Consider the following 56,021-nt stretch of genomic DNA (forward strand, 5'->3'; position numbering starts at 1 on the left):
GCGGCCTGACCTTCCCGATGAACGGGGTCTCGCTGCGCTGGTTCCAGAACCTGTTCGAGCAGCAGGCGGTGGGCGATTTCGGCGGCGCCTTCACGCGCTCGCTGATCCTCGGCCTGATGGTGATGGTCACCACCGTGCTGGTGTCGCTGCTCGCAGGCCTCGCCTTCCGGCGCCGCTTCCTCGGCTCCACCGTGCTGTTCTACCTCACGATCTCCAGCCTGGTGGTGCCGTCGATCCTCGTCAGCCTCGGCATCGGCCTCGCCTTCCAGATCGTGGGCTGGCAGCCGGCCTGGTGGAGCTCGGGCTTCGGCGCCCACCTGACTTGGACGCTGCCCTTCGGCGTGCTGATCATGTTCGCGGTGTTCAACCGCTTCTCGCCGGCCTATGAGGAGGCGGCGCGCGACCTCGGCGCTTCGGACTGGCAGACCTTCGCCCACGTCGTGTTGCCGATGATCCTGCCGAGCCTCGTGGGCGTCGGACTGTTCGGCTTCACGCTGTCCTACGACGAGTTCGCCCGCACGCTGATGACGGCGGGCTCGTTCAACACGCTGCCGCTCGAGATCTACGGCATGACCACCAACGTCACGACCCCGGTGCTCTACGCCCTCGGCGCGGTGACAACGCTGGTGTCGGCCGCGGCGATCCTCGCGGCGCTGGCGGCGATCACGCTGATCGGCAAGCAGCGCAAGAAGCTCGGGCCATCATGAGACGGCTCGCGTGAAGCTGCTCGTCGTCAATCCGAACACGACGGCATCGATGACCGCGAAGATCGGCGAGGCCGCGCGCTCGGTCGCGGGCGCGGGCACCGAGATCGTCGCCGTCACCTCGCCGATGGGGCCGGCCTCGATCGAGGGATTTTATGACGAGGCCTTCGCGGTTCCCGGGCTGATCGCGGCGATCGCCGACGGCCAGCGCGCCGGCGCCGACGCGGCGATCGTCGCCTGCTTCGACGACACCGGGCTCGACGCCGCGCGCAGCTTCGCAAATATCCCCGTGGTCGGCATCTGCGAGGCGGCGCTCGTCACCGCCGGGCAGATCGCGAAGCGGATCGCGGTGGTGACCACCCTCGCCCGCTCGGTCGTTCCGGTGGAGGAGCTCGTCCGCCGCTACGGCTACGCCGAGCGCGTCCGGGTCAGCGCCTGCGACGTGGCCGTGCTCGCGCTGGAGGAGCCGGGATCGGGCGCGCGCGCGAAGCTCGAGGCCGAGATCGAGCGCGCCGTGGCCGGCGGCGCCGAGGCCGTCGTGCTCGGCTGCGCCGGTATGGCCGATCTCGCCAAGGCCCTGTCCGCGCGCTTCGGCCTGCCGGTGGTCGACGGCGTCGCGGCGGCGGTCAAGCAGGCCGAGGCGCTGGTCGCGCTCGGCCTCGCGACCGCGAAGACCGGCGCTTACGCCACGCCCTCCCCCAAAACCTACGCGGGCCTGCTCGCGCCCTTCGCGCCCGGCGGCGAAACGTCCTGACGAAAAACGGCGGCGACCCGAAGGCCGCCGCCGGCTTATCGTTCCGCGCGGGACGCATCGGTCAGAGACCGATGTCCTTGCCGTCCTCGCGGCGCACGGCGATCACGGCCGGGCGCGGCAGCTCCCGGCGGTCCGGCCAGGTGCTGATCGTGTTGGGGATGCCGCCGCCCTCGCCCGGATGCTGGATCGCGCAGAACAGCGTGCGCTCGTCGTCCGAGAACTCTGGACCGCAGACCTCGGAGCCCTTGGGGCTGCTGAGGAACTGCCGGAGATAGCCGCGGTCGCGGCCGACCGTCGGCACCACGTGCAGCGCGTCGTTCGGATGGCCGATGTCGGCGCTGTTCGGCTGCCCGTCGGTGGCGATCCAGAGATGGCCCCGGCTGCAGAAGGCGATGTTGTCCGGCGACGCGATCTTGCCGAGCTTCGTCGCGTCGGCGTAGCCGGCGAAGAAGGTCGCGCTGGAGGGCAGGCCCGGCGTCAGCGCGTCCGGATCGGTCTTGAGGTCGATCTCGGGATTGCCGCAGAGCAGGAAGATCTCCCACTTGAACGCCGTCGCCGCGTGGTCGTTCTTCTGCTCGATCAGCTCGATGATGTGGCCGTTGAGGTTCGGCACGCGCGGATTGGCGTGCGCCGAGCCGGAGTCGGCGACCACGCTCGAACGGGCGCTGTTGTTGGTCATCGTCAGGTAGACGCGGCCGTTGACCGGGTTCGGCTGGCAGTCCTCCGGCCTGTCCATGGCGGTCGCGCCGACCGCGTCGGCGGCGAGGCGGGTCTTGATCAGGATCTCGCCCTGGCTCGCGAACTTGCCCTTCAGCAGCGGGTTGTCGATCGTGAGCGGGATCCACTCGCCGGTGTTGTCGTCATGGAGCTTGGCGACGTAGAGCACGCCCTCGTCGAGCAGGTCGAAGTTCGCGGCGCGGTTGGCGGGGTCGTACTTGTTCTTCGAGACGAACTTGTAGACGTAGTCGAACTGCTGGTCGTCGCCGGTGTAGACCGCGACGCGGCCGTCCTTGGTGATCGCCGTGGTCGCGGCCTCGTGCTTGGCGCGGCCGAGCGCGGTGCGCTTGCGCGGCACGAAGGTCGGGTCGTAGGGGTCGATCTCGACCACCCAGCCGAAGCGGAACGGCTCGTTCGGCTCCTTCACCACGTCGAAGCGGTCGAAGAACGCCTCCCACTTGCGGCCGGTCGCGCCGCTCGACAGGCCGTAGCGCGCGTGCGCCGCCTTGATCGCAGGATCGGCGGCCGAGCCGTTGTTGGCGAAGTACTGGTTGAAGTTCTCTTCGCAGGTGAGCCAGGTGCCCCACGGCGTCTTGCCGCCGGCGCAGTTGTTCAGCATGCCGAGCACCTTCGTGCCCGTCGGGTCGGCGGAGGTCTTCATCAGCGGCTCGCCGGCGGCGGGGCCGGTGATGACCATCGGCGTGTCGCCGGTGATGCGGCGGTTGTAGCGGTCGCTCTTCACGACGCTCCAGATCGAGCCGGCGCGTTGGATCTCCACGACCGAGCCGCCATGGGCCGCGATCTCGACCTCGGCCTGCTTGCGGTTCACGCCTGGGCTGTAGTTCTTGAACATGTCCTCGCCGGACGTGTACTCGTGGTTCACGCACAGCAGGGCGCGGCGGTCGCTGTCGAGCGGGAAGTAGCCGACGAAGTCGCAGTTGTAGCCGAACTGCTGCGCCTGGGCCTCGGGCGTCTGCCGGTTCGGCTGGAACGTCGGCGCGGTCGGCAGCACCGGGTCGCCCCAGCGGATCAGCACACGGCTCTCGTAGTTCTCCGGAACGATGATGTCGTCGGCCTGCGAGGGCTCGATCGGCTTGAACGACAGGCGGCGGGCGCCGGCCTCGGCCTCGGTCGGCAGCAGCGCCGCGGAGCCGGCCATCAGCACCGGCACCGTCGCCGCCGCGCCGAGCAGGAACGAGCGGCGCTCGATGTTGCGGGCGAGCACGGAGCGGAACGGCTCGTTGTGCGGCCGCGCGTCGCCTTCGGCGTGCAGGCCCGGACGGTCGATGCCGGCCGCCTCTTCGTCCTCATGCGCGCGGATGTCGGCGGCGCCCCGGCCCTTGGCCGACGTGTCGTCAGTAGTCATCGATTTTCCCCGTGACGGTCCTCGGAGACGACGGGCCGGTTCGCCCGCCGCCGAAACTGGAACGGGTCCAATCTGCGGCGCCGTCCATGTCAGGCGTTTGACGGCCGCGGCATGTGGCGCGCCAGCCGTCGCGACCGTGGACAACGCCGTTCGCAGGCGCCAAAAGCAGGCTGTCATGATCCAGATCGAAGACCTCACCTGCCGCGTCGCGGGGCGCGTGCTGCTCGACCGCGCGAGCGCCTTCCTTCCCGAAGGCGCGCGCGTCGGCGTCGTCGGCCGCAACGGCACCGGCAAGACCACCCTGTTCAAGCTGCTCGCGGGCGACATCGGGCCCGACGACGGCGCGGTGAACATGCCGAAGGGCCTGCGCCTCGGGCGCGTGGCGCAGGAGGCGCCGTCAGGGCCGGAGCCGCTGATCGAGGTGGTGCTCGCCGCCGACAAGGAGCGCGCCGCGCTGATGGCGGAATCGGAGACCTGCGTCGATCCGGACCGCATCTCCGAGATCGTGACGCGGCTGATCGACATCGACGCCTACGAGGCGCCGTCGCGGGCGGCCCGCATCCTGTCGGGCCTCGGCTTCGACGACGACGCGCAGCAGCGCCCCTGCTCCGACTTCTCCGGCGGCTGGCGCATGCGCGTCGCGCTCGCGGCGGTGCTGTTCTCCGAACCGGACCTGCTGCTGCTCGACGAGCCGACCAACCACCTCGACCTCGAGGGCACGCTCTGGCTGCAGGACTATCTCGCGAAGTACCCGCGCACGACGCTGGTCATCAGCCACGACCGCGACCTGCTGAACGCTTCCGTCGACCACATCCTGCACTTCGATCAGGGCAAGCTGACGGTCTGGAAGGGCAATTACGACGCCTTCGACCGGATGCGCCGCGAGAAGCTGGCGCTCGACCAGAAGGCGGCGAAGGCGCAGGCCGAGGAGCGCGCCCGGCTCGAGGCCTTCATCGCCCGCTTCAAGGCGAAGGCGTCCAAAGCGACGCAGGCCCAGTCGCGCGTCAAGCGGCTCGCGAAGATGCAGCCGATCAACGCCGTGGTCGAAAGCAGCGTGGTGCCGTTCCGCATTCCGGAGCCGGAGCGCGAGCTGGCGCCGCCGCTGGTCGCGCTCGACGGCGTCTCGGCGGGCTACGGCGACCGCACCATCCTGCACAAGCTCAACATCCGCATCGATCCGGACGACCGCATCGCGCTGCTCGGCTCGAACGGCAACGGCAAGTCCACCTTCGCCAAGCTGCTGGCGAACCGCCTTCAGGCGAGCGCGGGCCGCGTCAACAAGTCCGAGAAGATGCTGGTCGGCTTCTTCGCCCAGCACCATGTCGAGGACCTCGACGTCGAGGGCACGCCCTACGACCACATCCGCCGCCTGATGCCGACCGCCGGCGACGCGCAGGTGCGCGGCAAGGTCGCGCAGATCGGCTTCCCCGGCGACAAGGCCAACACCAAGGTCGGCAAGATGTCCGGCGGCGAGAAGGCGCGCCTCGCCTTCGGCCTCGCGGTCTGGCACGCACCGCATCTGCTGATCCTGGACGAGCCGACCAACCATCTCGACATCGACAGCCGCGAAAGCCTCGCGCAGGCGCTGAACGAGTATTCCGGCGCGGTCATCCTGATCAGCCATGACCGCCACCTGCTCGACGCGACCGCGGACCGGCTCTGGGTGGTCGGCGGCGGCGGGGTCGAACCGTTCGACGGCGATCTCGACGACTACCGCAAGTACATCCTGTCGGCCGAAGGTTCGGGGAAGTCGAAGAAGGTCGGCAAGGGCACGGGCATGTCCTCCGAACCCGCGTCGAAGCGGGTCGACGTCGGCGCGCTCAAGAAGAAGATCGCCTCGCTTGAGGAGCTGATGGCGACCTGCGACCGCGAGCTCGCCCGCATCGACGCGGAGCTCGCGGCCGGCGGCGGCTTCGCGGACAAGCCCCAGAAGGCCGCGGCGCTGGGCGCCAAGCGCGCGGAAGTCGAGCGCGCCAAGGCCGAAGCCGAGGAGACCTGGCTGGAGGCGAGCGCCAGCGTGGAAGAGGCCGCCGCCGCGTGACGCGGCGTCCCCTCGTCCTCAAGCATCTCGCGGTCCCGCGGCCAGGGCTCGCGGTCGCGATCATCGCCCTCGCCATCGCCGGTTCGTTCGCCTTCGCGGCGCTCGACGGCGGGTTCGGCCTGCGCAGCTTCGCGCTGGTCGCGGGCGTCGCCTTCGGGGTGGCGCTGCAGCGGGGCGAGCTGTCGCTGGTGCGCGCCTGGCGCGACCTGATGATGCTCAGGGACAGCGGCCAGCTCCTGGGCTTCCTCGCCGCCCTCGCCGTCGCCGCCCTGCTCACGCTCGGAACGCTCGCGGGCCTGGGCCTCGCGCCGCCCGCCAACGCGCGCATCGGCCCGGTGGACTGGCTGCTGCCGATCGCGGGCTTCGTGTTCGGCGTCGGCTCGGTGATCGCGCGCGGCGGCGTCATGGTGCATCTCCGGCGCATCAGCGAGGGCTCGCTGGTGGCGGCGCCCGCGCTGCTCGCAGTGTTCGCCGGCTTTGTGCTGGCGCTGGCGCACTGGCGCTGGACCTTCGAGGCCGCGATCGAGCACGCGCCGACGCCGTGGCTGCCGGACTCCCTCGGCCTCGCCGGCGCGCTCGCGGCCCAACTCGCGACGATCGCCGTTCTCGTCGCAGCGCTCTGGCGCTGGCGCCCGAAGCCGGCCGCGTCCGGCGCGGGGTTCATGCGGCGGGTGCTGATCGAGCCGTGGCCGGCGACCGCGGCCGGCGCACTGCTGGGCGTCCTCGTCGCGGCGAGCTACGCCGCCGGCGAACCGCTCGGCCTGATCGCGGAATGCGCGACGGTCGCGCGCTGGCTCGCGACCGCGCTCGGTCTCGCGCCGGACCATCTGCCCGGTCTCGACACCGGGATCGCGGGGCTGGTGGTGCCCCGGATCGAGGGCTTCGCCCTCACCCACCACGTGGTGATCATCGTCGGCTTCGTCGTGGGCGCCTTCGCCTGCGCGGTCGGCTCCGGCCGTTTCAGCCTCACCGGCGTCACGGCCCGCGAGTGCGTGGAGATGCTCGTCGGCGGGATCATGCTCGGCTGGGGCGCGATGACGGCGCTCGGCGCGGTCACCGGCGAGGCGATCGCGGGCGTCGCGGTGGGCGCGGTCTCCGGCTGGGTGTTCCTGGCCTCGGCCTCGCTCGGCATCATCGTCACGCTGAAGCTCATGGGCGATCCGAGCGCGGCGTCACAGGCCGTCTCGTGACCGGCCCGCAGAAGAACAGGGACGCGCCATGACCCGCCCGACCGACAGCATCGCCGAGGCGATCCGACGGCTTGTCGCCGAACGCGGGCCAGGCAAGACTATCTGCCCCACCGAAGCGGCGAAGGCCTCCGCCGCGGCCGACGGGCTTGAGGGCGACGCCTGGCAGGGCCGGATCAAGGCGGTGCGGGCCGCGGCCGTCGGCCTCGCCCGCGCCGGCGAGGTCGCGATCTACCGCAAGGGCAAGCCGGTCGACCCGGACGGCTTCAAGGGCGTCTACCGGATCGGCCTGCCGGCCGAGGATACGACCGATCCGTCATCCCGGCCGGAGCCACAGGCGGAGAGCCGGGATCGCGATCCGGATGAGGCGCCCTAGCTTGCGCCCGATCCCGGCTCTCGCTTCGCTCGGCCGGGATGACGCTTCCGCCCCTCACACCACCATCTGGTTGCCGAGCTCGACCACGCGGCCGGCGGGAATGCGGAAATACTCGGTCACGTCGAAGGACTGGCGCACCAGGCCGATGAAGACGTGGTCCTGCCACAGCGGCATGCCGACGCTGGCGGAGGCGCGGAACGAGCGCCGGCCGACGAAGAACGACGTCTTCATCATGTCGAACGGCAGGCCATAGGCCTTCGCCTGCGCCAGCGCGCGCGGGAGGTTCGGGTCCTCCATGAAGCCGTAGCGGACGATCAGGGTCGAGAACTCGTCCGAGACCTTTCCGAACTCGATGCGCTCGTCCTCGCGCACGATCGGCTGGCGTTCGGTCCGGACCGACAGGATGACGTTGCGCTCGTGCAGCACCTTGTTGTGCTTGAGATTGTGCAGCAGCGCGGGCGGCGCGATCTCGGGCGACGAGGTCAGGTACATCGCCGTGCCCTTCACCCGCGTCGCCGAGCTCGTGGACATGGACTTGGCGAACTCGGCGATCGGAATGCTCTCGCGCCGGATGCGGCCCTCAACGAAGCGCACGCCGCGGATCCAGGTCCACATCAGCACCACGATCGCGGCGCCGAGGATCAGCGGGATGTAGCCGCCGTCCGGCAGCTTCAGCAGGTTGGCGCTGAGGAAGGCGACGTCCACGATCAGGAACGGCGTCATGCAGACGACGGCGGCGAGCCAGCCGAACTTCCAGAACTTGGCGATGACGACGATCGCGAGCAGCGTGGTCACGATCATCGTGCCCGTGACGGCGATGCCGTAGGCGGCGGCGAGCGAGCTCGAGCTCTGGAACACGATGACGAGCGCCAGCACGCCCGCGAGCATCAGCCAGTTGACCTTGGGCATGTAGATCTGGCCGGCCTGGGTCTGGGACGTGTGCTGCACCTCGAGATGCGGCAGCATGCCGAGCTGCATCGCCTGGCGGGTCAGCGAGTAGGCGCCGGAGATCACCGCCTGGCTCGCCACCACGGTCGCGAGGCAGGCGAGCAGCACGAGCGGCAGCCGGAACCATTCGGGCGCGGTCAGGAAGAACAGGTCCTTGATCGCCGCGGGGTGGGAGATCGCGAGACCGCCCTGGCCGAGATAGTTCAGAACGAGCGACGGCAGCACGAGGCCGAGCCAGGCGGTGCGGATCGGCCCGCGGCCGAAATGGCCCATGTCGGCGTAGAGCGCCTCGGCCCCCGTCACGGCGAGGAAGGTCGCGCCCAGCACGATGAAGGCGAGCCAGCCATGATCGACCAGAAACAGCGCGGCGTGGTAGGGGTTCAGCGCGTGGAGCACCACCGGCGCGTCGAAGATGTGCAGCACGCCGAGGACCGCGAGCACCACGAACCACACCACCGTGACCGGCCCGAACAGCGCGGCGACCTTGCCCGTGCCGGATGACTGGACGGCGTAAAGCACCACGATGATCGCGATGGTGATCGGCAGAATGTAAGGCTCGAACACCGGCGTCGCGACCTTGAGGCCCTCGACCGCCGACAGCACCGAGATCGCAGGCGTCAGGATGGCGTCGCCGTAGAACAGCGCCGCGCCGACCGCGCCGAGCGCGAGCAGCAGCGTGCTGTTGCGGCCGATGGCGGTCTGCGCCAGCGCCATCAGCGACAGGGTGCCGCCCTCGCCGTGGTTGTCGGCCCGGAGCAGGATGAAGACGTATTTGAACGTCACCACCACCACCAGCGCCCAGGTCAGCAGCGAGACGATGCCGATCACCTCCTCCGTGCTCGGCTGGTGGCCGAGATGGAGCAGGGACTCGCGCATGGCGTAGAGCGGGCTGGTGCCGATGTCGCCGTAAACGACGCCGACGCTGCCGATGGTCAGGGTCCAGAAGCTATGCCGCTCGCCATGGGTGGCCGTCGCTTCGGCGGCGCTGGCGCCATGGGTGCCGGTCGCGCCGGAGAGGCTCGCCTCGGACGACGGCGCGGGGTGCTCGGATGAGCTGTCGGTCATGTTCGCCTTGGGCCGCGTTGCTTCCCGGAGGTCGATCGGCCGCGGCGACGATCCTCCCGCACTATGTGTGCCCCATCAGGGTCGAGGCAACGGGGCGGTCACATATCCCAGCAGCCAGTAGGCCACAAGGCCGACCCATTCGCGGGCGGCCATGTCGGTCCTGCGGAGCCCCGCGCTGAACGAGGCCGAGAACGCCCAGGCGTCCTGCGGCCCCCGGGTGCGGTAGTCCACCGGCCACGCCTCCACGGGAAAGCCCGCCGCTCGGAAGCAGCCGACCGCGCGCGGCATGTGATAGGCGGAGGTCACCAGCAGCCAGCGCCCGTCCGCGGCCTCGCCGGCCGCCTCGCGGCTGAAGCGCGCGTTCTCCACGGTGTTGCGCGAGCGGGCGTCGAAGATCAGCCGGTTCTCCGCGACGCCGAAGCTGACGAACAGGCGGCGCGCCAGTTCGGCCTCGGTCGCGCCGTCCTCGCCCACCAGCGCGTTCGAGCCCCCGCTGAACAGGATACGCGCCTCGGGCCAACGCCGCGCGAGCTCGGCCACGACGGTGAGCCGCTCCGCCGCCGCCGCGAGCGCGACCTCTTGCCGCGCTCCGGCGATCGCGGTGTCGAACGAGCCGCCCAGCACCACGAGTCCGGCCGGGGCGGGACAGTCGGACACGCGCGGAAACCGCTGCTCCAGCGGCAGCAGCAGCCAGGCGCCGAGCGGCGAGAAGCCGGCCGCGGCGAGGCCCAGGATCGCCGTCGCCATCGCCGCGGCGCCCGCTGCCGGCCAGCCGGCCGCCGCAAGCGCGACGCCCGCGAGCCCGATCACCGCGAGCGCGTTCGAGGGCGCCGCCAGGAAGCCGAGGATTTTGGAGGCGACGAAGAACATGCGAGGCCTTTCGGGCGGAGCGCGCAGGACCACGCGTCGCGCCGACGCGCCGCCGTCGGGAGGAGCGACGACTCTTTTTTCACATCCCACGGTTTAGCGTACGGCGGCGCGGGTCCCAGACCGTCGGCGCCTCATCGGAGGAGAGCGTGACCCCGACCCTCGCCGACTGCCTTGACCGGCGCTCGAACGACCTCGCGGCCGTGCGCATCATCGCGGCCGCCGCTGTGCTCTGGGCCCATGCCTGGGTGGTGACGACGCCCGACCTGAAGACCGCCGACTTCATGCATGTGTTCGGCTTCTCGCTCGACTTCCATGGCGTGCATGCGTTTTTCATCCTGTCGGGCATGCTGCTCGCGCGCAGCTACATGACCCGGCCGGACGCGCTGCGCTTCGTCGTGGCGCGGCTGATGCGCTACCTGCCGGGCATCTTCGTCTCGACCGCGATCGCGGCCCTCGTCATCGGGCCGCTCGTGACGCGCCTGCCGCTCGAGGCCTATTTCGCCGACGGCGCGCCGTTCCGCTTCATCGCCGCCGTCACCTCGCTGATCGACATCAACGCGACGCTTCCCGCCACGCTCGACCAGGGCGCGGAGCCGAACACCCTCTACATCCCGCTCTGGACGGTCCGCTACGAGCTGGTGTTCGCGATCTGCCTCGCGATCGCGGGCGCGCTGGGGCTGGTCGGGCGCCGGGCGCTGACGCTCGCCGCCCTCGTCGCCACCCTCGCCGTCAACGTCGTCTGGTTCTGGAACGGCGAGGCCGCCCATCTCGACCTCGGGTCGCCGCACCACCTCGTGCGCTTCACCTCCGCCTTCGGCATTGGAATCGCGCTCGCGACCTTCGCCGACCGGATCCCGGTCTCGAAGCGGCTGTTCGGACTGGTCGCGGCCGTCGCGGTCCCGCTCGCCTTCACCCCGCTCGCGGCGCTCGCCGGCATGGCGCTGATCGCCTATGCGATCGTCGTGATCGGCTTCGCCCGCCCGCCCCTCGCCGGCGCGCTCGCGCGGCTCGGCACGTGGTCCTACGGCTTCTATGTGTCCGGCTTCCTGATCGAGCAGTGCCTGGTCCACGCGGCGCCGTCGCTTAACGCCGTCGGCGTGTTCGTGCTGGCCTTCCCGCTGGCGCTCGCTGCCGGCTGGCTGTCGTGGCGCTATGTCGAGGCGCCGTCGATCGCGCTGGTCAATCCGATCACGGGCGCGATCGCCCGCCGCCTGCCCTGGCGCGACGGCGCGGTCGACCCGATGCCCGACCGTCCGACCAACCGCTGAGCGCTGCCGTCGGCGACGGAACCCGCGTCATGACCGCGCCAAGCCGCCGGGCATGACGGTGGGATCAGGCTCCGGGTGGGAGCGTTCCGATCACCGCCCGGTGGCGGCGTAGCGGCGGAAGCTTTCGGCGTCGCCCATAAACACGTTGCGGTCGACGTTGCCGGTGACCCCGCCGATGCGGCCGGTGGCGGTGTGCTGCCAGAACGAGAAGCGCCGCGAGACGTGGTACTTCAGGCTCGGATGGCCGGCGACGCTGCGCAGCCAGAAGTGATGGCCCGGGAACGCGCCGACCAGGATGTCGCGGTGGAAGTCGACGCTGGTGTAGATCGTCGGCCGCTTGCCGAAATGCCGCTCCACCATCGACAGGAACACGCCCATCTCGCGCAGCACCTCCTCGCGCGGCGGGCGGCGCTTGCAGGACGGCGACAGGTGGTTCCACTCCATGTCGAGCACGGGCGGCAGCGCGGCGGGGTCGTTCGGCACGTTGCGGATGAACCAGGCGGCCTGCTCGGCGCCGGTGCGGCAGAAATAATAGAAGTGGTAGGCGCCGCGCGGGACGCCTGCGGCGCGGGCGCTGGCCCAGTTCTGCTCGAAGCGCTCGTCGACCCGGTCGCCGCCCTCGGTCGCCTTGATGAAGGCGAAGGAGACGCCGGAGGCGCGCACGCCGGCCCAGTCGATCTCGCCCTGGTACTTCGCGACGTCGATGCCGTGGATCGGATGGTCGTCCGGGGTGGTGACGCGGCCCGCGAGCGCGGCGCCGATGCCGGTGGACGGATCGATCTCCGTGGTGAGCGCGGTGCGCTCCACTTCCGGACCGACGGTGGAGCAGCCCGCAAGCGCCGCCGCGGCGAAAGCGACGCCCAGAAAGGCGCGCAGCGCTTTCGTCCCCCTCGCCTTCGCCATGCGCCGGTCCCCCGAATGCCTCTGCGACAGTCTATGCCGCGTTGGCGCGGCGGATTTTCACGGCTGCGTGAACGTTCAGCGGTCGGCCGCGTCGCGAATCATCGCGACGACCTCCTCGGCGGCCTTGACCGGTTGCGCGGCCCGCTCGCCCTCGAACGCCAGCGCCACAAGAAGCGTCGAGAACACCACGGCTCCGGCGACGCGCGCCACTGCGGGATCCTTCATCGACGGCCTCCTGTCACGCGAACTCATGCGGGCCAGCAAAGCGGAGGAACGTGGCGAAATCGTTAATCGCTCGCTCACCATGTCGGCGGCGATGAGTCAGCGCAGGCTGAGGCCGAACCACCAGCTCGCGAGGCCGAGGAAGGCGAAGAAGCCCACGACGTCTGTGATCGTGGTCACGAACACGCCCGAGGCGACCGCCGGATCGGCCTTCAGCTTGTCGAGCCCGAGCGGGATCAGGATGCCGAACAGGCCGGCGCAGACGAAGTTCACCACCATCGCCGCGCCGATGATCACGCCGAGCTGCGGGTTCGCGAACCACGTCCCCGCCGCGAGGCCGACAAGCGCCGCCAGCGCCGCGCCGTTGGCGAGCCCGACCAGCGTCTCGCGGCCGATCAGGCGGCGGGCGTTGTGGCCGCCGAGGTCGCGGGTCGCGATCGCGCGCACCGCGACCGTCATGGTCTGGGTGCCGGCGTTGCCGCCCATGGAGGCGACGATCGGCATCAGCACCGCGAGCGCCACCATCTGCTCGATGGGGGCTTCGAACAGGCCGATGACGCTCGCCGAGAAGAAGGCGGTGCACAGGTTCACCAGCAGCCACGGGATGCGGCTCTTGGCGGTGTAGAGCACCGAGTCCGAGATCTCCTCGTCGCCGGTCACGCCGCCGAGCGCGCGCAGGTCCTCGTCGGCCTCCTGCTCGATGACGTCGAGAATGTCGTCGACCATAAGCACGCCGACGAGCCGGTCGGCGTCGTCGACCACCGCCGCCGAGACGAGGTTGTAGCGCTCGAACATCCGCGCCGCCGCCTCCTGGTCGTCGGTGGCGCGGACGGTGCGCGGGTCCTCCTCCAGGATGTCCTGCATCAGCGTGGAGCGCCGGGTCCGCAGCAGCCGGTCGAGCGGCACCGAGCCCAGCAGCTTGTGCGCGGGATCGACGACGAACACCTCGTAGAACGTCTCCGGCAGGCCGGGCGTGTCGGCGATGTGGTCGATGACGTGGCCGACCGTCCAGAACGGCGGCGTGGCCACGAACTCGTTCTGCATGCGCCGGCCGGCGGACTCTTCCGGAAAGTCGAGGCTGCGCGTGAGCGCGACCCGGTCGGGCGCCGGAAGCTGGTCGAGGATGCGGGCGCGGTCGACCTCGTCGAGGTCCTCGAGGATGTAGACCGCGTCGTCGGAATCGATGTCGCGGACGCCCTCCGCCACCGTCTCGGGCGGCAGCTCCTCCAGCAGGCGGACGCGGACGGTCTCGTCGACCTCCGTCAGCGCGGTGAAGTCGAACTCCTTGCCCAGCAGCTCGATCAGCTTCGGGCGGTCGTCCGGCTCCAGCGTCTCGATCAGGTCGCCGACGTCGGACTCGTGCAGGTCGCCGGCGAGCTCGCAGACGCGCGGGCCGTCGTTCGCCGCGATCGCCGCGACGACGGCCTCGACGAAGCCCGGCCGCAGCCGGCCGTCCTCGTCGCGGATCGCGTCCACGACGTCCGGTCCGGGCGTCCCGGCGCGCGTCTCGGCGTCAGCGGTCATGCGCCCTCGCTGGACATGGGGTGAACTCGTGGGCGGGGTGTATGGCGTCTTGTGCGGCGCGGCAACCTGAGGCGGAAAACTCGCGCCCCGCGCGCCCGCGAAACGCCGCTTGCGATACACGCATGACGAGCGCAGTCTTCGCCCTGCAGGCCAAAAAAGGCCGAAGATCGGGGGACGGCATGGCTGACGTGGTGGTGTGCTGCGACGGGACCTGGAACACGCCCGACGACCTCGACGGAGGCCTCCCGGCGCCGACCAATGTGGTCAAGATCTACAACGCGCTCGCGGAGACCGGGGCCGACAAGACGCCGATCCGGCGCTACTACCATCCCGGCGTCGGCACGGACGGCGGCTGGTGGGAGCGCGCGCTCGGAGGCGGCGTCGGCGCCGGGCTCGGCCAGAACGTCAAGAGCGCGTACAGATGGCTGGCCGGCGCCTACCGGCCGAAAGACCGCATCTGGCTGTTCGGCTTCAGCCGCGGCGCCTTCACCGCGCGTTCGCTCAGCGGGATGATCTCCCGCTGCGGCCTCATCGACACGGCCGGGATGACCGACGCCGAGATCTGGGCGGCGGTCGACGCGACCTATGACGCCTACCGCGCGAGGGCGAAGGACGTCGAGGCGACCGACGCACGCCCCGTCCTCGGCTTCTCCAAGGGCCAGAAGGTCGCGGGCAAGACGCCGATCCACTTCATCGGCGTGTGGGACACGGTCGGCGCGCTCGGCATCCCCGACGACATGGCGCTGCTCAACCTGATCGACGATCCGACCGCTTACGAGTTCCACGACACCGCGCTCAGCGACAATGTCGGCTACGCCCGGCACGCCGTCGCGCTCGACGAGCGGCGGCAGAGCTTCACGCCGACGCTGTGGGTCGACACCCCGCCGAAGCAGAACGTCGCGCAGGTCTGGTTCCCCGGCGTCCATTCCGACGTGGGCGGCGGCTACGTGCAGACGGGTCTCGCGAACGGCGCGCTGAAGTGGATGATGGACCAGGCGGCGGACGCCTCGTCTCCCGTGAAGGCGAAGGACGGCGCGCCCGAGCCCGCGACGCTTGGGGGCCTCGTCTTCCGCAAGGGCGCGGCCGCGCAGGTGGTCCCGAACGCGCGCGACGTGCTGCACGATTCGCTGACCGGCGTGTTCAAGAAGCTGAAGACCCGGCCGCGCGAGGCCCCCTGCTTCGCGCCCGCAGCCGCCCGGGCGGCCAAGCTCGACGGCTCGATCCACGCCTCCGCCTATGACCGCTACGACGATCCGCCGCTCAGCCAGTTCGCCTACTGGCCGACGCGCGCGCTCGCCCCCGGCGAGGAGAAAACCGTCGACGTGTTCGCGCGCGACCACTGGAACGCGTCAGGGATCTATCTCGAGAAGGGAGCGGCCTACTCCTTCGCGGCGACCGGCGAATGGCTCGACAAGTCGATCGCCTGCGGCCCGGACGGGGCGCGGGACGGCACGTTCAAGCCGGCAGAGATCGTCCATGTGCTGTCGTCCGCCTGGGGCGGAGCGGAAAGCCTCTACAAGCGGCTGACCGGCAACGCGCAGGCGGACTTCTGGTGGACCAAGCGCGAGGAAGGAATCGGCTGGTTCGCCCTCGTCGGCATGATCGCGAGCGGCGAATGGTTCGAGAAGGACGGCTCGCTGGCCAAGAAGCCGCTGACCAGCAAGGACCACGCCCGGCTCACGCTCAACGAGACCTTCCACATCGGCTCGAAGGCGACGATCACGCCGCAGGCCTCGGGCTATCTCTACTGCTTCGCGAACGACGCCTGGCAGACCTACGACAACAACCGCGGAAGCGTGAAGCTGACGGTGAGGCGAACCTGAGGTAAAATGTCATCCGATCACGAGCGACACTGCTCTTCAAAACTATAATTTTATGCACCATCGAGCGGACCATCTCGACGCTCTTTTATCTATATCCTGAAAATAGGCCGTCATATGGGCGCAGAGAATTTTGAAACGACCTTTCTTCAGCACGTACGCAATTCGATCAAACAAAACAGAAAAATGGCCGATCGGGCCATGTACCAATTCATTGCGCTTCGCTTGGGCTTGGTCGTGACAAGCGCGTCTCTGCCCGCACTTACGACAGCCGAAGACAAGGGCTGGGCGACATGGGCCGCAATTCTGGTTGCGGTGCTAGCGGGGCTGGACACCCAGTTTCGATGGGGGGAAGAATGGCGGCATTTCAGGTCCACTGAGCGCATGCTCGAAAGAATGGTGAGAGACTACGGTCGTCGTGAGGCGGCGATCGCGGCGGGCCGATCGATCGGGCCGATCTCCACGCAAGTCGAAAACTTCGACAAGCTGTTCGACAATGTCGAAGCACTGTTGCAAACGGAGTCCGACAACTTCTTCAAATTTCGCGTCGCGGACGAAAGCGTTAAAGGAACCCCTCCCCGAGCTAGGTCCGGCAGCGCCTAAACCCGAGCGAGCCCTAAAAACGAACAAGCCCCGGAGCTTGGGGCTCCGGGGCTTGTTCCGCCGCATGAGGTATGCAGCCAAGTCTATGGTGCGGTCGAGAAGACTCGAACTTCCACGGGTTGCCCCACAGCGACCTCAACGCTGCGCGTCTACCAGTTCCGCCACGACCGCGACGGCGGTGCTGATAACAAATCGACGACGGCTCCACAAGGGCGGAACGGCGCGGCGCGACGCGCGGTCGAAAGCCCCTGTGAAACCACGGGCGCGCCGTGCGTCCGGAGGCGTCGGCCGGGGGCGGAGCGCGGGTCAGGACGGAATGGCGGGCGAAGAATCGACAGGCGTCGGAGCGCGGGACGAGGCGCAGGCGCCCGATTCCCGCGGCGGGGCCGGACGCGCCGGCGCTCCGTTCAGGCCGCGTCGGCCTCGGCGCCGCCGACCAGGCGCTCGGTGCGGCCTTTTTCCTCGCGCTGGATCATCGAGGTGATCTCGACGCCGATGCGGTCGCCGTTGACGAACACCGCGCCGCGGGCGATCGGATGGTCGTTGGCGAGGATGGTGACGGCGTCGTCCTCGGTGGCGGCAAGCTCGATCACCGCGCCGCGGCCCATGCGCAGCAGCTGGTGGATCGGCATCCGCGCGGCGCCGAGCACGATCGAGAGCTCGAGGTTGACCTTGTCGATACGCGGCACGAAACGACATCTCCGGAGCGCGCGGCTCCCGTCCGGGGGCCGCGAGCCCAGTGCAGCACGGTTATGGTTAAGGCATGGTTGAGCCCGTTCGCCCCTCGTCTCCGGCCGGCGCCCGCGGCGCGCTCGCGCGGCTGCCCGCCCCCGCCGGCGCGCCGGCGGTCGAATGGCTCGTCGGCGAAGGCCTGACCGACTACGCCGCCGCCGTGCGGGTGATGGAGGCGCGCGCCGCCGCGATCGCCGACGGCGCCGCGGACGAACTGGTCTGGCTGGTGGAGCATCCGCCGCTCTACACCGCCGGCACCAGCGCCCAGCCCGCCGATCTGGTGCGGCCGGACCTGTTCCCGGTCTACGCCACCGGGCGCGGCGGGCAGTACACCTATCACGGGCCCGGCCAGCGGGTGGCCTATGTGATGCTGGACCTGAAGCGGCGCGGGCCGGACCTGAGGCGCTTCGTGGCGGGCCTCGAGGACTGGCTGATCGCGACGCTCGACCGCTTCGGCGTCGCCGGCGAGCGCCGCGAGGACCGCGTCGGCGTCTGGGTGCGCCGGCCGGAGCGGGCCCGCGACGCCGAGGACAAGATCGCCGCCATCGGCATCAGGGTGCGGCGCTGGGCGACGTTCCACGGCGTCAGCCTCAACGTCGAGCCGGAGCTGTCGCACTACGCCGGCATCGTGCCCTGCGGCGTCAGCGACCACGGCGTGACGAGCCTCGCCGACCTCGGACGGATCGTGACCATGCCCGAGGTCGACATGGCGCTGCGCGAGACCTTCGAGGAGGTGTTCGGACCCACGCGGGTCGTGGAGAAGATCACCCTCGGCGCCGCCTAGAGCGCGCCGGACCTCAGCTCGGCGCGGCGGGCGAGGCCCGCGACGCCACGAGCTCGGTCAGCAGCCGGATCTGCTCCTGCTGCTGCGCGAGCATGGCCGCGAGATGGTCGTCGCGCAGCCGGTCGAGCTTCTCGTGCAGCGCCATGATCTCGATCTCGGCCTTGAGATTGACCTCGTAGTCGAGCGCGGCGTCCTGCCGGTCCTTCGCGGCCTGCCGGTTCTGGCTCATCATGATGATCGGCGCCTGCACCGCCGCGATCATCGACAGCATCAGGTTGAGGAAGATGAAGGGATAGGCGTCGAACGGCCGCGCCAGCAGGCCGACATTGGCGACGACCCAGACCACCAGGAACGCGCCGAAGGCCATGATAAACGTCCACGAGCCGCCGAAGCTCGCGACGCGGTCGGCGAGCCGTTCGCCGAAGCTCATGTTCTGGTCGAAGGCCTCGTTCGGCGGGCGCGAGACGGTGCGTCGGGCGGCCGCGCTCTTCAGAACGCGCGTCTCCGCCTCGTCCAGCGCCTCGGCCGGACGTCCCAGCCAGCGCGCCGCGGAATGGACGATGTCGCTCATGTCGTTCGCTCCTGACGTCGGTCGCGTCAGGATGCGGCGCCGGGGACCGGCGCGCCAGCCGGCCGGACCTCAGGCCCTCAGCGCCGGCCGGGCGTCGCGCCCGAGAGCGGCGAGCGCCGCTCCGGCGATCGCCGAGGCGTCGAGGCCGGCCTCCGCGATCTGCCGCTCCGGGCGGTCGTGGTCCTGGAAGCGGTCCGGCAGCGTCAGCGTGCGGATCTTGAGGCCGCGGTCGAGCAGGCCCTCGCCCGCGAGGAGCTGCAGCACCAGCGCGCCGAAGCCGCAGGACGAGCCCTCTTCGACGGTCAGCAGCACCTCGTGCTCGCGGGCGAGCCGCACGATCAGGTCGCGGTCGAGCGGCTTCGCGAAGCGCGCGTCCGCGACCGTGGTCGAGACGCCGCGCAAGCCGAGCTCCTCCGCCGCCTCGGTCGCGGCCTTCAGCCGCGTGCCGAGCGAAAGCAGCGCGACCGTCGACCCTTCACGGACGATCCGGCCGCGGCCGATGGGCAGGATCGCGCCCCGCCCCGGCAGCTCCACGCCGACGCCCTCCCCGCGGGGATATCGGAACGCGATCGGGCCCTCGTCAAAGGCGGCGGCGGTCGCGACCATGTGGACGAGCTCGGCCTCGTCAGCCGGCGCCATCAGGGTCATCTCCGGCAGGCAGCCGAGATAGGCGATGTCATAGGCGCCGGCGTGCGTCGCCCCGTCCGCGCCGACGAGGCCGGCGCGGTCGAGCGCGAAGCGCACGGGCAGCCTCTGGATCGCCACGTCGTGCACGACCTGGTCGTAGGCGCGCTGCAGGAAGGTGGAGTAGATCGCACAGAACGGCTTCAGCCCTTCCGCCGCGAGCCCCGCCGCGAAGGTGACGGCGTGCTGCTCGGCGATGCCGACGTCGAAGGTCCGCTTAGGGAAAGCCTCGCCGAACAGGTCGAGCCCCGTGCCGCCCGGCATCGCGGCGGTGATCGCGACGACGCGCTCGTCCTCGCGCGCCTCCGCGATCAGGCTCTGGGCGAACACCTTGGTGTAGCTCGGCGCGTTGGCCTTCGGCTTCGACTGCGCGCCGGACACCACGTCGAAGGCGGAGACGCCGTGGTACTTGTCGGCGGAGGCCTCCGCCGGCGCGTAGCCCTTGCCCTTCTGCGTCACCACGTGGATCAGCACCGGTCCCTGGTCGGCGTCGCGCACGTTCTTCAGGACCGGGAGCAGATGCTCCAGATTGTGGCCGTCGATCGGGCCGACATAGTAGAAGCCGAGCTCCTCGAACAGCGTGCCGCCCATGGCGAGGCCGCGGGCGTACTCCTCGGCCCGCGCCGCGCCGCGCTCGACGAACTTCGGCAAGCGCTTCGCCAGCCCCCGGCCGATCTCGCGCAGCGACAGATAGGTGCGGCCCGAGACGAGGCGCGCGAGATAGGCCGACATCGCGCCGGTCGGCGGCGCGATCGACATGTCGTTGTCGTTCAGGATGACGATCAGCCGCGAGCCCAGCGCCCCGGCGTTGTTCATCGCCTCATAGGCCATGCCGGCCGACATGGCGCCGTCGCCGATCACGCAGACGACGTGGCCGCCCTCACCCGTCAGCTCGCGCGCCACCGCCATGCCGAGGCCGGCGGAGATCGACGTCGACGAATGCCCGGCGCCGAACGCGTCGTATTCGCTTTCGGAGCGCTTGGTGAAGCCCGACAGGCCGCCGCCCTTGCGCAGGGTGCGGATGCGGTCGCGGCGGCCGGTGATGATCTTGTGCGGATAGACCTGGTGGCCGACGTCCCAGACGAGCCGGTCGCGGGGCGTGTCGAACACATGATGCAGCGCGACCGTCAGCTCCACCACGCCGAGGCCCGCGCCGAGATGGCCGCCGGTCACGGAGACGGCGTCGATGGTCTCGCGCCGGAGTTCGTCGGCGAGCTGGGGAAGCTGATCTTCGGAGAGGCGCCGCAGATCCGCGGGAACGACGACGGCGTCCAGCAGCGGCGTGGGCGAAGCTTCGGTCACGGTGACGACGTCGATCCTTCGAAACGGAAGGGCCGAGCGTTACACCACCGCTGGGACGCCCGCAAACGACGACGTTCGTCGGCCCGAGAGGCGTCGAGCGCCCCGCGCGGTTGCCGCGACGCCGCGACGCGCTAGTTCATTGAGCGATGACAAGGCTGAAGCGCCGCTGTCTCTTGGCCGTCTGCGCGCTGCTGGCGGCGCCGGCCGGAGGATGGCTCCCGGTCCCTGCGGACGCCCGCGAGAGCCGCTCCGCGTTTCCGTTCAGCCTTCCCTGGTCCGAGCCGGCCCGCCCCAATCGCCGCCCGCGAAAGGCGAGACCTGCCCCCGTCCGGCAGGCTCCGGTCCCGATTCCGCCGTCCGCGCCCGATCGTGGGACAGTCGAAACCCGAGCGGAGCCGCAGCCGGAAGCGCCGCCCAAGCCCGTCCCATCCGAGGAGGCCGTCCCGACCGAGGAGGCCGCGCGCGCCGACGGCGGCGCGCCGATCGCCCCTGCGACCGAGCCGGAGGCGTCTCCGCCGCCGTCGCTCGATTTCGCGATGCTGCGGCCGTCGCCGCCGGCCGAACCGCTCCGGCCGCTGCCTTCGCCGCGCGAGCAGGGGGAGCTCGAGGCAGTACCTGCGGGGCCTCCCGCGCCGGGCGTGCCGCTGCCGCCGGCGCGGAGCGGCTCGGATGAGGCGGCTCCGGTCATGGCCGCCGCCCTGCCCCGCGCGCCGCTCGGGTCGCCGCCCCTGCCGGGACCGCCCGACGCCGACACGCCACCCCCCGTGGTCGCGCCGGACCCTCAGGCGCGCGAGCGCGATCCGGAATGCCGCGCGCTGGCGCGCAACGCCGCCGCGGTGGCGAAGCCGCTGCCGGCATTGATCGGCGCCGGCTCCTGCGGCGCGCCGCTGCCGGTCGAACTGTCGGCCGTCCGGCTGCGCGACGGCTCCACGGTCGCGATCGAGCCGCCGGCGATCCTGCGCTGCGGCGCGGCCTCCGCCTTCGTCGCGCTCGTCCGCGACGACTGGGCGCCCGCGGCCGCCCGCGACGGCGCGGCGCTGACCGAGGTGCGGACCGCCGCGTCCTACATCTGCCGCGGCCGCAACAACCGCCCCAACGCCAAGATGAGCGAGCACGGACTGGCCAATGCGGTCGATGTCTCAGGCGTCGGATTCAAGGACGGGCGCGAGCTCGGAATCTACCACAAGCAGATGCCGCAAACCCTTGCCCGGACGATCAAACCCTCGGCCTGCGCCAAGTTCATGACCGTGCTCGGACCGGGTTCGGACGGCTATCACGAGGACCATCTCCACCTCGACCTGCGCAAGCGGCGCAGCGCGGCGTCGAAAGTGTGCCGGTGGAGCGAGGACTGAGTCGCAGCGTTCAGCGCAGCGTGTCGGCGGCCGAGCGCGCCATGGCCTCGGTCCGCAGCGGCGCCAGCACCACCTCGGTCACCCTGCGGCTCTCGATCGTGTCGCGGGCGACGTTCGCCCAGTGCCGGGCGAGCGGCACGCGCTCGCAGGTGATGCCGTGCTCCGCGCCGAGGGTGCGCTCGGCCCGCGCGACCACCTCGCCGCAGCTCTCCGACGACACCACCTCGATCCGGCGATGCTCGGGAAGCTCTCCGGCAAAGCCGCCGCCACGCAGATAAGTGACGTCCTCGAGCGACGCGTAGGCCGCGAACGCAAGGGTAGCGACGACGAAAACGAGCCGCATGGCGAGACCGGGGAGACGGAGGACTGTCGAGCGATTTAACGACCGACTTCGACTAAGGTTCCACTTAATTTTGCGGCGCGCGAGCAATTTTTTTCGCCACCGCGCCGATGGCCTTCCGGCTTTCCCGCATCCGCCCGATCGCCTATGCCTCCGGCCATCAACCGCACCGACGGAACAAGGCGTTCGAGATGCTGACGAACCTTCAGGCCCGCGACGTGGCGACCGTGCTCCACCCCTACTCCAACCTCGCGACGCTGCCGCGACAGGGCTCGCTGATCCTCGAGCGCGGCGAGGGCGTGTTCGTCTACGACGTCGACGGCAAACCCTATCTCGAGGGCATGGCGGGGCTGTGGTGCAACGCGCTCGGCCACGGCCGCGAGGAGTTGGTGGAGGTCGCCGCCGAACAGATGCGCAAGCTGCCCTTCGCGCATCTCTTCACGGGCAAGAGCCATGATCCCGCGATCGCGCTGGCGGAGAAGCTGAAGGAGCTCTCGCCGACGCCCGCGGCCAAGGTGTTCTTCTGCAATTCGGGCTCCGAGGCCAACGACACCCAGGTCAAGCTGGTCTGGTACGTCAACAACGCGCTCGGCCGGCCGGCCAAGAAGAAGATCATCTCGCGGATCAAGGGCTATCACGGGGTGACGGTCGCCAGCGCGAGCCTCACCGGCCTGCCGAACAACCACATCGACTTCGACCTGCCGATCGCCGGCGTGCGCCACGCCGCCTGCCCGCACCACTACCGCTTCGGACGGCCGGACGAGAGCGAGGAGGAGTTCGCGACCCGGCTCGCCGCCGAGCTCGACGCCCAGATCGAGGCCGAGGGGCCGGAGACGGTCGCGGCCTTCATCGCGGAGCCGGTCATGGGCGCGGGCGGAGTGATCGTGCCGCCGGAGACCTACTACCCGAAGATCCAGGCGGTGCTGGAGAAGCACGACGTCATGCTGATCGCCGACGAGGTCATCACGGGCTTCGGGCGGCTCGGCGAGTGGTTCGGCTCCACCGCCATGAAGATGAAGCCCGACACCGTCTCGATCGCCAAGGCGCTGTCGTCGTCCTACGTCCCGATCGCGGGCGTCATCATCCCGGACTGGATCGACGACGCGCTCTCCCGCCAGAGCGAGAAGATCGGCGTCTTCGGCCACGGCTTCACCTATTCCGGCCACCCGGTCGCGGCGGCGGTCGCGCTGCGGACGCTCGAGATCTACGAGCGGGAGAACGTGCTCGGCCACGTCAACGGCCTGATCCCGCAGTTCCAGAGCCGGCTGAAGGCGCTCGGCGGCCACCCGCTCGTCGGCGAGGCCCGCGGCGTCGGCCTAGTCGGCGCGGTGGAGGCGGTCGCCGACAAGGCGACCAGGCGCGGCTTCGACCCGAAGGCCGGCGTCGCGGCGAAGATCGTGGCCTTCGCTCAGGAGGAAGGCCTGATCGTGCGCGCGATCGGCGACGCCGTCGCGATCTGCCCGCCGCTGGTCATCACCGCGGCGGAGCTCGACCTGCTGTTCGACCGGCTGGAGACCGCGCTCGACCGCGCCGACCAGTGGGCGGGGGCGGAGAACCTGCGGGCGGCGTAAAGGCCATCCGCCTGTCTGGAACCGCTCCAACAGGTTGTCGAACGATCGTCTCGCATCTCTGACGGTCGCGTGATCTAACCGTTTCGGAGGCTGGGGACGCCTCAGCCGCAGATACGGGGGAGACGAATTGGATCAAGCGACGATAGAAGACGCGGTGCGGCCGCGGTTTCACGGCACGGCCCGCGCCATGTTCCCGCTGGTGCTGAAGGGCCTGTTCCTCACGGTGGTGACGCTCGGGCTCTACCGCTTCTGGTACCAGACCGAGGTGCGGCGGTTCCTCTGGAACAACACCGAGGTCGACGGCGACCTGCTCGAATACACCGGGCGCGGCGTCGAGCTGTTCATCGGCTTCCTGATCGCGCTCGCGGTGCTGATTCCGGCCTATGGCGCGATCTTCCTGATCGCGACGCTCGCGGGCCCGATCGCGGGGCTGGTGGTTCAGCTCGTCGCCACCTTCGGCATCGTGGTGCTGGCGCAATACGCGCTCTACCGCGCCCGCCGCTACCGGCTGACGCGCACGATCTGGCGCGGGGTGCGCTTCCAGCAGACCGGCTCGGGCTGGACCTACGCCTGGCGCTCGATCGCCTGGGCGCTGCTCACCCTGCTCACGCTCGGCCTCGCCTTCCCGTTCATGCGGGCGAGCCTGGAGCGCTACAAGCTGTCTCACACTTGGTACGGCGACCAGCAGGGCGCCTTCAGCGCGACCGGCGGCGAGCTGTTTAAGCGCGGAATCCTGCTCTGGCTCGTCGCCGTGGCGCTGATCTTCGGCCCCATCGCCATCATCGTCGTCTACGGCACGCTGGACCCCGACCCGACGGGCCCCGGCTTCTCCGCGGCGCACTGGATCATCAACCTGACGATTTTCGGCGTCGCCGTCCTCGTGCCGCTCTATCTCGCGATCGAGTTCCGCTGGTGGGCGAACGGCTGCAGCGTCGGCCCCGCGACGGCGCGCTGCGATCTCGGCCTGTTCGCCTTCTTCAAGGTCTATCTGGCCTATGCCGGCATCGCGCTGCTGTTCTTCGTCGCGGCGGCGCTTGTGGCTGTCGTCGTCGGCTACGCGCTTTACGCCGCCGGCCTGCTCGGCGACGGAACCGAGCCGCCGCTCGTCGGAATCATCCTCGCCGTGATGGCCTATTTCATCGCGGCGCTGATCTTCGCGGCGCTGTGGCAGCTGTTCGGCGTGCGGCCGATCTGGCGGAAATCGTTCGAGAGCGTCGCGATCTCTGGTCTCGGCGCGTTGACCGCGGCGCAGTCGGGCGAGCCTCCCGCCAACGCCTTCGGCGAAGGCGTCGCCGACGCGCTCGATTTCGGCGGCTTCTGACGGGCGCCCTGCGCGCGGGAGATGGCGACCGCGCGCAGGGTCGGGCAATGATCGGGCGAAGCGGGCGGCGGGAGAACGCGTAGCGTGAGCATGGAAGCGAGGGGCGTCTATTTCGACGGTCTCACCAGCCGGCGGCATGAGGTCGACCTCGTGCTGGGCGACATGCTCGCGCTCGTCGGATCGGACGGCCGCCGGCTCGCGATCTGGCCCTACGCCGACATCCGCGCGCTCGCGAGTCCGCCGGGCCTGCTGCGGCTCACCCGCGAGGGCGGGCCGCCGCTCGCCCGCCTCGAACTGCGCGACGCCGGCCTGATCGACGCGGTGCGCCGCCGCTCCGTCCGGATCGCCGAAAGGCAGGCGGAAGAGCGCGGCGGCGCGCGCCGGGTCGTGCTCTGGAGCTTCGCGGCGGTGGCCTCGCTCGCGCTGTTCGCGGTGTTCGGCGTGCCCGCGCTCGCCGAACGGGTGACGCCGCTGCTGCCCTGGAGCGTGGACCAGCGCATGGGCGCGGCCGCGGACGCGCAGATCCGCATGATCCTTCCGACCCGCGGCGGCTCCTTCGGCTGCGGCGACGGGGCGGAGGAGGCGCCGGGCCGGGCCGCGCTCGACAAGCTGGTCGGCCGTCTCTCGGACGCGGCGGGCCTTCCCGTGCCGATCGAGGTCACGGCGGTGCGCAGCGGCATCCCCAACGCCATCGCCCTGCCCGGCGGCCGCATCTACCTGTTCGACGGCCTGATCCGCGAAGCCGAGAACGCCGATGAGATCGCCGGCGTGCTGGCGCACGAGATCGCGCATGTGGCGCACCGCGACGGCGCCCGCCGCACCCTGCAGGCCGGCGGAACCTCGTTCCTGCTCGGCTTCGTGCTCGGCGACGTGACCGGCGGCGGCGCGGCGGTGTTCATGGCGCGCACCCTGATCGACGCCTCCTACTCCCGCGACGCGGAAACCGCAGCGGATTCCTACGCCGTCGATCTGATGCGCCGGATCGGAGGCGACCCGCGCGGCCTCGGGACGCTGCTGACGCGGCTCACCCAGGAGGAGAAGGAAGAAGAGGCGGAAGACGAGAAGAAGGGCGAGCCGGAGGCGCGCGACCGCCGCTCCGCGCTCGATTATCTGGCGTCGCATCCCGCGACCGCCGAGCGGCGCAAGGCGATCGACGCCGCGGCGGGGCCAAAGCCCACGACGCCGCTGCTGGACGACGCCGCGTTCGCCGCGCTGAAGACGATCTGCGGCAAAGCCGCGCCGGCGGACGACGAATGAACCTGTTGCTCGACCTGAAGCCGCCGGTCCGACCGCGCTCGCGCGTCGCGCGCGCGGCGCTGACTCTGGCGCTGTTCGCCCTGACGGCCACCGCCTTCGCGCTGGTCGCGCTGCGCGCCGGGGCGGTCGAGCCGTTCGCGGGCTTCGTCGCGGTGCTCGCCGGGCTCGGCGTCGCGGCGCTCGCGGCGGTCGTCGGCGTGATCGGCGCGGTCATCGTCTGGCGCACCGGCGCGCGCGGCGGCGTGCGCGCGCTGTTCGCCATCGCGATCGCAGCCGCGCTGCTCGCCGGACCCGCCTATGTGGCCGGCCGCGCCTTCGGGAAACCGCAGGTCCCTGACGTCTCGACCGATCTCGCCGATCCCCCCGCCTTCACGCGCGCGCGCGTCGACCGCAAGCCCGGCGCGATCACGCCCGCGCAGGCCGAAGCGCAGAAGGCCGCCTATCCCGAGATCGCGCCGCTGCGCCTCGCCGTGCCGCCGGAGGACGCCGCGGGCCTCGTGATCGGCCTGATCGAGCAGCGCGGCTGGCGGCTGCTGGGGCCGACCTCCTACCCCCGAGGCGGCCCGACGCGGACCTCGTTCGAGGCGACGGCGCGCACGCCGGTTCTCGGGCTCTACGATGACGTCGCGATCCGCATCCGCCCGGACGGCGACGACGGCGCGCGCGTCGACATGCGCTCCGCCGCCCGGATCGGCGCGGCCGATTTCGGCGCCGCCGCCGAGCGCGTCCGCAGCTTCCTCGCCGACCTCGCGGCCGCGGCCGCGCCTTAAGCCGCGCGGTAAAGCCCCGAAAGCCGCGGCGGCCCGTCGGTGGCGGCGAGCCCGCGCGCGACCAGGTCCTCGAGATGGGCGAACACCGACAGGCCGGCGGCGCCGACGAGGCCGGGATCGAGCCCGCGATAGAGATCGGCGACGAGATCGGGGATGCGGCGCGGCCCCTCCTCCAGCCGCGCGCGGATCGCGGTCTCGCGCATCAGGCGGTGGCCGAGCAGATGGCGGGCGAACGCGCGCGCCTGGCGCAGCGCGGGCCCGTGGCCAGGAAGATAGAGCTCCTCCGGCCTGTCGATCAGCCTGCGGAGCGAGGCGACGTAAGGCCCCATCGCGCCGTCCGGGGGCGCCACGATCGAGGTCGACCACGCCATCACGTGGTCGCCGGGAAACAGCAGGCCGGCCTCCGGCAGCGCGAAGGCGAGATGGTTCGCGGTATGCCCGGGCGTCGCGACCGCCGTCAGCGTCCAGCCCGGCCCCGACACGGCCTCGCCGTCGGCGAGCTCCCGGTCCGGGCGGTAATCGGCGTCGGAGGAGGCGTCGAGCCGCGCGGCCTCGCCGTCGAGCGGCGCGCGGAACGGCCGGTGCGGCCCGGCGCCCACGACCTCCGCGCCGGTCGCGGCCTTCAGCGCCGCGAGCGCGCCCACATGGTCGAGATGGCTGTGGGTGACGACGATGGCCTCGACCGTCTCCCTGGTGGTCGCCGCCAGCAGCGCGGCCACATGCGCCTCCGACGCCGGGCCCGGATCGATGATCGCGACCCGCCCCTCGCCGACGATGTAGGAGTTGGTGCCGGTGAAGGTGAAGGGCGACGGGTTCGGCGCCAGCACGCGGCGCACTAGCGGCGCGACGCGCTGCGCCTCGCCCGCGACCGCGTCGCGCGCCCGGTCGAAGACCAGCTCCTCCGCCATCGCGTTCCTTTCGGATAAGCCCCTCGCCGGAGTTGCGGCCGCCCCGCGCTTCCGGCTATCCATCCCGCTCGCGTCGAGCGCTTAAGCGATCGTTGGGGCGTAGCCAAGCGGTAAGGCAGGGGATTTTGATTCCCCCATGCGGAGGTTCGAATCCTCCCGCCCCAGCCAGATCCGAAAACGTTCGGCTGCGCAGACCGATGAAGTCAGAGCGCGCGGGATGACGCGGGATTTTTTTGCCGCGATCGGACCGCAATCTCTGAACTTGTAGGCTAAGGCCGGCGAATTCCAGAGGGCCGCCTGAGTTGCCGCTAGACCTCGATCTCTGAACTTATAGGCTCGCTCGGCGGCTATCCCTCTGTCATCGCCTGGGATAGTCACGGCGGCGGCCCGGCAAATCCTGGGCGCGCGCGACGGAGACAAGGGCGGTACGCCGGGATTTTTGCGCAGGCTGCAGCCGCGCCAGCCGGTGACGCGCACGGCCGTTCGCCATCCCGGCCGCGACGGTCATGCGGGCGCCGGAGCGCGATGACCACGACGGCTTTCGCGCCCGCCGCCCGGAGCGGGCTACGGCGGGCGCCGTCGGAACGAAGGAAAGGCCGTCCAAGACAATCTTCTCTGCCTCCCGCTCGCGCCAGGGTCTCGGCGACCGGGAGCGGGGCGCGGCTTGTGCGCGGCGGAGACCATGTCCGCCGCGCACGTCATGACGACCGCTTTCGCGCCCCGACCCCTCCCGCTCAGGCTCCCGACAGCTTGGTGTTCGCCATCGGCAGGCTGCGCACGCGCTGGCCGCTGAGCGCCGCGAGCGCGTTGGCGACCGCGGGCGGCACGCCCGGCAGGCCCGGCTCGCCGATGCCGCCCATCGGCTCGCCGCTCTCGACGATCGTGACGTGAACCTCCGGCATGTGGTCGCGCGACAGAATGCGGTAGGCGTCGTAGTTCTTCGCCTGCCGCTCGCCGTTCTTGTAGACGATCTGCTCGAACAGCGCCGACGACAGGCCGAGCGCGGCGGCCGACTCCACCTGCGCCTTCACGATCGCCGGATTGACGATCGAGCCGGGATCGATGGCGATCCACAGCTGGTGGACCTTGGCCTCGCCGCCCGCGATGGAGACCTCCGCGATGGTCGCGGTCTCCGAACCGAAGGGCGAGGCCATCGCCACGCCGCGGGCGCGCTTGCCGCCATCGGCGTCATACGGCCCGCGCTTCCAGCCGCCGGAAAGCTCCGCCACCGCCTTCAGAAGGTTCAGGTGGCGCGGCTTGTCCTTCAGCAGCGCCAGCCGCAGCTCGAACGGGTCCTTACCGCCCGCTTCGGCGATCTCGTCGAAGAAGCTCTCGTAGAAGAAGTCGTTCATCGAGTGCCCGACCGACCGCCAGAAGGCGATGTTCACGGGATGCGCGATCTTCAGGAACTCCATCTTCCGGTTCGGGATGGCGTAGGGCTTCTCGACGATGCCTTCGACGGCGGAGGAATCCACCGGGTTCTTGAAGATCGCCCCGAACCAGCGCGCGATCGGGCCTTCGCCGACGGTCTTCACCTCGATCGCGGTCGGCCGCCCGGAGGCGTCGAGCGCGGCGCGGAAGCGGCTGAAGCTCAGGGGCCGCACCGCGTCGTTCAGGAACTCCTCTTCGCGCGACCACAGCACCTTCACCGGCTTGCCCGTCGCCTTGGCGAGCAGGATCGCCTGCGGGAACGGGTTCGAGGGCCCGTAGGCGAAGTGCCGGCCGAAGAAGCCGCCGAGCAGCGGCGAATGGATCTTCACCTGCTCGGGGGCGATCCCGGCGGTCTTGGCGGCGATCGCCTGGAACAGCTCCGGCATCTGGTTCGGGACCCAGAGGTCGAGCGCGCCGTCGGGGTTGAAGCGGGCGATGCTCGACGGCGGCTCGAGCTGCGCGTGGGCGAGATAGGGCGCGTCGTACTCAGCCTCGATCACCTTGGCGGCCTTGGCGAAGGCGGCGTCGGCGTCGCCTTCCGTCTCGGACGGCAGTCCCTTCTCCTTCGCGCCCTTCAGCGTGGCGAGCAGGCCCTCGGACGAGAAGCTCGAGGACATGGCGTCGAGCCCGTCCTTCGGCGGCTCGGACCAGCGCACCTTCAGCGCCTCGACCGCCTTGCGCGCGCGCCACCAGCTGTCGGCCGCGACCGCCACCGCGCTCGGGAGCTTGTGCACCGAATGCACGCCCGGCATCGCCTTGACCTCGGCCTCGTTGTCGAGCGCTTCAGGCTCCGTGCCGAACACCGGCGCGTGGGTCACGGCGGCGTAAAGCATGCCGTCGACCTTCTGGTCGATGGCGTAGACCGCCTTTCCGGTCGACTTGTCGCGCACGTCGAGCCGGGCGACCGGCTTGCGGATGTAGCGGAAGGTCGCCGGGTCGCGGAGGGGGACCTCCTCCTTCGGCTGCAGCAGCAGCGCCTCGGCGGCGAGCTCGCCGTAGCTCAGCGAGCGGCCGGAGGCGGCGTGCACCACCTTGCCGTCCTCGGTCGTAAGCTCGCTGTCCTGAACCTTGAGGCGGCCGGCCGCGGCGCGGATCAGCATCTCGCGCGCGGTGGCGCCGAGCCGGCGCATGGCCGCGTAGCTCGACCGGACCGAGAAGCTGCCGCCCGTCATCCGGAGACCGTTGACCAGCGCGTAATCGGGGCCGGGCGGCGCGCATTCCACCTCGAAGCGCGCGGGATCGACGTCGAGCTCCTCGCCGACGATCTGGGCCATGGCGGTGTTGATGCCCTGCCCGCCCTCGATGAAGGCGCTGAGCAGCTTCACCGAGCCGTCGGGGCGGAGTTCGAGGAAGGCGGGCACCCGCGTGCCGGGCTTGGGCGCGATCGCCCCCGCCCCTTCGGCCTGCGCCAGGGCGCGGCGATGGGGCAGCGCGACCGCCAGCACCAGCGCGCCGGAGGCGACGCCGAGGAAGCGACGGCGAGAGAGGTTCGCGACGCCCTCGTCCGGAACGAGAGGCGCGGCGGACGAGACGTCGAGCGGCGAGAGATCGTTCATCGAAGCCTCCCGATCAGGCCGCGGCGCGCCGGACGGCGCTCGCGATGTGATTGTAGGTGCCGCAGCGGCAGAGGTTGGTCATCGCGTCGGCGATGTCCTGGTCGGAGGGCTTGGGCGTCTCCTTCAGCAGCGCCGTCGCGGCCATCACCTGGCCGGACTGGCAGTAGCCGCATTGCGGCACCTGCGCCTCGACCCAGGCCTCCACCACCTTGCGGCCGACCTCGTCCTGCTCGATCGCCTCGATGGTCGTGACCTTGGAGTCGCCGACGGCTTCGACCGGGAACTGGCAGGAGCGCATCGCGGCGCCGTCCACTATGACCGTGCAGGCGCCGCACTGGGCGATGCCGCAGCCGTATTTCGTGCCCGTCATGCCGAGCGTGTCGCGCAGCACCCAGAGCAGCGGCGTGCCGGCCTCGACATCCGCCTGACGCTTCTCACCGTTGACGTCGATCTCGTACATGGCTCCCTCCATCTGAGGATCAGATCGAAGGCGCGCCGGCGCCAGAGAGACGGCCTTCATCAAGGACGCGCCCACGCCGACGACCGCCATGACGCCGCCTTCGTCGCCCTGGTTGACCGCCTCAGTTTAGAAGCGTAGCAAAATGGCCCAAATGTCATTTTTCCGGCTTTTCCAGACATGAACCGCAGGATCGGCGTCGTCATCTTTCCGGGCTTTCAGGCCCTCGACCTCGCGGTCGGGACCGTGTTCGAGCTCGCCAACGAGGCCGTGGACGCTCCGGTCTACGCCATCGAGGTCGTCTCGGAGCGCGGCGGCCTGGTCCGGAGCTCCTTCGGAGCGAAGGTGGACAGCCGGCCGTTCGGCGCGGCGGATTTCGACACCCTGTTCGTCTGCGGGACGAGCGCCGTGTTCGAGGACTCGCCCGGGTTGGTCGCCTTCGTGCGGCGCGCGGCGAAGGTCAGCCGCCGGGTGGCGGCGATCTGCACCGGGGCCTTCGTCGCGGCCGAAGCCGGCCTGCTCGACGGCCGTCGCGCGACCACGCATTGGGCCAAGGCGCGCGAGCTGCAGCGCCGCTTTCCCGCCGTGCGGGTGGAGGAGGACCGCATCTTCATCGAGGACCACGGCGTCTGGACGTCCGCCGGCATGACCGCCTGCATCGACCTCGCGCTCGCGATCGTCGAGGTGGACCTCGGCGCCGAGGTCGCCCGCGACATCGCCAGGCGCATGGTGATGTACCACCTGCGCACCGGCGGGCAGTCGCAGTATTCGGCGATGCTGGAGATGCGGCCCTCCTCCGACCGCATCCAGCGCGCGCTGGCCTTCGCGCGGGAGAACCTGCGGCTGGAGCTCTCCGTCGAGCGGCTGGCCGAGACGGCGAACCTCAGTCCGCGTCAGTTCAGCCGGGCGTTCCGCGCGGAGACCGGGCAGTCGCCGGCCAAGGCGATCGAGACGCTGCGGGTCGAGGCGGCGCGGCGGCTGATCGAGGAAGGCCGGCTGCCCAACGACGAGATCGCGCGTGAGACCGGCTTCGCCGACCCCGACCGCATGCGGCGCGCCTTCCTGCGAACGCTCGGCCAGCCTCCCCAGGCCGTCCGCCGGAGCGCGCGACTGGCGGCCGCGTGAGCCCTCGTAGCGAGGACGCAGCGGCGCTTCGCCAGCGCGCCGGCGGCGGAGGTCAGGCGGCACGAAGCGATCAAACGCCCGCCTGCAAAGGTCCGCTCATTCAGAACGAAAAAGCCCGCCTGTGAAGGCGGGCTTTCGTGATCTGGACGATTGCGGTCAGCCGATCATCTCGATGATGATCTCGCGCATTTCCGCGCGTGAGATCGCGCTTGGCTCGGGCTTCCAGGCTTTGGTCGCCCTGGAGGTCGTCGGCGTGCGAATCTGATGGGGCGCCGGCCGCGCTGCTGCGGGCCGGGCGATGGCGTGCTTCTTCATATTTTCCTTGTGGCCTCACGGGATTTCGCAGTCGCAAGACTGCGCGCGTGAGCCGTCGATGTAAAAGTGTCGGGAACCAAACGGCCATGGCGCGCTCGATATCGGCGCTGTCGCAGGCCTTTCGGTGACCGTCATATAGATAGCCATCAAGGCTGTTTGAAGGCCTGCGCCAGACGGCGACGCCGCGCGGCCTGTCGCCGACAGGTCGACGAAGCGGCCGGTCGCCATCATCGCCGCCGTTCTACCCGACATCACTACGTCAATCAGCGGCGGGCATGGCCGCCGGCGACGGGATGCTCGCCCGCGCCAGCTCACGAGCACGTGACTCAAATATCCGCATGGTTGTCGACGTTCCCGCGTGTCAGTCGTCGAACGTCGTGATCAAGGATTGAAGCAGATCATGAATGACCATTCATGTCGACGTTCGTACTTTCGCCTTTGAACGCCCCCGCTGCTCAACGCGAACTTCGTGCGTCTTTCCTGGAGTACTAGAATTGCGCAAAACCGCTCTCGCCATCGCTTTCGTCACCGCCTCGGCCGCCGCGACAAGCGTGTTCGCGCTGACCGCGGCGTCGCAGGCGCAGCCCGCGCCGGCCCAAAGCGCCCAGATCCAGCCGCCGGCGCCGCATCAGGCGGAACGGGACGGCAGGGGCGAACGCCACGCCCATGGCCCCCGCCATGGCCACGGCCCCATGCACAAGGCCCGCCGGAAGGGCGAGGACTTCGCCCTCAAGCTCGCCGGCCGGCTCGCGGCCGCGGAGGTCGCGATCGGGGTCCGCGGCGACCAGCTCGACACCTGGCGCGCCTTCACCGCCGCGGCGGTCGACTTCGTCAAGCCGCCGCGTCCCGCCGGCCCGCGTCCCGGCCCGGACGGCGACGAGCGGGGTCCCGACCGTCCGCGCGGCGTGCTCGACTTCGCCGACCGCATGGCCGACCGGACCATCGAACGCGCCGAGAAGGCCAAGACGCTGAAGGCGGCTGCCGAGGCCCTGCGCCAGAAGCTCACCCCGGAGCAGATCGCCCAGCTCGACAGCATGCCGCTCGGCCCGCGCCATGGCGAGCGCGGCCGGCACGGCCCTGACCGTCACGGCCCCGGCCCGCACGGCGATCGCCACGGTCCGCGCTGACGCATCGCAGGGAGGCGTCCCGTCGCCTCCCTGCCCGCTTCGACAGAGGTTAGTCTCGCGATCCCAGAAAGGCGCCGCCGCGGCCAGCGTCGGCGCCCAACGCGCATTGTGAGGGATCTGCGACCGATGGCGACGCGACAACTGAAGCTCGGCGCCTTCATGCGTCCGGTGAGCCTGCACACCGGCGCGTGGCGCTATCCCGGCTCCTATGCCGACGCGAACTTCAACTTCGGCCACATGAAGCGCTTCGCGCAGCGGCTCGAGGAGGCGACCTTCGACGCCTTCTTCATGGCCGACCATCTCGCCGTGCTGAACATGCCGCCGGACGCGCTGAAGCGAAGCCACACGGTGACCTCGTTCGAGCCCTTCACGCTGCTGTCGGCGCTCGCCGCCGTGACCGAGCGCATCGGCCTCGTCGCGACCGGCTCCACCACCTTCGACCTGCCCTACCATGTCGCCCGGCGCTTCGCCTCGCTCGACCACATCTCGGACGGCCGGGCGGGCTGGAACGTGGTGACCACCTCCAACCCGGACGCGGCGCTCAACTTCGGGCTCGAGGAGCACATGGAGCACGACGCCCGCTACGCCCGGGCGCGGGAGTTCTACGACGTGGTCGTCGGGCTCTGGGATTCCTTCGCCGACGACGCCTTCGTGCGCGACGTCGAGGCCGGCGTCTACGTGAACCCCGACCGGATGCGCCGGCTCGACCACAAGGGCCCGCATTTCTCGGTGCGCGGACCGCTCAACATCGCGCGCTCGCCGCAGGGACGTCCGGTCGTGGTGCAGGCGGGCGCATCGGAGCCGGGACGCCAGCTCGCCGCCGAGACCGCCGACGCCGTGTTCTGCGCGCCGACGAAGCTTGGCGAGGCGCAGGCGTTCTACGCCGACGTGAAGCGCCGGGCCGCCGCCGCGGGCCGCGACCCTGACCACATCAAGATCCTGCCCGGCGCCTTCATCGTCGTCGGCGACAGCGTCGACGAGGCGCGGGCGAAGCGCGCGACGCTGGATTCGCTGGTGCATGTGGACAGCGGCTTCGGCTCGCTCTCCACCATGCTCGGACACGACGTCTCCGGCTTCGACCCCGACGCGCCGCTTCCCGAACTGCCGCCGACCAACGCCAGCCGCAGCAGCCAGGACAAGATCATGGGCTTCGCGCGCCGGGAGAATCTGACGGTGCGGCAGCTCGCGCAGCGCGTCGGCGGCTATTCCGGGCTCGCCTTCGTGGGCACGCCCGAAACGGTCGCCGACCAGATGCAGGAATGGCTGGAAGCGGAAGGCTGCGACGGCTTCAACGTCATGTTCCCCTATCTGCCGCAGGGGCTCGACGACGTCGTCGACCGCGTGGTTCCGGAGCTCAGGCGGCGCGGGATCTTCCGCACCGCCTACGAGGGCCGCACCCTGCGGGAGCATCTCGGCCTGCCGCGGCCGGAGAACCGCTTCTTCCCGGACTGAGGCGCCTCACGTGCCGCAGAAGGTGCGGTAGGGCCCGGCGTCCTTCGGCGGCGGCGCGGCGTAGACGCTGTCGTCGGCCGAGCGCGCGTAAGGGTCGGCGAGGGCCGCCGCGAGGGCCTCGAACGGCGCGAAATCGTCGTCCTCGACCGCGGCCTGCAGCGCGGCCTCCACATTGTGGTTGCGCGGGATGATCGCGGGATTGACCCGCTCCATGCTCTCCCGCCGCGCGGCCGGATCGCCCGGCTCCTGGCCGAGCCGCGCCACGTAGCGGACCGCCCACGCGTCGTAGAGCGCCGGATCGTCGAACAGGTCGCGCGGCCCCGCCTCCGCGTCGCCGCCCGCGACGGCGGAGAGACGGCGGAAGGTCAGCGTGTGGTCGGCCCGGCCCTCGGCCATGCGGTCGAGCAGGTCCTGCACGAGCTCGCCGTCGTCCTCGCGGTCTCCGGTCAGGCCGAGCTTGCGGCGGTAGCCGTCGAGCCGCGCCGTCTCGAAGGCCGGCGCGAAGGCGCTCAGCGCCAGGGTGACCTCAGCGACGGCGGCGTCCTGGTCCTCCGACAGCAGCGGCAGCAGGCACTCCGCCAGCCGCGCCAGATTCCACTGCGCGATGCCGGGCTGGTTCGCGAAGGCGTAGCGCCCGTGCTGGTCGATGGAGCTGAACACCGCCCGCGGGTCGTAGGCGTCGAGGAAGGCGCAGGGGCCGTAATCGATCGTCTCGCCGGCGATCGAGCAGTTGTCGGTGTTCATCACGCCGTGGACGAAGCCCACATGCATCCACTGCGCGACCAGCGCCGCCTGCCGCGCGACCACCCGCTCGTACATGGCGAGAGCGCGGTCGGGGCGTTCGGCGACCTCAGGATAGTGCCGGGCGACCACATGGTCGACGAGATCCTTCAGCGCGGCGACGTTCCCGCGCGCGGCGAAGAACTGGAAGGTGCCGACCCGGATGTGGCTGGAGGCCACCCGCGTCAGCACCGCGCCGGGCAGCGGTCGCTCGCGGAGCACCGCCTCGCCGGTCGTGGCGGCGGCGAGCGCGCGCGTGGTCGGCACGCCGAGCGCGGCCATCGCCTCGCTCACGAGATATTCTCGCAGCACCGGCCCGAGGGCCGCGCGACCGTCGCCGCGCCGGGAGAACGGCGTCAGCCCGGCGCCCTTGAGCTGAATGTCGCGGCGGGCGCCGGCGTGGTCCACCACCTCGCCCAGCAGGATGGCGCGCCCGTCGCCGAGCTGCGGAACGAACTGGCCGAACTGATGTCCGGCATAGGCGGTCGCGATCGGCTCGGAGCCCGCGGCGACCACGTTGCCGGCGAAGACCGCCGCTCCCTCGGCCTCCGCCAGAGCCGCGGCGTCGAGACCGAGCTCGGCCGCGAGCGGCCGGTTGAACGCCACCAGACGGGGCGAGGCCACCGGCGTCGGCGGCGTGGGGCGGTGGAACGCCTCGGGCAGCCGGGCGTAGCTGTTGTCGAAGGGTATGAGCATCATCACCTCGCGGGATCGCTCCCCGACCGCGCGGCGTCATCGCCGCCTCCCCCGCTATATGGGCGCAAGGCGCGCCGACGGAAGCGCCCCCTCCCCGGCCTTGACGCCGCGACGGGACGCGGGCGACGGTCCGGCCCCCTCCGAAGCGCGCCGCCCGCCGCGCCTCCGCTTGGCTCCCTCATGGAACGACGCCGATGTCCGTGCTGCACGATGGCTACTTCACGCAGGGTCTCGACGCGGACCCTGACCTTGCGGCCGCGCTGCGCGGCGAACTGGAGCGGCAGCGGGACGGGATCGAACTGATCGCCTCGGAGAACATCGTCTCCCGGTTGGTGCTGGAGGCGCAGGGCTCGGTGCTCACCAACAAGACCGTCGAGGGTCCCGCCTATGCCCGCTACTACGGCGGCGCGGAGTTCGCGGACGCGGTCGAGGCGCTCGCGATCGAGCGGGCGACCAGGCTGTTCGGCTGCCGCTTCGCCAACGTGCAGGCCCATTCCGGCTCCAACGCCAACAACGGCGTGTTCCTCGGGCTGCTGGCTCCCGGCGACACGATCCTGTCGATGAAGACCGCCGCCGGCGGGCACATCAGCCACGGCCACCCCGCGACCCTGACCGGGCGCGACTATCGCGTGGCGCACTATGGCGTCAGCCGCCAGACCGAGCGCGTCGATCTCGACGAGGTGCGCGCGCTCGCGCTGGAGAGCCGCCCGCGGATCATCGTGGCCGGCGGCTCGGCCTACGCCTGGACGCTCGACTTCGCCGGCTTCCGGGCGATCGCCGACGAGGTCGGTGCCTGGCTGATGGTGGACATGGCGCATTTCGCGGGCCTCGTGGCCGCCGGCGTCTATCCGCACCCGTTTCCCCACGCCCATGTGGTGACGACCACGACCAACAAGTCGCTGCGCGGCGCCCGCGGCGCGATCGTGCTGTGGAACGACGCGGCGCTGTCGGACCGGATCAACCACGGCGTGTTTCCCGGCGTGCAGGGCTCGGTGATGCTCCATGAGGTGGCGGCGAAGGCCGCCTGCTTCGGAGAGGCGCTCCGGCCCGAATTCCGCGCCTACAACGAGGCGGCGGTCGCGAACGCCCGCGCGCTGGCGGAGACGCTCGCCGCCGCGAACGTGAGGCTTGTGGGCGGCGGCACGGACACCAGCATGGCGCTGGTCGATCTCGTGAACCAGGGCGTCGACGGCGACGTCGCCGCGAAGGCCTTGGAGAAGGCCGGCCTCGCCGCCAACAAGAACCTGATCCCGTTCGACGAACGCCCGGCCGAGGCGCCGTCCGGCCTGCGCCTGTCCAGCAACGCCGGCACGACGCGCGGCTTCGGCGTCGACGAGTTCCGCCGCATCGGCGGCTGGATCGCCCGGATCGCGCACGCGCCCTCGGACACGGCCCTGATCGCGGGCGTCCGCGACGAGGTGCGCGCGCTTTGCCGCGCCCATCCGATCTATCCCGACATGTGATGTCCGCCCGCGGGAACCGTTCCTACCCGTCCTGCGTATCGGTACGGCGCGCCGGGAGGCGGCCGCGACAGGCGCTCCGACGTGCGCTGTTTGCGAAAACATTTCGTGGCCCGCCGCCGGAAAGCGGCTATTTTCCGGAAGCTCGCGACCCCGCCTGCAATGCCCTTCAGCACCGTTCCGGAAACCGCATGCCGATCGTCCTCGCCTCCTTCGGCTCTTCGACCCGGCCGGGGCGTCGGCCATGAGCCCGGACGACATCGCGAAACTTCTGGACCGGACGCGCGCGCTTGAAGCCGAGAACGCGCGGCTGCGCGAGCAGGTGGGCGCGGAACGGCGCCGGGGGGAGACCGCGGTCAACGTGCAGGAGCAGCGCTACCGCGCGCTGTTCGACGCGATGGACGAGGGCTTCTGCGTCATCGAGTTCTTCGACGGCCCCCACGGCCCGTTGAGCGACTACATCCATGTGGAGGCCAACGCCGCCTACGCCGCCCATGCGGGCATTCCGAACGTCGTCGGGCAGAAGCTGCGCGAGATGGTCGCGGAGGAGGCCGACGGCTGGGTCGAGCTTTATGGCGGCGTGCTGCGGACCGGGAAGCCAATCCGCTTCCAGCGCGAACTGGTCGCCACCGGCCGTCACCTGGAGCTCGCGGCGTTCCGGCTGGAGCCGCCGAGCCTCCGCCAGGTCGCCGTGCTGTTCCAGGACATCACCGCCCGGAAACGCGCCGAAGCCGAGCTGCAGCGCCTCAACGAGACGCTGGAGACGCGGATCGCGGAGACGCTCGCCGAACGCAAGCTCCTGGCCGACGTCTTCGAGGCCACCACCGCCTACATCCATGTCGTCGACAAGGACTTCGTCTGGCGCGCGATCAACCGCTCCGGCGCGCAGGAGTTCGAGCGCTTGTTTGGCGTGCGCCCGAAGGTCGGCGACAACATGCTCGAGCTGCTGGAGGGGCAGCCGGAGCAGCGCGAGGCCGTCCGAGCCATCTGGGCCAGGGCGCTCGCCGGCGAGGAGTTCGTCGAGATCGCGGCGTTCAGCGATCCGGGCGGCGAGGTCCGGCACTACGAGATGCGCTTCAGCACGCTGCGCGACGCCGACGGCGCGCCGATCGGCGCGTACCAGTTCGTCTACGACGTCACCGACCGGCTCGCCGAGCAGGACCGGCTGCGCGAGACCGAGGCCGCGCTGCGGCAGGCGCAGAAGATGGAGGCGATCGGCCAGCTCACGGGCGGCATTGCGCACGACTTCAACAACCTGCTCGCGGGCGTCTCCGGCAGCCTGGAGCTGATGCAGACGCGCCTCAGCCAGGGCCGCGTCCACGACGTCGAGCGCTACATCAACGTCGCGCAGGGCGCGGCTCGGCGCGCCGCCGCCCTGACCCATCGCCTGCTCGCGTTCTCGCGCCGCCAGACGCTGGCGCCGAAGCCCACAAACGTGAACCGGCTGATCCACGGCATGGAGGATCTGATCCGGCGCACGGTCGGCCCGTCCGTGAACTTCGAGGTCATCGGCGCGTCGGGGCTCTGGCCCGCGCTGGTCGATCCCTCCCAGCTCGAGAACGCGCTGCTGAACCTCTGCATCAACGCGCGCGACGCCATGCCCGACGGCGGCCGGATGGTGGTCGAGACCGCGAACCGCTGGCTCGACGAACGCGCCGCGCGCACCCACGACGTGCCCATCGGGCAGTACCTCTCCCTCTGCGTCTCCGACACCGGGTCCGGCATGACGCCGGAGGTGATGGCGAAGGCGTTCGATCCGTTCTTCACGACCAAGCCGATCGGCGCGGGCACCGGCCTCGGGCTCAGCATGATCTATGGCTTCGCGAAGCAGTCCGGCGGACAGGTGCGGATCTACTCCGAGGTCGGGCAAGGCACGACGGTGTGCCTCTACCTGCCGCGCTACATCGGCGAACTGGAGGAGGCCGACCCGCTCGGCGGCGCGATCATCGCCCCCCGCGCGGAGCAGGGCGAGACGGTGCTGGTGGTGGACGACGAGCCCACCGTGCGGATGCTCGTGACCGAGGTTCTCGAGGACCTCGGCTACGCCGCGATCGAGGCGGCGGACAGCGTCGCCGGCCTGCGGATCCTGCAGTCGGACGTGCGGATCGACCTGCTGGTGACGGACGTCGGCCTGCCCGGCGGCATGAACGGCCGCCAGATGGCGGACGCGGGCCGCGCCGCCCGGCCCGGCCTGAAGGTCCTGTTCATCACCGGCTACGCCGAGAACGCGGCCCTGAACTCCGGCCATCTGGAGCCGGGCATGGCGGTGCTGACCAAGCCGTTCGTGGTCGACGCCCTCGGCGCCCGCATCCGCGAGATGATCACCTCCGGATGATCATCTCCGGCTGACGAGCCAGGTCATTCGGCGGGCGCGGGCGCCGCCCCATGCGGCGCCGCCGAGGGCTTCGGCTCGCGCGAGAGCGCGCGGCAGACGACATAGAACACCGGCGTGAAGATCAGCCCGAAGATCGTGACGCCGATCATGCCGTAGAACACCGACGTCCCGAGCGACTGCCGCATCTCGGCGCCCGCGCCGGTGGCGAGCGCCAGCGGCAGCACGCCGAGAATGAAGGCGAGCGACGTCATCAGGATCGGCCGCAGGCGGGTCTTGGCGGCGGCGATCGCGGCCTTGGCGCGGCTCTGGCCCGCCTCCTCGTTCTGCTTGGCGAACTCGACGATCAGGATGGCGTTCTTCGCCGCGAGTCCGATCAGCACCACGAATCCCGCCTGCGCCAGAATGTCGACCGGCATGCCGCGTATGTTGAGGCCCGTCACCGCCGCGAGTAGGCACATCGGCACGATCAGCACGATCGCGAGCGGCAGCGTCCAGCTCTCGTACTGGGCGGCGAGCAGCAGGAACACCAGCGCCACGGAGGCGAGGAAGACCAGCATTCCGGAGTTGCCGGCGAGCTTCTCCTGCAGCGACAGCTCGGTCCACTGGAAGCCGAAGCCCGGCGGCAGCGTCGCGGCCGCGACCCGCTCCATGGTCGCCATGGCGTCGCCGGACGAGAAGCCCGGAGCGGCGGAGCCCTGGATTTCGGCCGCCTGGTAGAGGTTGTAGCGCGGCACGCGGTAGGCGCCGGTCATCTCGCTGAACGAGGCGACGGAGCTCAGCGGCACCATCTCGCCGCTGTCGCTGCGGGTCCGGTAGCGGCCGATCGCCTCCACGTCCTGCCGGAAGGAGCTGTCCGCCTGCGCGGCGACGCGGTAGGTGCGGCCGAGCAGGTTGAAGTCGTTGACGTAGGCGGAGCCCAGATAGACCTCGAGCGCCTCGAACACGCGGTCGGCGGGCACGCCGATCATCTCGGACTTCACGCGGTCGATGTCGGCGAAGATCTTCGGCGTGCCGGTGTCGAAGGGCGTGAAGACGCGCGACAGCGAGGGCTCCCGGTTGGCGGCGGCGACGACGTCGTTCGCGACCTTCGCGATCTCCTCGGCCGAGGCGCCCATCTGGCTCGTCACCATCAGCTTGAAGCCGCCGGTCGTGCCGATGCCGCGCACCGAAGGCGGCAGCACGGTCACGATCTGCGCGTCCTGGATGCCGGCGAGCGCGGCGTTCACCTTGGCCTGCATCGTCCGGAGATTGAGCGCCCGGCCGCGCTCCTCATGCGGCTTCAGCACGGTGAAGACGCGGCCGACATTCGACGCGTTGACGCCGGTGGCGCCGTCGATGCCGCTGCTCGACACCGCGACCTGCACGCCCTCGATCGCCTTCAGCCGCTCCGCGATCTGGACCATCGTGGCGTCCGTCCGTTCGAGCGACGATCCGGGCGGCAGCTTGACGATGGTGACGAGCAGCGACTGGTCCTGATCGGGGATGAAGCCGGTCGGCGCGCGCATGAGCTGCCAGCCGGCGAGGCCGACGAAGCCGAGATAGACGACGAGCGCGAGGGTGGAGATGCGCAGGAGCCGGGCGGTCAGGCGGCCGTAGCGGTCCGACATCCAGTCGAAGCCGCGGTTGAACCAGCCGAAGAACCAGTGGAGCGCGCGCGTTCCCCAGAAGCGCGGCCGGGCGTGGGTCTCGTGCGTGTGGGGCTTCAGCAGCACCGCGCACAAGGCTGGGCTGAGCGTCAGCGACACGAACACCGAGATCAGCGTCGCGACCGAGATCGTTATGGCGAACTGCTCGAAGAACTGGCCGGGAATGCCGGGCATGAACGCCGCCGGCGCGAACACCGCCATCAGCACGAGGCCGATCGCGACCAGCGCGACGCCGACCTCGTCCATGGTGACGTGGGCGGCCTCTCTCGGCGTCATCCCCTTCTCGAGGTTTCGCTCGACGTTCTCGACCACGATGATGGCGTCGTCGACCACGATGCCGATCGCGAGCACGAGCCCGAGCAGCGAGATAGTGTTGAGCGAATAGCCGAAGGCCCCGAGCACGGCGAAGGTCCCGATCAGCGACACCGGGATGGCGGCGATCGGCACGATCGCGGCGCGCCAGCGCTGCAGGAACAGGATCACCACCAGCGCCACCAGGATCACCGCCTCGATGATGGTGGCGTAGACGGCGTAGACGGAGGCCGAGACGAAGCGCGTCGGGTCGAAGTTGATCTGGTACTCGACGCCGGCAGGGAAGTTCTTCGAAAGCTCCGCCATCGTGGCGCGCACCTCGTCCGCCGTGGCGAGCGCGTTGCCGCCCGGCAGCTGGAACACGCCGATGCCGACGCCGGGCGACTCGTTGATGTAGGTGCGGTCGGTGACCGTCTGGCTCGCGACCTCCACGCGGGCGACGTCGCGGACGCGCGTCACCCTGCCCTCCTCGCTCTTGATGACGATGTTCGCGAACTGCTCCGGCTGCGTCAGCCGGCCGAGCGCCTCGACGTTGAGCTGGTAGGCGCGCGACGTCGCGGTCGGCGGCTGGTTCACGACGCCCGCCGAGATCTGCACGTTCTGCGCCCTGAGCGCGGACACGATCTCGCCGGCCGTGAGGTTGCGCGCCGCCGCCTTGTCGGGGTCGAGCCAGACCACCATCGACAGGTCCTGCGCGCCGAGCATGCGCACGTCGCCGACGCCCTCGATGCGCGCCAGCACGTCGCGGATCGTCAGGTTCACGTAGTTCGAGATGTAGAGCTGGTCGCGGCTGTTGTCGGGCGAGCGCATATGCACCGCGAGCAGCAGGTCCGGCGAGGATTTTCGGACCGTCAGCCCCTGTCGGCTCACCGATTCCGGCAGCCGGGGCAGCGCGAGCGACAGCCGATTCTGGACGAGCACCTGCGCCTTGTCGAGGTCGGTGCCGAGCTGGAACGTGATCGTGGTGGTGAGCTGGCCGTCGCCGGTCGCCTGACTGGACATGTAGAGCATGTCCTCGACGCCGTTGATCTGCTGCTCGATCGGCGTCGCCACCGTGTCGCTGACCACCTGCGCCGAGGCGCCGGGATAGTTCGCGCGGATCACCACCGTCGGCGGCACGATCTCAGGATACTGCGACAGCGGCAGCGAGAAGAAGCTCGCGGCGCCCAGCATCGTGATCAGGATCGAGAGCACCGCGGCGAAGATCGGCCGGTCGATGCAGAAGTGAGCGAGCCGCATGGGACCGTCCTCGAATTTTTACGCGCCGGGGCCGGCGTCAGCGTCAGCTCTGCGGCGCGGCGGCGGCTTCGATCGCCGCGGGCTGCGGGCGCACCGGCGCGCCGACGCGCGCCTGCATCAGCCCGTTGACGATCACCCGGTCGTCCCTGTTCAGGCCCGAACGCACGATCATCAGGCCGCCGGGCTGGATCGGCCCCGGCCGGACCTTGCGCTGGCGGACCACGTTCTCGCCGTCGACCACGCGCACGACCTTCTCGATCTGGTCGGAGAGGATCGCGGTCTCGGGCACGAGCAGCGCGTCGTAGGGCTCGCCCCGGGGCACGCGGATGCGGCCGAACTGGCCGGGCGTCAGGGCGGCATCGACGTTGGCGAAGGTCGCCCGGGCCCGGATGGTGCCAGAGCCGACCTGCAGGCGGTTGTCGAGGAAGTCGAGCACGCCTTCGCGCGGCCAGCCCTCCTCGCCGTCGCGCCGCGCCTGAACCTTGACGCCCTGCGTGGCGCGCGCGGTCCCGCCGACCTGCTGCTGCCGGGCGAGCAGGTCGCCTTCGGAGATGTCGAACACGAAGTAGAGCTCGTCCTCGGCGAGGACGGTGGTCAGCACGGTCGAGGCGCCGTCGCCGACGACGAGGTTGCCGATGTCGACGCGCCGGTTCGAGGCGCGGCCGCGCACAGGCGAACGCACCTCGGTGAATTCGAGGTCGAGCCGCGCGCGGGCCACCGCCGCCTCCGCGGTCTTCAGCGCGGCGTCGGCGGCCTGGCGCTGCTGGATGCGCTGCTCGTGGGTCGCGACGGCGATGTTGGAGGTGCGGACCAGCTCCTGGCTGCGCTTGGCGTCGGCCTCGGCGAAGGCGAGCTGCGCCTTCGCGCCCGCGAGCTGCGCTTCGGCCTGGGCGAGCGCGGTCTGATACGGCCGCTTGTCGATGACGAACAGAAGCTGGCCGGCCTCGACGACCTGACCGTCCCTGAAATTGATCTCGGTGAGATAGCCGGACACGCGCGGGCGCACCTCGACGGTGGCCGTCGGCTCGAACCGGCCGGTGAACTCGTCATAGTCCGTGACCTGCCGCACCAGCGGGCTCGCGACCGTGACGGCGGGCGGCGGGGGCGCGGCGGTCTGCGCGGTCGAGGGGGTGACCCGCGCCCATCCGTAGAAGCCGGCCGCTGTGGCGATCGCGACGACGCATGTGAGGCCGATGACGCGGACCACCCGCATGTTGTGTTCTCCGAACCGAGGAGGCGTTTGCTGCAGCGCAACTAAAGTAGAGCACCGGCCGCCGACGAGCGATCACGATGTCGTCGGCGGCCGGTCGAGCGCAAGAGGATCCGCGTCCTGCGGGGGACGCTGCTGAAGACGCAGGTCCTCTCGGCGCTACGGGCGGGGACGCGGCGCGAGGGGAAACCCCGCGCCCCCGCCAATCCGCCTGCGGCCCGCCCCGTCGGGAAGGCCGCCACGGGGGCGCGGCGGATTAGCCTTCGTTGTCGTTGCCGGTCCACTCGACCGACGCGCGATAGGCGTCGTCGGGCGTCTGGCGGCCGGAACGCTCGCCGTGGTTCCGCTCCAGCGACACGGGCATGCGCTCGCCGTAGCGGGCGTCGAGGTCATGCTGGGACGTGGCGGGACGATTCGCGCCGCGATCGTCGGCCTGGGCGGCCGCGGTGGCGAGAAGCGTCGCGGCGATGGCGGTCATGATGGTCTTCATCGGAGTTCTCCCGTGACTTGCGTCAGGAACCTCTGGAGACGCTCAGTTCGTCTCCGGCGATGAGGACGTTCTACCGGCCGTCTGTCGCAGAGTTCTGCCGGCCGACGGGCGTTTTGGTCGCGAGATGTCGCGGTTCATGGAGCCGTTACATTCCGATACATTTTTCTCCGCCGGACGATCGTCGGCGTCGGTATGATGGGATGGACATAGAGAGCTGAAGACGAATGGACGCCCAACCGCACATCGCCGTAGTCGACGACCATCGCGACATTCGCGACCTGGTCGGGAAATACCTGGCGAAGCATGGATTTCGCGTCAGTCAGGCCGAGAGCGCGTCCGCGTTCCGCCGGCTGATGGAGAAGAACGGCCTGGACCTCGTGGTGCTCGACGTGATGATGCCGGGCGAGGACGGGCTGTCGCTGTGCCGCGAGCTGCGCTCGACCACGGAGCTTCCGGTCATCCTGCTGACCGCCATGGCGGAGGAGACCGACCGCATCGTCGGCCTCGAGATCGGCGCCGACGACTATCTGACCAAGCCGTTCAACCCGCGCGAGCTGTTGGCGCGGATCAAGGCCGTGCTCCGGCGGGTCCAGAGCCTGCCGCCTCAGCGCGCCACGCCGAAGGCGCGGGAGATCCGCTTCGACCGCTGGCAGCTCCATGTCGGCCGCCGCGAGCTGGTGGACGACAACGGCCTCGCCGTCCCGCTCAGCACCGCCGAGTTCCGGCTGCTGTCGGTCTTCCTCGACCATTCGGGCCTCGTGCTGAGCCGCGACCAGTTGCTCGACCTGACGGTCGGGCGCGCGGCCGACCCGTTCGACCGCAGCATCGACAATCAGGTCAGCCGCCTGCGGAAGAAGATCGAGACCGATCCTAAATCGCCCTCGCTGATCAAGACGCACTGGGGCGGCGGCTACAGCTTCGTCGCGGAGGTGGAGGCGCCATGACCCGGCTCTGGACCCGAAGCCTGACGATCCAGTTCATCGGCCTGATGCTGCTCGCGCTCGCCGTTTCGCAGGGCCTCGGCGCGGTCCTGTTCCTCGGCGAGCGCAGCGAGGCGCTGCACAAGGCGGCCAAGGCCGAGTTCCTCAGCCGCTGCGCCTCGATCGCCCAGGTGGTGGAGAGCACGCCGCCGAACCTGCGCGACGACATCCTCAACGCGAGCGGCACCACCTATTCGCGCTTCTGGTACACCCCCGACGCTCCCGGCGACGCGGTCGCCTGGCGCGGCGAGGCCTTTTCCCAGCTCGGCCGGCCTCTCCCGAGCTTCGCCAGTCTCGGAAGCCCGGCGAAGCTTTCGTCCGGAAGCAGCTTCACACCCTCCACCGAACCGCCGCCGGAATCGAGCTGGCGGGACTTGCCGCCCCAGGCCTGGCCGTTGTCCCGGCCGGCCAAGTTTCAGTACATCAACAACTCCAATGGCATGGGCCTCGCCGTCCAGCTCAAGGACGGCGGCTGGCTGAACACGGCGCTCGCCAAGCCCGCGCCGGCGGGCTTCTGGACCATGCAGTCGACGGTTTCGATGGGGCTCGCGGCCGTCCTGCTCTGCGGCATCGCCGCCTTCATCGCGCGCGGCATCACCCGGCCGATGCGCCAGATGGCGCTCGCCTCCGAGGCGGTCGGCCGCGGCGAGCAGCGCACCCTGCCCGAGACCGGCCCCGACGATATCCGCCAGACGGCGGAAGCGTTCAACCTGATGCAGGCGCGGCTGCAGCGCTTCATCGACGACCGCACGCGCATGCTGGCCGCGATCGGCCATGACCTGCGCACGCCGATCACCTCGCTCAGGCTGCGGGCCGAATTCGTGCAGGACGAGGAGACGCGCGAGAAGATGCTCGCGACGATCGACGAACTGCGCGCCATGACCGAGGCCGGGCTCGCCTTCGCGCGCGAGGAGTCGGTGATCGAGGAGACGCGCGCGGTCGACGTCCGCTCGCTGGTCGAGAGCATGTGCGACGACCTCGCCGAGATCGGCCATGACGTCAGCTTCGTGGAGGGTCCGCGCGTCAAGCTGCGCTGCCGGCCGGACTCCCTGCGCCGCGCCGCGCGCAACCTCGTGGAGAACGCGGTGCGCTATGGCGGGCGCGCCCGGGTCAGCGTCGTCGAGACGTCCCAGACGGTCGAGATCGTGGTCGAGGACGACGGGCCGGGCATTCCGGCCGAGGCAATGGAGAAGGTGTTCGCGCCGTTCTTCCGGCTGGAGGAATCGCGCAACCGCGAAACCGGCGGCATGGGCCTCGGGCTCGCGATCTCCCGCACGATCGTCCGCCGCCATGGCGGCGACGTCACGCTCACAAATCGGGACAGCGGCCTGCGCGCCGTCATCACGCTGCCGGCGTTCGAGGCCGGCGCCGAAGCCGAGTCGCGGTCCCTGCGGCGGCTGTTCCGGACGCCGGCGGCGCCCTACGGCCCGACCAAACAAGCGGTCTCGCCCAGCTCCTGAGCCCCGCGCCGGGCACGGTCGCCCGCCACGACCGCCATTGACAGCGGAGGACGGAGCGCAGATACCCTCAACCCATTGGATTCAAACACAATTTAACTGGAATAGTTCTGATATGGCCACGCGGGCGCACGATGGACCGTCGATCATCCCGACCCGCCGCGCGGCGCTGCTGTCGGGGCTTGCGGCGGCCGCGACGCCGCTGTGGTCGCCGACGGTTTTCGCCAAGGCCGGCGGCGATCGGGTCCTGACGCTCGGCGGCGGCGTCACCGAGATCGTCTATGCGCTCGGCTGCGGCGACCGCGTGGTCGGCGTCGACCTGACGTCGACCTACCCTCCCGCCGCGCGCGGCAAGCCCAATGTCGGATACTACCGGCGGCTCTCCGCGGAGGGCGTGCTCGGCCTGTCGCCCACAACGATCGTCGCGGCGGAAGGCTCCGGGCCAAAGGAGACCATGGACGTGCTCGCCGCGGCGTCCGTCCGTTTGGTGTCGCTCCGCGAGATCGAGCGGCCGGACGACATCGTCGCGCGCATCGGCGCGGTCGCCGCCGCGCTCGGCGAAGAGGAGCGCGGGCGCGAGCTCGCGGACGCCGTCGCGGCCGATCTTGCGACGCTCGCCGAAGACATCGCCCGGATCGAGAATCGGCGGCGCGCGCTGATCCTGCTCGGCCCCTCCAGCGGCGGTCCGCTGACGGCCGCCGGCGTCCGCTCGACGGGGGCGCTCGCGCTGGAGCTGGTCGGCTGCGACAACGCCGCGACGGCGATGACGGGCTGGAAGGCGCTGGTCGACGAAGCGGCGCTCGCCATCGACCCGGACGCCGTCATCGTCATGGCGACCGGCGCGCCGGTCTCGGTCGAGGCGGTGTCCCGGCACCCGGCGCTCGCCCAGTCCTCCGCCGTAAGGGACAACCGCATCGTCGTCGCGGACGCCCTCGGCCTAGTGGGGTTCGGTCCGCGGGTCGCCCACATCGCCCGCGCGGTCGCGCGACAAGTCTATCCCGAACATACGTTCCGCGCATTGCCGGAGCGCCCCTGGACCGCGAGCCAAGCCGCCTCCCGGTGACGAAGTCTCAGGGCCTTACGGCGGCCGGCCTTCTGCTGGCCGTCGCCATGATCGCGTCGCTGTCGGTCGGCCCCGTCACGATCGGGCCGGCGCGGCTGCTGGACGTGGCTCAGGCCGTGCTCGCGAACGGCGGGCGCGAGGGGCTGCCCCCGGCGCTCGCGCGCGACGCCACCATTCTCGCCGACATCCGGGCGCCGCGCACCGTCATCGGCGCGCTCGTCGGCGCCGCGATGGCGCTCGCCGGGGCCGTGATGCAGGGCGTGTTCCGCAACCCGCTGGCTGATCCAGGCCTCGTCGGCGTCTCGTCCGGCGCGGCCTTCGCCGCGGTCGCCTGGATCGTGCTCGGCGAGAGCGTGGCGCATCTGCTGCCGCCGACGCTCGCGAACCTCGCCCTGCCGCTCGCCGCTTTCGCGGGCGGGCTCGCCACCACGCTGCTGCTCGCCCGCATCGCCTCGCGCGACGGCCGCACCGAGATCGCGGTGATGCTGCTCGCGGGCGTCGCGCTCGGGGCGCTGTCGGCGGCCGGAACCGGCGTGCTGGTGTTCATGGCGCGGGACGACCAGCTCCGCGCCTTCCTGTTCTGGACGCTCGGCAGCCTCGGAGGCGCGACCTGGCTGAAGATCACGCTGGCGCTTCCCTTCATCGTGGCGCTCGGCCTCGCCGCGCCGCTTCTGGCGCGCGGGCTCGACGCCGTCGCGCTCGGCGAACGCGCCGCGTTCCACGTGGGCGTCGACGTCGAGCGGGTGAAGCGCATCGCCGTGATCGGGGTGGCGGCGGCGGTGGCGGCGGCGGTGGCGAGCGCGGGCGCGATCGGCTTCATCGGGCTCGCGGCCCCTCATCTCGTCCGGCTTGCGATCGGCCCCGGCCACCGCGCGCTGCTGCCGGCCTCGGCGCTGCTTGGCGCCGCGCTGCTGCTGCTGTCGGACGTCGCCGCGCGCACGCTCGCGGCCCCCGCCGAACTGCCGATCGGCGTCGTGACGGCGGCGTTCGGCGCGCCGTTCTTCCTGTGGCTGCTCATGCGCCGCCGTGGACGGATCATCGGATGAGCGGGCTTGTCGCCGACGCCGTCACGGTCAGGCTGGGCGGGCGCGTCGCGCTCGATCGCGCCAGCGTGCGGGTCCGGCCCGGCCGCGTCGTCGCGATCATCGGGCCGAACGGCGCCGGCAAGTCGACGCTGCTGTCCGCGCTTGCGGGCGACCTGCGGCCAGCCGCCGGCTCCGTCCGCCTCGACGGCGTCGACCTCGACGCCTTCACTCCGGCCGAGCTGGCGCGCCGGCGCGCCGTGCTCGCGCAATCGAACGAGCTCGCCTTCCCCTTCACCGTCGGCGAGACGGGGCGGCTGGGCCTGCCGCCCGGACTGCCCCGGATGGAGGGAGACGCCATCGTGGCGCGCAACCTCGCGGTCGTCGGCCTCGAAGGCGCCGACGACCGGCCGTGCCCGGAGCTTTCCGGCGGCGAACGCCAGCGCGTCCATCTCGCGCGCGTGCTGGCCCAGCTCGACGCCGCACCGGCCGGTCCCGCGCGCTACCTCCTGCTCGACGAGCCGACCGCGAGCCTCGACCTCGAGCACCAGCTCGCGACGCTCGCGCTCGCGCGCCGTCATGCGCGAAGCGGCGGCGGCGTGCTCGCCGTGCTGCACGACGTCAACCTCGCCGCCATGGCCGCCGACGAGATCGTCGCGCTGAAAGCCGGCGCGGTGGCGGCGAGCGGTCCGCCCGCCGAGGTTTTGACTGACGCTCTGGTCCGCACGCTCTACGGGGTGGAGGCGCGCGTCCGCGGGGTGCCGGACGGCCCGTTCCTGCTGCCCCAGACCGTCGTTCAGGTTGATGCTCAGGCGTAGGCGCCATCGAGCGCGAGTTCGAGGGCCGCGACCGTCGGCAGGGCGTCGAATACGCCGGGCGCGGCGGCGGTGAGCGCGCCGTTCGCGGCCGCGCGGCGCATGGCCTCCGGCCAGGCGCGGCCTTCCGCCAGCGCGACGGCGAGCGCGGCGGCGAAGGCGTCGCCGCAGCCGAGGGTGTCGACCGCCCGCGTCGGGAAGGCCGGCTCCACATGCGGCGGTCCGTCCGCTTGGTGCACGGTCGCGCCCTCCCCGCCCCGGGTGACGACGAGCGCCTCCAGCCCCAGCCCGAACAGCCGCCGCGCAAGACCCGCGGCGCCGTCCGCGCCCGGCGTGACCGTCTCGCCGAGGGACGCGGCCAGCTCCGCCGCCTCGACCGCGTTGACGCACAGGATCGAGGTCGCGGCGAGCACGCCGTCGCTCAGCGCGCGGTAGGGCGACGGGTTCAGCAGCGTCGGACGTCCGGCCGCGCGGGCGATCGCGAAGGCTTCGGCGATCGGCCCGTCGGCGATCTCGAACTGGGCGAGGCAAAGATCGGCCGCGCCGATCGCGTTCTCCAGCGGCCGCACGTCCTCCGCGCCGAGCGCCTCGTTCGCGCCTGGCGCGACCGCGAGGCAGTTTTCGCCGTTCGCGGCGATGAAGCCGACGCCGCCGCCGGTCGGGGCAGATTTCCGGCGCAGCATGGCGAGATCGAGTCCTGCGCGGCGGAAGGCCGGTTCGGCGAGGTCCCCCAGCAGGTCGGCGCCGACCGCGAACAGACCGTCGACCTCTGCGCCGAGCCGGTGGGCGGCGAGCGCGAGGTTGAACCCCTTGCCGCCGGGCTCCATCAGGAAGGCGCCGGCGCGCAGGGATTCGCCCGGCTGGGGCAGTTCCTCGACCGTCACCGTGCAGGCGGCCACGAAGCTGCCCAGCACGAAAATCCTGGGCCGGCCCCTGGCCGGCGAACCCGCAATCGCATCCATCGTCTTGGCCCCCGCGGAGCGGACGATAGAACACCCGTCCGGCGCGGCCAATCGCGCGACGACGGGCCGTCAGCCCGTCTTCGCGCCCTGCGGCAGCGACATCAGGATCTGCCGGTCGGCGATGCTCGCGACCCTGCTGTTGTGCGTCACCACCACGCGCGTCATCGGCAGGCGCTTCAACGCGTCGAGCACCACGTCGATGGCGCGCTCGTCGAGATGGTTCGTGGGCTCGTCGAGCAGGAACAGGCTCGGCCTGCGATAGAGCGCGCGGGCGATGAAGATGCGCTGCTTCTGCCCGCCCGAGAGCGTCGAGCCCATGTCGCCGACCAGCGTCTCGTAGCCCATGGCCATACGCATGACGTCGTTGTCGATGCCGGCCGCGGCGGCGCACTGGCGCACCCAGCGCATGTCCACGGCGGGATCGAAGCAGGCGATGTTCTCGGCGATCGAGCCGGCGAACAGGCGATCGTCCTGCAGCACGCAGCCGATGCGCTCGCGGTAGGACGCGAGCGAGCCTTCGTTGAGCGGAGAGCCGTCGATCTCGATCGCGCCCGCGGTCGGCGGCAGCAGGCCGGCGAGCATCTTGAGCAGGGTGGTCTTGCCGCAGCCGGAGGGCCCGAGCAGGGCGACGCATTCGCCCGGCGCGATCGCGAGGTCGAAATCGCGCACGATCGGCTGCTCGCCGCCGCCATAGGCGAACCCCACGCCGCGCATGTCGATCCGCGTCGGGGGCGCCCCGCCCTGCACGGGCGCTATGGAGCCTTGGCCGGTCGCCTCGCGGGGCGACAGGGCGATGTCGGCGAGCCGCTCCGCCTGCAGGTTGAGCATCCGCATCTTGAAGCCGGCGGCGACGAGGCTCTCGATGCGCGTCGAGAACTGGTCCTTGTAGGACAGGAACGCGATCAGCATGCCGAGAGTGATTGAACGGTCGATCACCGCGACCGCGCCGAGATAGAGGATCAGCACCCGGTCGAGCCCGAACAGCAGCTTGGTGGCGGCCCCGAACAGCACGTCGAGCTTCTGGGTGTGGAGCTTGGCGTTGAAGCGGTCGACCAGCAGGTTGAGCCAGGTGGCGGTGCGCCGCTCCTCCAGCCCGAACAGCTTGACCGTGGTCGCGCCCCTCAGCGTCTCGAGGAAATGCGTGTTCTCACGCGCCGCCTGGACGATGGTCTCTTCCGAGGCCTGCCGGTACGGCCCGTAGGCGGCGATCCTGAGCGCCACGTAGAGCAGCGTGGTGACGACCGCGACCACGGCGAGCCAGCCGCCGAACAGCGCCATCATCACCACGAGCCCGATCGCCATGACGCCGTCGACCACGCTCAGCACCGAGGTGGTGGACAGCGTGTCCTGCACGGTCTCGAGCGATCGGAAGCGGGAGGTGACGTCGCCGACGTGGCGCTTCTCGAAGTAATCGAGCGGCAGGCGCACGAGATGCGAGAACAGGCCGCTCGCCCACTGCACGTTGAGCGCCGCCGACAGCGCCATGATGCCCCAGGACCGGGCCGCCCAGATCACCGTCTGCAGCAGCACCAGCAGCCCGAGCCCGAGCGCCACCAGCGTGGCGAGGTCGGTGTCGCCGGCCACGATCGCCTGATCGATCACGATCTGGGTGCCGAACGGCAGTGCGAGCGTGAAGATCTCGAAGGCGATCGACAGCGCGAGCAGCTGCAGCACGGCCTTGGGCAGGCCTGCCACGTTGCGGAACAGGTCGAGCAGCCGGATGGTCTGGCGTTCGTCGGCCGGCGCGAAATCCTGCGTCGGCGTCAGCTCCAGCGCGACGCCGGTGAAGGACTTCGACACCTCCTCGAGCGGCAGCGTGCGCCGGCCGATCGCCGGATCGCAGATGCGGGCGGTGCGGGCGCCGACGCTTTCGAGCACGACGAAATGGTTGAAGCCCCAATGCAGCACGCACGGGGTCGAGAGCTGCGGCAGCGCCGACATCTCGACGCGCAGAGCCCGCGCCGCAAGGTCCATGCGGCCCGCGATCGCGACCATCTGCTTGAGCGTCAGGCCGCCGAGCGAGGTCGAGAACCGCCGCCGCAGGGTCGCGAGATCGACCAGCCGGCCGTGGAAGCCCGCCACCATCGCGAGGCAGGCGAGCCCGCATTCCGCGGCCTCCGTCTGCAGCACCGCCGGCGTGCGCGGCCGGCCGAAGCCGAACGACAGCCGACCGAGCAGCGCGCGCGCCGGACCGGCGGCGTCGCGCCCGGCGTCGTCCTGCGCCGTCACGCTCATCGCCCCGCCTCCTCAGGCCCGCCGTGAAGCGGCTTGAGGCTGTAGAGCGGGTTGAGGATCCACTGCCAGATCGGGCGGGTGTCGAGGAAGATGTCGGCCTCCACCTGCATGCCCGCCTGCAACGGCTCGCGCTTGCCATAGGCGACGATGTCGGACGATTCGGGCTTGATCGTCAGACGGTAGAGGCCGCCCCGGCTTTCGCTGTCGGGCGGGGCCGCGACGCCGTTCTCGATCTCCTCGGGCCTCAGCGCGGCGCGCGAGATCGATGTGACCACGCCCGGATGCTGGCCGAACTTCTGGTAGGGAAAGGCGGCGTAGCGCAGCATCACCGGCGCGCCCTCGCGGATGAAGCCGATCGCGCTCGATTCGGCGTAGAGATTGGCCTGCAGCGCGCTGTCCTCCGGCACGATCGTGAGCAGCGGCGCGCCGTTCGGCACCGCCTGGCCCGCATGGGCGACGACGGCCGTGACCCGCCCCGCCTCCGGCGCGACGATCTGGATCTGCCGCTGCGCCTCGGTCTCGGCGATGGTGCGGTCGGCCTCGGCGATCTGGCGGCGGATTTCGGAGAGCTTCGAACCGCCTTCGTGATCGATCTGGGAAATCTCGGCCTTGGCGGCGCTGGTCTCGGATTCGAGCCGCACGCCGTCGCGGCGGAGCTGTTCGAGCTGGGTCTTCTCGGCCATCAGCCGCGAGCGGCGGTCGGCGACGTCGCGCTGGATGGTGATGCCGCGCTTCAGATAGTCCTGGTAGCTCTCGAGCTCCTCGGTCAGCACCCGGACGTAATCCTCGCCGGTCGCGATCTGCCGATCGACCTGCGCGCTCTCGCGGCCGAGATCCCCGAGCTTCACGCGCAGCGCCTCCTGCCGGTCCTTGTCCGCGGCCGAGCGGCGGAGCAGCTCCTTCTGAAGCTCGTCGCGTTGGCTCTTCAGCGCCGCGAGCACCGTCTCGCTCGCGGCGCCGAACTCGGTGCGGCGGTCGAGGTCGAGCACATAGAGCGGCTGGCCCTTCGCGACCGTGTCGCCGTCCGCGACCTTGAGCGCGAGGATGCGCGCCTCCTGCGGCGCGGCGAGCTTGATGAGGCCGGAGCTCGGCGTCAGCACGCCGTGCACGCGGGCCCGCTGCGTGTACTGGCCGAAGACGAGGAAGGCGACGAGCGCGAGGGCGAGGACGGCGCCGACCGGCGCCACCACCGTGAGCGGCCAGGGCTGCACCGCGCGCGTGGCGCCGAGCCACTGGTCGGCGCGGGCGGAGACGGCCGCGGCGCGGAACAGCGGCGTCGCCTTCTGAGCAGGCGCCGCGGCCGGCGGCGCCGCAGGCGGGCGCTGATCCGGAGCCGCGGGGTCCGACGCGACCGCCGCGGCGTCCACGCTTGGCCCCGCCGTCATCCGGCGCTCCAGCCCGCCGGCGCCGCCCCTCCGCGGGCCTGCGTCAAAACGCCGCCAACAGCGGGGGCCATGTCGAGAGACTCCGAGTCCGATCCGCCGTCGGTCGGCGTTCGCCGGCCTTTACGCCCCCGCGCCGGATCACCGCCCGGCGCCGCGCGTTCAAATTTAATGATCGGCCTATAACCATATGATGAGCAATAATTTTTCACTATCCGCACCATGTTCGATCGTCTATCGATCCGACTTGATAGTCCTTTTGTCTAATCCGGCCCCATCCCGATCGCGGGGTTGAAGACATGGAACAGTGATGATCAATTCTATCGCGAAGCGCAAATGGGCGCTTCTTCAAACGATGGTGGATGCACAATAGCGCGTCACGTCCAAAGGGAGAATGATCGCATGAGCAATGCATTCGAAGCTGTTCGTGAACTTAACGCAGCTGAACTCGACGAGGTGTCTGGCGGCCTGTCGCTGGGCCTCTCGCTCGACCTCGGCGACGAACTCGCAGCGG

The 56,021-nt window shown here is 70.7% G+C and carries 46 protein-coding genes and 2 tRNA genes (1 of these 48 running past the window's edge); 26 read left to right on the top strand and 22 right to left on the bottom strand.

The window, feature by feature from the left end:
• Window positions 1-707, top strand: a 707-nt coding sequence (locus ACFSCV_RS13285; protein ID WP_378800063.1) for an ABC transporter permease, incomplete at its 5' end; no start/stop codon positions are given.
• Window positions 708-717: 10 nt separating this feature from the next.
• Window positions 718-1,458, top strand: a complete 741-nt coding sequence (locus ACFSCV_RS13290; RefSeq protein ID WP_378800064.1) for an aspartate/glutamate racemase family protein — start codon at window positions 718-720, stop codon at window positions 1,456-1,458.
• A gap of 61 nt (window positions 1,459-1,519) precedes the next feature.
• Here ACFSCV_RS13290 and ACFSCV_RS13295 read toward each other — a convergent pair whose 3' ends face one another.
• Complete coding sequence (locus ACFSCV_RS13295; protein WP_378800065.1) at window positions 1,520-3,541, bottom strand: PhoX family protein; 2,022 nt, start codon at window positions 3,539-3,541, stop codon at window positions 1,520-1,522.
• 175 nt (window positions 3,542-3,716) lie between these two features.
• Here ACFSCV_RS13295 and ACFSCV_RS13300 point away from each other — a divergent pair, with 175 nt between their 5' ends.
• Genes ACFSCV_RS13300 through ACFSCV_RS13310 form a run of 3 tightly spaced genes read left to right on the top strand, consistent with a single transcriptional unit; the run spans window position 3,717 to window position 7,145 of the window.
• Entirely contained in the window at window positions 3,717-5,582 is a 1,866-nt protein-coding gene (locus tag ACFSCV_RS13300; protein WP_378800066.1) for an ABC-F family ATP-binding cassette domain-containing protein, read from the top strand.
• A complete protein-coding gene (locus ACFSCV_RS13305; protein WP_378800067.1) occupies window positions 5,579-6,772 on the top strand; it encodes a YeeE/YedE thiosulfate transporter family protein in 1,194 nt (397 codons plus the stop codon). Before ACFSCV_RS13300 ends, ACFSCV_RS13305 begins: the two co-directional genes overlap by 4 nt.
• Before the next feature lie 28 nt (window positions 6,773-6,800).
• On the top strand, window positions 6,801-7,145 hold the full coding sequence (locus ACFSCV_RS13310) for a DUF3253 domain-containing protein (RefSeq protein ID WP_378800068.1): 345 nt from the start codon (window positions 6,801-6,803) through the stop codon (window positions 7,143-7,145).
• Between the two features lie 54 nt (window positions 7,146-7,199).
• On the opposite strand, the gene ACFSCV_RS13315 is transcribed toward ACFSCV_RS13310, so the two are convergent.
• Both ACFSCV_RS13315 and ACFSCV_RS13320 read right to left on the bottom strand, forming a co-directional pair.
• Window positions 7,200-9,158, bottom strand: coding sequence for a potassium transporter Kup (locus ACFSCV_RS13315; protein ID WP_378800069.1), 1,959 nt, complete (start codon window positions 9,156-9,158; stop codon window positions 7,200-7,202).
• A 75-nt stretch (window positions 9,159-9,233) separates the two neighbouring features.
• Window positions 9,234-10,028 (bottom strand): YdcF family protein, encoded by a 795-nt coding sequence (locus ACFSCV_RS13320; protein WP_378800070.1) that lies wholly within the window; start codon window positions 10,026-10,028, stop codon window positions 9,234-9,236.
• A 146-nt stretch (window positions 10,029-10,174) separates the two neighbouring features.
• Between ACFSCV_RS13320 and ACFSCV_RS13325 the strand changes: the two genes are divergently transcribed.
• On the top strand, window positions 10,175-11,296 hold the full coding sequence (locus ACFSCV_RS13325; RefSeq protein WP_378800071.1) for an acyltransferase family protein: 1,122 nt from the start codon (window positions 10,175-10,177) through the stop codon (window positions 11,294-11,296).
• Window positions 11,297-11,386: 90 nt separating this feature from the next.
• Here the strand turns inward: ACFSCV_RS13325 and ACFSCV_RS13330 are convergent, their stop codons facing one another.
• From ACFSCV_RS13330 to mgtE, 3 genes are all read right to left on the bottom strand, one after another.
• A complete protein-coding gene (locus ACFSCV_RS13330; RefSeq protein ID WP_378800072.1) occupies window positions 11,387-12,199 on the bottom strand; it encodes a glycoside hydrolase family 25 protein in 813 nt (270 codons plus the stop codon).
• Window positions 12,200-12,274: 75 nt separating this feature from the next.
• Entirely contained in the window at window positions 12,275-12,424 is a 150-nt protein-coding gene (locus ACFSCV_RS13335) for a hypothetical protein (protein WP_271198866.1), read from the bottom strand.
• A 96-nt stretch (window positions 12,425-12,520) separates the two neighbouring features.
• Window positions 12,521-13,945, bottom strand: coding sequence for a magnesium transporter (gene mgtE, locus ACFSCV_RS13340; protein ID WP_378800073.1), 1,425 nt, complete (start codon window positions 13,943-13,945; stop codon window positions 12,521-12,523).
• Between the two features lie 122 nt (window positions 13,946-14,067).
• On the opposite strand from mgtE, the gene ACFSCV_RS13345 reads away from it, so the two are divergent.
• Window positions 14,068-15,768, top strand: a complete 1,701-nt coding sequence (locus ACFSCV_RS13345; RefSeq protein ID WP_378800074.1) for a DUF2235 domain-containing protein — start codon at window positions 14,068-14,070, stop codon at window positions 15,766-15,768.
• A gap of 114 nt (window positions 15,769-15,882) precedes the next feature.
• Complete coding sequence (locus tag ACFSCV_RS13350) at window positions 15,883-16,368, top strand: DUF4231 domain-containing protein (protein ID WP_378800075.1); 486 nt, start codon at window positions 15,883-15,885, stop codon at window positions 16,366-16,368.
• A gap of 86 nt (window positions 16,369-16,454) precedes the next feature.
• Here ACFSCV_RS13350 and ACFSCV_RS13355 read toward each other — a convergent pair.
• Both ACFSCV_RS13355 and ACFSCV_RS13360 read right to left on the bottom strand, forming a co-directional pair.
• Window positions 16,455-16,539: transfer RNA gene (locus ACFSCV_RS13355), tRNA-Leu, on the bottom strand.
• A gap of 236 nt (window positions 16,540-16,775) precedes the next feature.
• A complete protein-coding gene (locus ACFSCV_RS13360; protein ID WP_271198869.1) occupies window positions 16,776-17,057 on the bottom strand; it encodes a FliM/FliN family flagellar motor switch protein in 282 nt (93 codons plus the stop codon).
• Window positions 17,058-17,131: 74 nt separating this feature from the next.
• Between ACFSCV_RS13360 and lipB the strand changes: the two genes are divergently transcribed.
• Window positions 17,132-17,884 carry a lipoyl(octanoyl) transferase LipB gene (gene lipB, locus ACFSCV_RS13365; RefSeq protein WP_378800076.1) on the top strand — a complete coding sequence of 251 codons (753 nt, stop codon included), beginning with the start codon at window positions 17,132-17,134 and terminating at the stop codon, window positions 17,882-17,884.
• A 13-nt stretch (window positions 17,885-17,897) separates the two neighbouring features.
• Here the strand turns inward: lipB and ACFSCV_RS13370 are convergent, their stop codons facing one another.
• Both ACFSCV_RS13370 and dxs read right to left on the bottom strand, forming a co-directional pair.
• Window positions 17,898-18,455, bottom strand: a complete 558-nt coding sequence (locus ACFSCV_RS13370) for a DUF1003 domain-containing protein (RefSeq protein ID WP_378800077.1) — start codon at window positions 18,453-18,455, stop codon at window positions 17,898-17,900.
• Window positions 18,456-18,524: 69 nt separating this feature from the next.
• Window positions 18,525-20,441, bottom strand: a complete 1,917-nt coding sequence (dxs, locus tag ACFSCV_RS13375; RefSeq protein ID WP_378800078.1) for a 1-deoxy-D-xylulose-5-phosphate synthase — start codon at window positions 20,439-20,441, stop codon at window positions 18,525-18,527.
• 686 nt (window positions 20,442-21,127) lie between these two features.
• On the opposite strand from dxs, the gene ACFSCV_RS13380 reads away from it, so the two are divergent.
• Complete coding sequence (locus ACFSCV_RS13380) at window positions 21,128-21,793, top strand: extensin-like domain-containing protein (RefSeq protein ID WP_378800079.1); 666 nt, start codon at window positions 21,128-21,130, stop codon at window positions 21,791-21,793.
• A 10-nt stretch (window positions 21,794-21,803) separates the two neighbouring features.
• Here ACFSCV_RS13380 and ACFSCV_RS13385 read toward each other — a convergent pair whose 3' ends face one another.
• Window positions 21,804-22,136: a hypothetical protein gene (locus tag ACFSCV_RS13385; protein ID WP_378800080.1), complete on the bottom strand. Its 333-nt coding sequence runs from the start codon at window positions 22,134-22,136 to the stop codon at window positions 21,804-21,806.
• A 188-nt stretch (window positions 22,137-22,324) separates the two neighbouring features.
• On the opposite strand from ACFSCV_RS13385, the gene ACFSCV_RS13390 reads away from it, so the two are divergent.
• From ACFSCV_RS13390 to ACFSCV_RS13405, 4 genes are all read left to right on the top strand, one after another.
• Window positions 22,325-23,704 (top strand): aminotransferase, encoded by a 1,380-nt coding sequence (locus tag ACFSCV_RS13390; RefSeq protein ID WP_378800081.1) that lies wholly within the window; start codon window positions 22,325-22,327, stop codon window positions 23,702-23,704.
• A gap of 154 nt (window positions 23,705-23,858) precedes the next feature.
• Complete coding sequence (locus tag ACFSCV_RS13395) at window positions 23,859-25,025, top strand: YjgN family protein (protein ID WP_378800082.1); 1,167 nt, start codon at window positions 23,859-23,861, stop codon at window positions 25,023-25,025.
• A 90-nt stretch (window positions 25,026-25,115) separates the two neighbouring features.
• Window positions 25,116-26,282, top strand: a complete 1,167-nt coding sequence (locus ACFSCV_RS13400) for a M48 family metallopeptidase (protein ID WP_378800741.1) — start codon at window positions 25,116-25,118, stop codon at window positions 26,280-26,282.
• Window positions 26,279-27,052, top strand: a complete 774-nt coding sequence (locus ACFSCV_RS13405) for a DUF1499 domain-containing protein (protein WP_378800083.1) — start codon at window positions 26,279-26,281, stop codon at window positions 27,050-27,052. Before ACFSCV_RS13400 ends, ACFSCV_RS13405 begins: the two co-directional genes overlap by 4 nt.
• On the opposite strand, the gene ACFSCV_RS13410 is transcribed toward ACFSCV_RS13405, so the two are convergent.
• A complete protein-coding gene (locus tag ACFSCV_RS13410) occupies window positions 27,049-27,960 on the bottom strand; it encodes an MBL fold metallo-hydrolase (RefSeq protein WP_378800084.1) in 912 nt (303 codons plus the stop codon). The two genes, ACFSCV_RS13405 and ACFSCV_RS13410, sit on opposite strands and share 4 nt — an antisense overlap.
• Before the next feature lie 93 nt (window positions 27,961-28,053).
• On the opposite strand from ACFSCV_RS13410, the gene ACFSCV_RS13415 reads away from it, so the two are divergent.
• Window positions 28,054-28,128 (top strand) — tRNA-Gln (locus tag ACFSCV_RS13415).
• A 566-nt stretch (window positions 28,129-28,694) separates the two neighbouring features.
• Here the strand turns inward: ACFSCV_RS13415 and ACFSCV_RS13420 are convergent.
• Both ACFSCV_RS13420 and ACFSCV_RS13425 read right to left on the bottom strand, forming a co-directional pair.
• Window positions 28,695-30,947 carry a xanthine dehydrogenase family protein molybdopterin-binding subunit gene (locus ACFSCV_RS13420; RefSeq protein ID WP_378800085.1) on the bottom strand — a complete coding sequence of 751 codons (2,253 nt, stop codon included), beginning with the start codon at window positions 30,945-30,947 and terminating at the stop codon, window positions 28,695-28,697.
• 13 nt (window positions 30,948-30,960) lie between these two features.
• Window positions 30,961-31,407: a (2Fe-2S)-binding protein gene (locus ACFSCV_RS13425; protein ID WP_271198889.1), complete on the bottom strand. Its 447-nt coding sequence runs from the start codon at window positions 31,405-31,407 to the stop codon at window positions 30,961-30,963.
• A gap of 177 nt (window positions 31,408-31,584) precedes the next feature.
• Here ACFSCV_RS13425 and ACFSCV_RS13430 point away from each other — a divergent pair, with 177 nt between their 5' ends.
• Window positions 31,585-32,529 carry a GlxA family transcriptional regulator gene (locus ACFSCV_RS13430; RefSeq protein ID WP_378800086.1) on the top strand — a complete coding sequence of 315 codons (945 nt, stop codon included), beginning with the start codon at window positions 31,585-31,587 and terminating at the stop codon, window positions 32,527-32,529.
• Window positions 32,530-32,685: 156 nt separating this feature from the next.
• Here the strand turns inward: ACFSCV_RS13430 and ACFSCV_RS13435 are convergent, their stop codons facing one another.
• Window positions 32,686-32,844 carry a hypothetical protein gene (locus ACFSCV_RS13435; RefSeq protein WP_378800087.1) on the bottom strand — a complete coding sequence of 53 codons (159 nt, stop codon included), beginning with the start codon at window positions 32,842-32,844 and terminating at the stop codon, window positions 32,686-32,688.
• Window positions 32,845-33,338: 494 nt separating this feature from the next.
• Here ACFSCV_RS13435 and ACFSCV_RS13440 point away from each other — a divergent pair, with 494 nt between their 5' ends.
• Together ACFSCV_RS13440 and ACFSCV_RS13445 are read left to right on the top strand one after the other, a co-directional pair.
• Window positions 33,339-33,971, top strand: a complete 633-nt coding sequence (locus ACFSCV_RS13440) for a hypothetical protein (RefSeq protein ID WP_378800088.1) — start codon at window positions 33,339-33,341, stop codon at window positions 33,969-33,971.
• Between the two features lie 126 nt (window positions 33,972-34,097).
• A complete protein-coding gene (locus ACFSCV_RS13445) occupies window positions 34,098-35,423 on the top strand; it encodes an LLM class flavin-dependent oxidoreductase (RefSeq protein ID WP_378800089.1) in 1,326 nt (441 codons plus the stop codon).
• A gap of 6 nt (window positions 35,424-35,429) precedes the next feature.
• Here the strand turns inward: ACFSCV_RS13445 and ACFSCV_RS13450 are convergent, their stop codons facing one another.
• Entirely contained in the window at window positions 35,430-36,905 is a 1,476-nt protein-coding gene (locus ACFSCV_RS13450) for a protein adenylyltransferase SelO (RefSeq protein ID WP_465264209.1), read from the bottom strand.
• Between the two features lie 188 nt (window positions 36,906-37,093).
• Here ACFSCV_RS13450 and ACFSCV_RS13455 point away from each other — a divergent pair, with 188 nt between their 5' ends.
• Both ACFSCV_RS13455 and ACFSCV_RS13460 read left to right on the top strand, forming a co-directional pair.
• On the top strand, window positions 37,094-38,362 hold the full coding sequence (locus ACFSCV_RS13455; protein WP_378800091.1) for a serine hydroxymethyltransferase: 1,269 nt from the start codon (window positions 37,094-37,096) through the stop codon (window positions 38,360-38,362).
• A gap of 241 nt (window positions 38,363-38,603) precedes the next feature.
• On the top strand, window positions 38,604-40,694 hold the full coding sequence (locus ACFSCV_RS13460; RefSeq protein ID WP_378800092.1) for a PAS domain-containing protein: 2,091 nt from the start codon (window positions 38,604-38,606) through the stop codon (window positions 40,692-40,694).
• A gap of 23 nt (window positions 40,695-40,717) precedes the next feature.
• On the opposite strand, the gene ACFSCV_RS13465 is transcribed toward ACFSCV_RS13460, so the two are convergent.
• The 3 genes from ACFSCV_RS13465 to ACFSCV_RS13475 form a co-directional block, all read right to left on the bottom strand.
• Window positions 40,718-43,891, bottom strand: coding sequence for an efflux RND transporter permease subunit (locus ACFSCV_RS13465; protein WP_378800093.1), 3,174 nt, complete (start codon window positions 43,889-43,891; stop codon window positions 40,718-40,720).
• Window positions 43,892-43,934: 43 nt separating this feature from the next.
• Window positions 43,935-45,104: an efflux RND transporter periplasmic adaptor subunit gene (locus tag ACFSCV_RS13470; RefSeq protein ID WP_378800094.1), complete on the bottom strand. Its 1,170-nt coding sequence runs from the start codon at window positions 45,102-45,104 to the stop codon at window positions 43,935-43,937.
• A gap of 253 nt (window positions 45,105-45,357) precedes the next feature.
• On the bottom strand, window positions 45,358-45,591 hold the full coding sequence (locus ACFSCV_RS13475; protein ID WP_378800095.1) for a hypothetical protein: 234 nt from the start codon (window positions 45,589-45,591) through the stop codon (window positions 45,358-45,360).
• A 224-nt stretch (window positions 45,592-45,815) separates the two neighbouring features.
• Here ACFSCV_RS13475 and ACFSCV_RS13480 point away from each other — a divergent pair, with 224 nt between their 5' ends.
• The 5 genes from ACFSCV_RS13480 (at window position 45,816) to ACFSCV_RS13500 (ending at window position 50,931) form a co-directional block, all read left to right on the top strand.
• Window positions 45,816-46,535: a response regulator gene (locus ACFSCV_RS13480; protein ID WP_378800096.1), complete on the top strand. Its 720-nt coding sequence runs from the start codon at window positions 45,816-45,818 to the stop codon at window positions 46,533-46,535.
• Window positions 46,532-48,031: a sensor histidine kinase gene (locus tag ACFSCV_RS13485; RefSeq protein WP_378800097.1), complete on the top strand. Its 1,500-nt coding sequence runs from the start codon at window positions 46,532-46,534 to the stop codon at window positions 48,029-48,031. The genes ACFSCV_RS13480 and ACFSCV_RS13485 overlap by 4 nt, the downstream gene beginning before the upstream one ends.
• Before the next feature lie 112 nt (window positions 48,032-48,143).
• On the top strand, window positions 48,144-49,091 hold the full coding sequence (locus ACFSCV_RS13490; RefSeq protein ID WP_378800098.1) for a heme/hemin ABC transporter substrate-binding protein: 948 nt from the start codon (window positions 48,144-48,146) through the stop codon (window positions 49,089-49,091).
• Entirely contained in the window at window positions 49,088-50,137 is a 1,050-nt protein-coding gene (locus ACFSCV_RS13495) for a FecCD family ABC transporter permease (RefSeq protein ID WP_378800099.1), read from the top strand. Before ACFSCV_RS13490 ends, ACFSCV_RS13495 begins: the two co-directional genes overlap by 4 nt.
• The gene (locus ACFSCV_RS13500) at window positions 50,134-50,931 is read left to right on the top strand and encodes a heme ABC transporter ATP-binding protein (RefSeq protein WP_378800100.1); all 798 of its coding nucleotides are present in this window, start codon (window positions 50,134-50,136) and stop codon (window positions 50,929-50,931) included. The genes ACFSCV_RS13495 and ACFSCV_RS13500 overlap by 4 nt, the downstream gene beginning before the upstream one ends.
• Here the strand turns inward: ACFSCV_RS13500 and ACFSCV_RS13505 are convergent.
• The 3 genes from ACFSCV_RS13505 to ACFSCV_RS13515 all read right to left on the bottom strand — a co-directional run bounded on the left by ACFSCV_RS13505 (window position 50,922) and on the right by ACFSCV_RS13515 (window position 55,510).
• On the bottom strand, window positions 50,922-51,842 hold the full coding sequence (locus tag ACFSCV_RS13505) for a PfkB family carbohydrate kinase (RefSeq protein ID WP_378800101.1): 921 nt from the start codon (window positions 51,840-51,842) through the stop codon (window positions 50,922-50,924). The genes ACFSCV_RS13500 and ACFSCV_RS13505 overlap by 10 nt on opposite strands.
• A 117-nt stretch (window positions 51,843-51,959) precedes the next feature.
• Window positions 51,960-54,125 (bottom strand): peptidase domain-containing ABC transporter, encoded by a 2,166-nt coding sequence (locus tag ACFSCV_RS13510; protein ID WP_378800102.1) that lies wholly within the window; start codon window positions 54,123-54,125, stop codon window positions 51,960-51,962.
• Window positions 54,122-55,510: an HlyD family secretion protein gene (locus ACFSCV_RS13515; RefSeq protein WP_378800103.1), complete on the bottom strand. Its 1,389-nt coding sequence runs from the start codon at window positions 55,508-55,510 to the stop codon at window positions 54,122-54,124. Before ACFSCV_RS13515 ends, ACFSCV_RS13510 begins: the two co-directional genes overlap by 4 nt.
• A 399-nt stretch (window positions 55,511-55,909) precedes the next feature.
• On the opposite strand from ACFSCV_RS13515, the gene ACFSCV_RS13520 reads away from it, so the two are divergent.
• Window positions 55,910-56,021, top strand: partial view of a hypothetical protein gene (locus ACFSCV_RS13520; RefSeq protein ID WP_378800104.1) — the 5' portion only. Its footprint extends 86 nt past the window's final position; only the first 112 of its 198 coding nucleotides appear in the window; its start codon is at window positions 55,910-55,912; its stop codon lies beyond the right edge, outside the window.

The organism is Methylopila henanensis (genome assembly GCF_042681025.1).
GTDB lineage: Bacteria > Pseudomonadota > Alphaproteobacteria > Rhizobiales > Methylopilaceae > Methylopila > Methylopila henanensis.

What these genes read in the sequence shown, in the direction of transcription:
- ACFSCV_RS13310 (WP_378800068.1), top strand. Translation starts at nt 6,801, where the DNA reads ATGACCCGCCCGACCGACAGCATCGCCGAGGCGATCCGACGGCTTGTC.
- ACFSCV_RS13485 (WP_378800097.1), top strand. Translation starts at nt 46,532, where the DNA reads ATGACCCGGCTCTGGACCCGAAGCCTGACGATCCAGTTCATCGGCCTG.
- ACFSCV_RS13390 (WP_378800081.1), top strand. Translation starts at nt 22,325, where the DNA reads ATGCTGACGAACCTTCAGGCCCGCGACGTGGCGACCGTGCTCCACCCC.
- ACFSCV_RS13515 (WP_378800103.1), bottom strand. Translation starts at nt 55,510, where the DNA reads ATGACGGCGGGGCCAAGCGTGGACGCCGCGGCGGTCGCGTCGGACCCC.
- ACFSCV_RS13510 (WP_378800102.1), bottom strand. Translation starts at nt 54,125, where the DNA reads ATGAGCGTGACGGCGCAGGACGACGCCGGGCGCGACGCCGCCGGTCCG.
- ACFSCV_RS13445 (WP_378800089.1), top strand. Translation starts at nt 34,098, where the DNA reads ATGGCGACGCGACAACTGAAGCTCGGCGCCTTCATGCGTCCGGTGAGC.
- ACFSCV_RS13410 (WP_378800084.1), bottom strand. Translation starts at nt 27,960, where the DNA reads ATGGCGGAGGAGCTGGTCTTCGACCGGGCGCGCGACGCGGTCGCGGGC.
- ACFSCV_RS13345 (WP_378800074.1), top strand. Translation starts at nt 14,068, where the DNA reads ATGACGAGCGCAGTCTTCGCCCTGCAGGCCAAAAAAGGCCGAAGATCG.
- ACFSCV_RS13370 (WP_378800077.1), bottom strand. Translation starts at nt 18,455, where the DNA reads ATGAGCGACATCGTCCATTCCGCGGCGCGCTGGCTGGGACGTCCGGCC.
- ACFSCV_RS13300 (WP_378800066.1), top strand. Translation starts at nt 3,717, where the DNA reads ATGATCCAGATCGAAGACCTCACCTGCCGCGTCGCGGGGCGCGTGCTG.
- ACFSCV_RS13465 (WP_378800093.1), bottom strand. Translation starts at nt 43,891, where the DNA reads ATGCGGCTCGCTCACTTCTGCATCGACCGGCCGATCTTCGCCGCGGTG.
- ACFSCV_RS13460 (WP_378800092.1), top strand. Translation starts at nt 38,604, where the DNA reads ATGAGCCCGGACGACATCGCGAAACTTCTGGACCGGACGCGCGCGCTT.
- ACFSCV_RS13470 (WP_378800094.1), bottom strand. Translation starts at nt 45,104, where the DNA reads ATGCGGGTGGTCCGCGTCATCGGCCTCACATGCGTCGTCGCGATCGCC.
- ACFSCV_RS13455 (WP_378800091.1), top strand. Translation starts at nt 37,094, where the DNA reads ATGTCCGTGCTGCACGATGGCTACTTCACGCAGGGTCTCGACGCGGAC.
- ACFSCV_RS13295 (WP_378800065.1), bottom strand. Translation starts at nt 3,541, where the DNA reads ATGACTACTGACGACACGTCGGCCAAGGGCCGGGGCGCCGCCGACATC.
- ACFSCV_RS13385 (WP_378800080.1), bottom strand. Translation starts at nt 22,136, where the DNA reads ATGCGGCTCGTTTTCGTCGTCGCTACCCTTGCGTTCGCGGCCTACGCG.
- ACFSCV_RS13480 (WP_378800096.1), top strand. Translation starts at nt 45,816, where the DNA reads ATGGACGCCCAACCGCACATCGCCGTAGTCGACGACCATCGCGACATT.
- ACFSCV_RS13400 (WP_378800741.1), top strand. Translation starts at nt 25,116, where the DNA reads ATGGAAGCGAGGGGCGTCTATTTCGACGGTCTCACCAGCCGGCGGCAT.
- ACFSCV_RS13405 (WP_378800083.1), top strand. Translation starts at nt 26,279, where the DNA reads ATGAACCTGTTGCTCGACCTGAAGCCGCCGGTCCGACCGCGCTCGCGC.
- ACFSCV_RS13425 (WP_271198889.1), bottom strand. Translation starts at nt 31,407, where the DNA reads ATGTACGAGATCGACGTCAACGGTGAGAAGCGTCAGGCGGATGTCGAG.
- mgtE (WP_378800073.1), bottom strand. Translation starts at nt 13,945, where the DNA reads ATGACCGCTGACGCCGAGACGCGCGCCGGGACGCCCGGACCGGACGTC.
- ACFSCV_RS13500 (WP_378800100.1), top strand. Translation starts at nt 50,134, where the DNA reads ATGAGCGGGCTTGTCGCCGACGCCGTCACGGTCAGGCTGGGCGGGCGC.
- ACFSCV_RS13330 (WP_378800072.1), bottom strand. Translation starts at nt 12,199, where the DNA reads ATGGCGAAGGCGAGGGGGACGAAAGCGCTGCGCGCCTTTCTGGGCGTC.
- ACFSCV_RS13420 (WP_378800085.1), bottom strand. Translation starts at nt 30,947, where the DNA reads ATGAACGATCTCTCGCCGCTCGACGTCTCGTCCGCCGCGCCTCTCGTT.
- ACFSCV_RS13320 (WP_378800070.1), bottom strand. Translation starts at nt 10,028, where the DNA reads ATGTTCTTCGTCGCCTCCAAAATCCTCGGCTTCCTGGCGGCGCCCTCG.
- ACFSCV_RS13350 (WP_378800075.1), top strand. Translation starts at nt 15,883, where the DNA reads ATGGGCGCAGAGAATTTTGAAACGACCTTTCTTCAGCACGTACGCAAT.
- lipB (WP_378800076.1), top strand. Translation starts at nt 17,132, where the DNA reads ATGGTTGAGCCCGTTCGCCCCTCGTCTCCGGCCGGCGCCCGCGGCGCG.
- ACFSCV_RS13380 (WP_378800079.1), top strand. Translation starts at nt 21,128, where the DNA reads ATGGCCGCCGCCCTGCCCCGCGCGCCGCTCGGGTCGCCGCCCCTGCCG.
- ACFSCV_RS13335 (WP_271198866.1), bottom strand. Translation starts at nt 12,424, where the DNA reads ATGAAGGATCCCGCAGTGGCGCGCGTCGCCGGAGCCGTGGTGTTCTCG.
- ACFSCV_RS13430 (WP_378800086.1), top strand. Translation starts at nt 31,585, where the DNA reads ATGAACCGCAGGATCGGCGTCGTCATCTTTCCGGGCTTTCAGGCCCTC.
- ACFSCV_RS13475 (WP_378800095.1), bottom strand. Translation starts at nt 45,591, where the DNA reads ATGAAGACCATCATGACCGCCATCGCCGCGACGCTTCTCGCCACCGCG.
- ACFSCV_RS13435 (WP_378800087.1), bottom strand. Translation starts at nt 32,844, where the DNA reads ATGAAGAAGCACGCCATCGCCCGGCCCGCAGCAGCGCGGCCGGCGCCC.
- ACFSCV_RS13490 (WP_378800098.1), top strand. Translation starts at nt 48,144, where the DNA reads ATGGCCACGCGGGCGCACGATGGACCGTCGATCATCCCGACCCGCCGC.
- ACFSCV_RS13315 (WP_378800069.1), bottom strand. Translation starts at nt 9,158, where the DNA reads ATGACCGACAGCTCATCCGAGCACCCCGCGCCGTCGTCCGAGGCGAGC.